We start from the raw sequence: 49,017 nt of genomic DNA, 5'->3' as shown, positions 1-49,017 counted from the left end.
GACCAACGCCAGCGAGACGGTGGTTGTCTCCGGCGGCGGCACGATCGGTCTTGTATCGGCGGCTGCAGCGATTGGGATGGGAGCAAATGTTGTCGTTGTCGATCCGATCCAAACCCGCCGCGACGTCGCGCTGAAGCTCGGCGCAACGGAAGCGATCGACCCGTCCGCTGCAGCCGACCGGATCAAGGACATCACGCAGGGTCGCGGCGCCGACCTGGTGATTGAAGCCGCTGGCCACAGCGCTTCGCTCGCTGCGGCGTTCGAATACGCCGCGCAGGACGGGCGCATGTCGATGGTCGGCATCAATATAGGCCAGAAAATCCCCGCCAATCTCGGACTCATCCAGATGAAGAACCTCACTGTGCGCGGCTGCATCGGCTCGCCCGGTGTCTGGCCAGCCGCAATCCGCTTTCTGGAACGGACCGGCATCGACCTGTCGCCTATCCAGACCCACCACTTCAAGCTTACCGATGCGGTCGAGGCCTTCGACCTCGGCCAAAATCCGCAAGCCTGCATCAAGGTAACGCTCAGCACGGAAGGACTGAACTGATGGCTCGCCATGCATTGATCGCCGGCGTTTCCGGGATCATCGGCCGACATCTGGCAGAGCGCTTGACGGCGGAAGACTGGATAGTGACCGGCATTTCCCGTCACAAGCACGACCTGCCCAGCGGCGTCACGCACGTAGCCGTGGACCTCACCGACGAAGGTGCCGTCAAGCAGGCTCTGGCCAACATCGACCCAACCGACGTCTTCATAACGACCTGGCTGCGCCAGCCCACCGAGGCGGAAAACTGTCGGGTGAATGCCGGCATGGTCCGCAACCTGCTGCAGGCCATGGATGGGAAGCCGTTGCGACACGTCGCGCTGGTGACCGGGCTGAAACACTATATGGGGCCTTTCGAGGCCTATGCGAAGGCCAGGCCCGTAACGCCTTTCCGGGAAGAACAGCCGCGGCTGGCCTACCAGAACTTTTACTACGATCAGGAGGACGAGGTTTTCGCCGCGGCCGAGCGCCAGGGTTTCGGCTGGTCGGTGCATCGCCCTCACACGTTGATTGGATACGCGGTCGGCAACCAGATGAACATGGCGGCCACGCTTGGCGCCTATGCGGCGATCTGCAAGGAAACCGGGCGCCCCTTCGTTTTTCCTGGGTCGCCACAGCAATATGAGGCAGCAGTCGACGTCACCGACGGCCGGATTATCGCCAAGCATCTCCTATGGGCGGCAACCGAGCCCGCGGCACGCAACAACGCTTTCAACATCGTCAATGGCGAGGTTTTCCGCTGGAATTGGCTATGGCCGAAACTGGCCTCGCATCTCGGCGTCGCCACGGCTGAATATCCCGGCCATGCCCAACCCCTCGAAGAGCAGATGGCTGGCATGGAGCCGGTCTGGGATGCGATTGTCGCGAAACATGGACTTCAGCGGAACCCGCTCAACAAGGTGGTGTCCTGGTGGCACAGCGACGCCGACCTCGGCCGCGTCATCGAGAACTTCACCGACATGACCAAGAGCCGCGACATGGGCTTCACGGCCTACCAGAACTCCTTACGGTCCTTCACCGACGCCTTCGACAAGTTCCGCGCGGCCAAAGTGCTGCCCTAGCGCTTGGGAGAGCGCACTGAAAATGAACGCAACCCCGACGATACCAGATGCTCTTCCCCAGCCGATCGTGAGCACAATGACGCTGGCCAGAAGCTTCGTGACAGTCATCATCTCGACGCTCCTGCTGCTCGTTGTGTGCATGATTTTTGCGCCTTCAAGCATTTCCTTGGGCGCCTTTTCGGGAAGCCTGCCGTTCGCGGCAATCATTGCCATTGTCGGGCTCGGTCAGCTGCTGGTGGTTCAACAGGGCGGATTCGATCTGTCGCTGCCGGGCGCAGTGTCGCTGTCTGTTGTCGTTGCAACACATTACCCGCAGCAAAACGACGCCATGCTTTACCAGGCCGTCCTGCTGGCCATGGCATTTGCGCTGGCCGCCGGCTTCCTTAACGGCACACTTGTCAGCTTTTTTCGGCTCAATGCCATCATCGCCACAATCGGCACCAACGCCCTGCTTTACGGCGCCGTCTTCGCCGTCTCCGGCGGGGTCCCTTCGATCACCACAAACCTGCTCGCGGAGATCGCCGGCGGCGAAACACTTGGCCTTCCGAACTCGATCTTCTTCGCGCTCGCCGCGCTGGCCCTCGTATCCTTCGTCCTGAAGAAGACAGTTGTCGGACGAAGGTTCGAGGCAATTGGCGCCAACCCGCTGGCCGGTCGCGCCGCGGGCCTCAACGTGCGCATTCACCGCATGATGGCCTATGTCTATGCGCAGCTTCTCTACTGCATGGCCGGTGTGCTGGTCGCAGGCATCACGCGCGAGCCGACCGCCTTCCAGGGCGACAGTTTGCTGCTGCCGTCCGTTGCGGTGGTCGTGCTAGGGGGCACCTCCCTTCTTGGCGGGCGCGGCTATCCGATATCCACGGTCATATCCGCTTTTTTTCTGAACCAATTGAGCCAATTCGCACTGGCAGTCGGTGTGCCGTTTTCGGCTCAGACCATCATCCAGGCCTTGGCCTTGGGTTTTGGCATAGGTGTTTACTCGATCCGCTGGACGGTAAACGTGAGGAAATCGACTGGGTCAAAAAATGTGGAGGAAAAACAATGAAATATTCAATTCTTGCGAAGAGCTTGGCATTCTCGGCGGCAGCCACATTCATGGCGCTCGCATCCACCAGCATCGCGCGCGCCGAAGTGCCTTCCTGGTGCGGGCCCAAGAAGGCCACGCTCGCGCTGCTCGACGGCTACGGCGGCAACAGCTGGCGTCAGGTGACGACGGCTTCCGGCAAGCAGACCGTCGAACTCTGCCCCAGCATCACGAAGTACGAATACGCTGACGGACAAGGCGATACACAGAAATCCATTTCGGACATCAAGAGCATGGCGGCGAAAGGTGTCGATGCACTCGTCGTGTTCGGTGACGCCGGTCCCGCCGTCCTCCCTGCCATTACCAGCGTCTTCAAGGCCGGCAAGGTAATCGTGCCCTATCGCGTGGATGTGGGTGGCAAAGAAGGCAAGAATTATTCGAAGTTCATCGGCTCGTCCTTCGTCGATGACGGCGAGACCTGGGGCAAGTGGATCAAGAGCATCCTGCCCAAGGGCGGAAACCTGTTGTTCCTTTCCGGCCCTGCGGGCAACAGTCAGGGCCTGGACGAACTGAAAGGGATGAAGAAAGTTCTTGGTCCGGAATATAAATTCGTCAATCCGGAGCCTTTCGCGGTGACCAACTGGGATCCGGCGCTCACCCAAAAGGTGCTTACGGCAGAGATCGCCAAGGACGCCAAGATCGACGTGATTGTCTCCGACTTCGGACCATCGCTGGTCGGCGCGCTGCCTCTGTTCAACAAGCAGAACAAATCGATCCCGGCCCTGGCGACTTCGGACGGCAACTCGCTCGGGTGCTTCTGGCAGGACAACCAGGCGAAGAATCCGGATTTCAAACTGTTCACTGTCGCCACCGGCAACGACAACGTCCGGCTCGCGGTGCAGTGGGCTGTGGCGCTCGCTACCGGCGGCAAGCCGCCGGCTGATCAGATCTTCAAAGCCCCGGCTTTCGAGGATTCGGTGACCGGCAAGCCGAATACCGTGCAATGCCGCAAGGACCTACCGGGAGCCATTTACCTGTCTTCGGAACTCCCAGCTGAAGACCAGGCCAAGGCCGTCGGCAAATAGGCGACAGACATTGGCAAGCGCCCGGAGGGCAACCTCCGGGCAAATGCTAGCAAGGTTGGATCAGCGGTATGGCGGCACTAAGCATAGAGGCGTCCAGGCCTGAGACGGTGACCCACGGCGACGTGACGATCCGCCTGGCAGGCATATACAAGTACTTTTCTGGCGTCCCGGCGCTGCGCGATGTCAGCCTCGAATTCTATACTGGCGAGGTACATGCTATTCTGGGCGAGAACGGCGCGGGCAAATCGACCCTGATGAACATTATTTCGGGCACTCTTGCCCGAAGCGAGGGGGAGATCAGCTTCGAGGGTCGGCCTATCCAACAAATGACGCCAGAAATGGCCGCCTCACTCGGCATTGCCACTTGCTTCCAGCATCCCGCCATAATCGAGGATCTCTCGGTCCTGGAAAATCTGCGGATGGCGCTGCCCGCGTCGCTTTTTTCCGGCTCCCGGCCGCAGGCGGCGGCCCAGAGCATATTGGCGAGCGTTGGCCTGGATTTGCCTCTGCGTATGCGCGCCGAGGGCCTCACCGTCGCCCAGAAGCATCTGCTCGAAATTGCCAAGGCGCTTGCGCTCAAACCGAAGGCACTCATTCTCGACGAGCCCACCGCGTCTCTCGATCAGGAAGCGACGGATATGTTGTTCGATCGCATCCGTGAAGTCGTCAAGGCCGGCACCTCTGTCATCTACATCACACATCGATTGGCTGAGTTGCGCCAGATTGCCCACCGCGTCACCGTCTTGCGAGACGGTCGCATCCGCGGCGCCGCGCGAGTTGACGATATCAGCGACACGGATCTGGTGCGCCTCATCGTCGGACGCACGCTCGAATCCGCATTCCCGCCGAAATCGCACGGTTCTGGCAAGGACACGGCGTTCTCAGCGTCTGGCATGAGCGGGAAGGGTCTTCACGATATAAGTTTCGACGTGCCGCACGGTCAGATTATTGGAGTAGCCGGCGTCGCTGGCAACGGCCAGTCCGAGCTCATGCGCGTGCTGGCGGGCCTCGAGGCGGGCGGTGGCACGATATCCCTGCGTGGCAAGGCGACCACTCAAGCCGACTTGCTTCGCCAGGCGGCCTTCATGCCATCCGACAGACATGTCGAAGGCGTGGCGAGCGGACTGACCGTCAGGGAGAACGCGACTTTCTCGGCGCTGGAGAAATTCGCGGTCGCCGGCATAGTCAGCTCGAAGGAAGAACTCAGCCGGGTCCGGTCTATCTTCGGCGAGCTGGCCGTCAAGACGCCAAGCATGGAAGCGCCTATCCTGTCGCTTTCCGGCGGCAACCAGCAGAAGGTGGTAATGTCGCGCGCGCTGCTGTCAGATCCCGGCATCATCATTGCCGACGAACCGACGCAGGGTGTCGATGTCGGCGCGCGCTTCGAGATCTACCGTATCCTGCGCAGCGTTTCGGAAGCGGGAACCCCGGTCGTTGTCAATTCTTCGGATGCGGTCGAACTGGAAGGTCTCTGCGACAAGGTGGTCGTAATGTCGCGCGGGCGGATCGTCGAAACCTTGACGGGCGACGAAGTGACCGAAGAGCGGATCGTCGCCGCGGCCGTCCGGGCTGAAACGCATGGCGGCGACAGTGTTTCGAATGCGCGCGCATCAAGGCACGGCGCCTTTAGCCACCTTCTGCAGACTGACAATGCTCCGGCTGTGCCGTTGGCTCTCGTCACCATCCTGCTCGGGTTATATGTCTACAGTCAGAATGAGAATTTTCTGTCTGCCTACAACGTCTACAATATCTTCCTCCTGGCAACGGCGCTCGGCTTCATCGCATTGGGGCAGACCATCGCCCTGCTGATGGGCGGCATCGACCTGTCGGTCGGGCCACTCGCCGGCTTCCTGGTGGTCGTGGCTTCCTTTTTCATCAACGACGACAAGTCGACTTTCGTGATGATCGCGGGCTTCGCGCTGATGTTCGCCGGCGCCTTGATCACAGGTGCGGTGAACGGGATTCTGATACGCTACGCGAACTTCACGCCGATCGCGGCGACGCTGGCCATGTACATCGCGATACAAGGCTTCAGTTTTCTGCTGCGCGACAACCCCGATGGCTACATCAGCAGCACGGCCACGGATTGGATCAACTGGCAGTGGGGACCGTTTCCCGTAGCGTTCCTCGTGCTCGTGGCTATCGCCATCGGCGCCGAACAGGTTCTGAGGCGGACCAAAGCCGGATGGCGCCTGAGGGCGGTCGGTTCCGACGAAGACTCCGCTCGAAGGATGGGCACGCGCGTCGACCTCATTTTCATCGGCGGATATATCGCATGCTCGCTTTTGACCGCGCTCGGAGCGATCATGCTGATGACTCAGATTGGTGTCGGCGACCCTCGCCAGGGTGTGAACTACACGCTTTCGAGCATCACGGCAGTGGTTCTCGGAGGAACGAGCCTTACGGGAGGACGCGGGACCTTCATAGGTACTGTGCTGGGCGCTGTTCTGCTCACCGAGGTTCTCAATGCCGCCACCTTTCTCGGCCTGACGCAGACATACCAATATCTGTTCCAGGGCATCCTTATCGTCATCGCTGCCCTGATCTATTCGACGGTGCAGAGACGAGCGACGCGCTGAGGAACGCAAACCGCCGACATGCCCGACGGTGCGATCCTTTCATGCTCGGATCGCGAACGACCAGGAGGACAAACATGGCCGAAAAAGTATTTGGTATGCACCATATCGGCATCACGGTGCCGGACATCGAGGAAGGCATCGCATTCTTCAAGGCCATCTTCGGCGCGATCGAAGTGTTCCGGACAGGCGCCTTTGATGTCGATGAGAGTTTCATGAAGAACAAGCTGGGCGCATCGGCGCACTCGCGCATCCGGGACTTGGTGTTCCTGCGCTGCGGCGAGGGAACAAGCGTAGAGCTCTTCGAGTATGAAGGCGAGGACAAGCGCGTGGCCCCAAGGCGCCCATCCGAGATTGGCGGGATGCACCTTTGCTTCGAAGTTGACGATGTCGTCGCTTCGGCCGAACGGCTTCGCGCGCAGGGGGTAGAAATGTTGGACGGACCCAACCTGGTCGAAGACGGCCCGCTCGCCGGTTTTCACTGGATCTATTTCCGTGCACCCTGGGGCCAAATTCTGGAAATCGCAAGCTTCGAAAAGCTCGGCTACGAGAACACCTCGCCTCACCGTCTCTGGCGTGCGATGCCCAAGAGTGCGCACGCGTAAGCAGGCAGGATGAGCCGAGGATGTCAGGCGTCAAAAATGGCCGTACGTCCAGCCTCTTCCAGTCGGGACATTTGAGTAGTTTGCTGAATAGGCCAGGTTTTGCAGTCGGCGTAAACGTGAATCGCGCCTGCTACATCTTCGGCGCCCCGGACAGACAGAAGAAGTCATCGGCACCGAGCCCGTCGACATAAGCCTGCTCGAAACGTTGCCGGACGATCGCATTCACCGGAATGGAAATGTGATCGGAGCGGGCTACCTCAAGCACGAGATCGAGGTCCTTCATGATCTGGCTCACCGAAAACGCCGCAGGGTACTCGCCCCTGATTAGGCTGTTTTTCTTGTAGCCGAGCAGCGGGGTGGCGATCGCGCTTTGCGTCATCACCTCAAGCATGTCGGATCGTTGCAATCCGCCCGCTTCGCCAACCGCGAGCGCCTCCGCGATTAGGGCGGAGTTGGCAGCAAGGATCGAATTAATCGCCAGCTTCAGATAACGGGCCTGATCGTCTGCCCCCAGATAGAATTGTCTGGCGCAGAAGACGGCCAGGACTGGTTGTACTTCATCGAAGGCGGACTTGGGTCCGGAGGCCATGGCTGTCAGCTGACCCGCGGCCGCATGGGTCGTTGAACCGGACACCGGAACACGCATGTATGCTGCCCCGGTCGACGCCAATTCACGAGCGACTTTGGCCGAAGCCTGCGGCGACACCGTAGAAATGTCGATGAAGATATGGGCCGGCCCGAGTGCGGCAAGAAACCCCTCGGTCAACAGCCCAAGCAGCGCCGCGTCATCGGGAACCGCGGAGAATATGACCTCGCACGCCGCAAGCTCGCTAAGGCTCCCGCAGGTTGGAAACCCTTCCTTCTCTGCCTTAGCCGCGCCGTCTTCATTGCGCGCCAGTACTGTCACCCGCAGTCCGGCAGCCTTCAATCGCCCGCAGATGGGCAGGCCCATCTTCCCAAGACCTATCCATCCCACGGCTTGGGATATTCCCATCGCCATGATCCATCTCCTCCCAGCTTTATCCTCGTGGTAAACCGGAAGCCTGACCAAAAGTCGTGTTTGATTCCCATTTTGAGAATCATTCGCCCGGCGGTAGGCGGCAGCGATCCTAGGATGCCAGTATCAAGGAAGGGAGGCTTTGATGATCGGGGTACTCACGTTCCTTCGGTCTCAGCCGGATCGGCTAGCGCAGACGATCGATGCATTGCAAAACGTTATCGCCCCGAGTCTCGCCAGCCCGGGCTGCTTGGCGATACAACTTCATGCCGACCCCAGGGATGCTTGTCGATTGATGATCTACGAGCAATGGCTGAGCAAGACCGATTTCGATGTTAACGGGGCCCTCCCTCAATCGCAAAGGTTCTGGCAAAACCGAAGCGACTACCTTCAGGAGGACATCGACATCCAGTTCTTCGAGCTGGTTGCGGATGCATCGCGCGAAGGTGCCGCTGACATCGAGCCGCCCGCAGGAAACTCTCAACCCATACCGCGAAAGCAACCCCCAGGGAGGGCCGAGGCAAGCGAGCTTTGATTGCCATCATGTCGACAACAAAATGACAGGCGGTTGGGAGGCCCGGAAGACATGACCGAATACGAGCTTTTGCGGATCATCAGCTTTCTGGAACGGATGCGCAAACCCTATGACCAGCTCCTGCCGGTCGCCGAGCCGGACCAGAACTGGAACATGGTTATCTTCCTCATGCGCAGCTATCTTCGCGGCCAGACGGTAAGCATGTCGTCGCTCGCGCAGTCGGCCGAGGTTCCCTTCGCAAGCGCCATGCGGCGCATCCATCGGCTGATTGAGCTGGGCGAGGTCGAGAAGCAGGAGAAAACGCCCGGATCGAGGACGTTCTATCTGGTTCCCAGCCTCCGGATGATCGAGAATTTCACGGAGTACGCTCGCAGGGTCAAAGCGCTGCTGGCCGAGACGTTTGGACTGAAATCAGGAAACGGAGACGAGGAAGACTACTACTTCGGCGGCTCCTACCTGGCAGGCCAGATCATCCCGCCCCTCGAGATAATGGCGAGCAGCCAGGACGCCGGCGAGGACCTCAAATTCCTGCTTCACGACGATAACTACTTCGCCTCGATGCGGGACATGTGGTCGGACTTCCGGGCGAAACTTTCATCAAGAAAGAACTTCACGCTTGTACCGCTTCCTCTGCTTCAGGAGGAAGTGTTCGAGAACGCGCGCAGGAAACGCAGCAAGTACGATGTGATCGCGGTCAACATGCCGTGGCTCGGTGAGGCGGTCACACGCGATGTCTGTCGGCCCCTGACTGAGTACCTGGAGAAAAGCGAGATCAATCCTCTCGATTTCCACCCCAATATCTGGGCAACCGGGTCGTGGAACAAGATCCAGTATGGCGTGCCGATCTACTGCACGATCGAAACGCTCGCCATCCGAAAGGATCTGTTGGAGGCCTACAAGCTGCAGGCTCCGACCAACTTCGACCGCGTGATAGAAGTGGGCAGGCAGTTGCACCAGCCGCATCGCGGGCTCAATGGCGTGGTCTGGAATGCCGCGCGTGGCATGCCCATCGCCCATTCCTTCATGTTCTTCATGGGCTGCTGCGGCAGTGCCGTCATCAATCTTCCCACCGCGCGCCTCTACATGGACTATTCGCAGCTCTCGGGTGAACAGATGCGGCCTCGCCTTGCCACCGAAGCCGGGCGAAAGACGCTGGATTTCATGCACAGGCTGCTGTCCATCTCGCCGCCGGACATTCTCGATATCGACTGGAATCGGGGACTCGAGTATTTCATGACGGGCCATTCTGCCATGGCCTACACCTGGACCATGCGCGCCGCACGCTTCGAATATGACATTCGCTCGGCTGTGAAGCGCAAGGTCGAATATCTGGCTCACCCGCACGGACCAGGCGGCACGAGCGTCAGCCCTATCGGTGGTTTCCTGCTGATAATCCCCCAATCCCTGCCGCCGGAGCGTGCCAAGCTGGCATTCGAGGCAATCTCCTGGATGGCCTCGCCGGCGGCAATGAAGGAGCATGTGAAGAACGGATTTCCGGTGGCGCCACGTTTCTCTGTCAGCGCGGACCCGGAGGCAGCCGCCTCGACACCGATCGTCCGCTTTGTCGACCGGCTCGCGAAGAAGAACAAACTGCAGAATTGGCAGCGCCCACCTATCCCCGAATATCACCTTGTCGAGGAAATCCTCGGCTGCGAAATCTATGCGGCCCTTACCGGAGAGATTTCCGACCAGGAAGCGCTGGAGCGGGCGCAAGGTCGCATCGACAAGATCATGCGAGAAGCAGGCTACTACTGACGGCCGGGAGACTGCCGCATGGCCCTTGCCTTGTCGCGCGCCTTGAAGGTCCTGGCGCTCAGGCGGTCCAGCAGTTCTATGACCTCGCGAAGACTGTCATGTGGAATGCCCTGGGTGATGAAGACGACGCGGGTGCGCTCATCCTTGTCGGGCCATTTGTCGAGCCAGGTCATGGTATGAAGCAGGTGCTGCGCGCCCTGGATGACCGCCGGGCGGCCCGGCTCCTCCGCAACATTGACCAGACCCTTTACGCGCAGCAGGCTTGGCCCCAGGTTCTGCGAGATGCCGTCAAGCAGAAACTGCAATTCGGCGCGCGATATCGGTTCGTCCCTTAATAGCACAAACGATTGGATGTCCTTGGCCGCAAGATGATGATGAGCGTGATCGTCGTCATGGTCGTGGTCGTGCCCGCAATCGTCTTGTGACACGTGGGCGGCTTCGGTTGCCTGATAGCGGGACAGTGAGAGCCACGGCCGAGGATCGGCGCCTGGATCGGCTGCGTCGAACCCCTTTGTCGTCAAAAGTGCCGCTATATCCGCAGTCTCCCAAGTCATCTGTCCGATCTTGGCAGCCGGATTGAGACGCGCGAGCACGCTGGGCAACTGCTCCTTGATACCCGGCCCGGCAAGATCGAGTTTCGTGATGCGGATCTGATCGGCAAGAGCGACCTGCCGCACCGCTTCGTCGTGATTTTGGCGCGTCTCTGCCCAGTTGACCGCATCCACCAGGGTAACGATGCTCGCGACGCGGTAAAGGCCGTCGAGCGTCGGCTCCGACAGGAAGGCCTGCACCACCGGACCGGGCTCCGCCAGCCCAGAGGTCTCGATGACCACATTGTCGAAAGGCGGCATGCGTCCCGCCATGCGTGCCTGGTAGAGTTCATTGAGTGTCGACACGAGGTCGCCGCGCACGGTGCAGCAGAGACATCCGTTTTCGAGCACCACAACGGCGTCGCTGGAATTGGCGACCAGCGAATGGTCGAGGCTGACCTCGCCGAACTCGTTGACCACGACAACCGTGTTGTGCAATTCCGGGGCCTTCAGAGCGGCATTGATCATTGTCGTCTTGCCGCTGCCGAGAAAGCCGGTGACAAGCGTCACCGGCAACCGCGCTTGGGTCCGGCCTCCGGCGCCTCGCATCTCAGGACCTCAACTTCGAGAGCATCAAAACACCTCGCAGCCCGGCAGGCCGCATGAGATCAGCCGGTCCGAGGGGAAATTGGTAATGATCTCGCAGCCGTCCCTGGTGACGACCACCTCTTCTTCAATGCGAGCGGCACCCGAGCCGTCCTCGGCACCCTTCCAGGTTTCGAGAGCAAAGACCATGCCTTCCTGCAGCGCCGTGTTCTGGCCGCGGAAGCGCTTGGAAAAGATTGGCCTTTCCCATAGCGACAAGCCCACGCCGTGGCCGTATTGCAGCAGGAATGCCTCTTCCTCATCGCGGTAGCCGAACTCGTGCGCGTCGGGCCAGACGGCGGCAACTTCATCGGGCGTGATGCCCGGCTTGATCAAGTCGATCGAGGCGCTGATCCATTTCGAAGCGGTCTCGTACGCATCGATCTGATGCTTGTTCGGCTCACCGCAGATGAAGGTGCGGTAGTAGCAGGTGCGATAGCCGTTGAAGGAATGCATGATGTCGAGGAAGATCATGTCGCCGGGCTGGATCATCCGATCCGAGAAGGTATGGGAATGCGGCCGCCCGCGTCGGCCCGAGACCGAGTTGACGCATTCGACGCGCTCCGACCCCATCCGGAACAGACGGTCATTGGCGATGGCGACGAGTTCATTTTCCTTGGTACCTGGCCGGATTGCGCGTGCGATGTCGACGTAGGTGGCATCCACCATGGCGGCAGCCATCTTCAATAGTTCTATCTCGTCACCGGTTTTGATCTCGCGCGCGTCAAGAAGCGCCTGCTGGCCGTCGACGATCTCGATGCCCTCGGCCTCGAGCGCGCGGATCATGCCAATTTCCATAATGTCGATGCCAAGCGGTTCCTTCTCGATGCCGTAATGCACCAGTGCCTTCTTGATCTGGCGGGCGAAGTCGCGCGCGACATTCATGCCCGGTGGAATAGCGCCCTGCATGGTGGTGATCGGGGCCGCGACGTTGTCGGCGATCCACGGCGACGAGATCCGTTTTGCCGGAGGTGCTGGATCCCAAAGGAAAGGGGAACCTTCAGCGGGGCACAGCGCGTAGCGGAAAAACTTGTCCCTGGCCCACTCGCCAATATGCGTCGCGGTGACATAGCGGATGTTGTCAAAATGGAAGCAGAGCACCCCGCCGAGCCCGGCGAACTTGATCGCTTCCTGCGCCCGCCTCAGGCGCTCTTTGGAAAGCCGATGATAGTCAATGCCCTGCTCCCAGTCCTTTGCCTGGGCGCCATAGGCGGCGGTGGAATGTGGACTGTTATACTTCAAGGCGATTTCCTCCGATTGTGCTTGCAAAGGGCGAGCGCGAACGGGTCACCGAATGCCGCGCCGCGTCAGCCGAATTCCTGGTCCCAATTTCGTGTTTCGAGCACCGACTTCAGTCGGGACAGAAAGGCCGCGGAATATGCGCCGTCGAAGGCACGATGGTCGAAACTCTGTCCAACCATTCCAAGCATTCGGGGAGCGATGAAGTCTCCCGCCGACGTCGAAACCACTGCGGGGCGCAGCCGGATCGCGTCGCTCGACAGGATGGCGACCTGCGGCGCGTTGATGATCGGCGCTGTGAACTGGGTACCGAACGCACCGTTGTTGGTGATCGAGTAAGTGCCGCCGGCCATATCGTCGGCGCCGAGTTTGCCGGCACGCGCCTTCTCCACCAGCCTGCCAAGGCGCCTGGCGATGCCAGGAACCGTCAGTTCGTCCGCATTGTGTAGCACCGGTACAACGAGGCCCTTATGGGAGAGATCGACGGCAATACCGATGTTGATGTCCGCGCAGCGAATGAGGCGAGTGCCGTCTGTTCGGGCGTTTATGTCGGGGTATTCGCGCAGTACGACGGAAATAGCCTTGGTAATGAAGGGCAAGAACGTCAAGGAGAGGCCATGCTCTGCCTTGAAGGCATCCTTTTGCAGCTTGCGCACGGTATCGATGCCGGTGAAATCCACCTCCAACGCCTGAAACACGTGCGGGATCGTCCGCCAGTTTTCGGCCAGACGGTCCGCTGTCTTCTGCCTTACGCTCGAGTAAGCCACGACCTGGTCCCGCGGGCCGACGAGGAGGCTTACCGGCACCGGAGGCACAGGGGCAGCGGGCGCGGGGTGCGGCAACACTGGCTGGGTCGCCCCTCGTGCGGCAGCATAAGCCTGCACATCCTTCATCGCGATGCGATCGACACCCTTGGTCCTGCGGTCGGCCAACAAGCCTTTCAGGTCGATGCCCTGCTCGGCAATCAGTCGGCGCGCTAAAGGGGTAACGCGCACGCCATCCTGCAGCGCCTTGCCGAAGAGGCCTCGCGATGTGCGAACCTCTTCGAAGGCAATGAGTGACGGTGCGGCCTTGGCTACCTCCCTGGCTTTGTCGCCGATCGGCTTCTCAGCCTCGGGAGTTGCGAGAGGCTCGCTGGCCGACGCGCCGCCCAAGATGGCGACAACCGCACCCACAGGTGCCGTTGCGCCATCGCCGACACGGATTTCCGTGATCGTGCCCGCCTCAATGGCCTCGACATCGATCGTCACCTTGTCAGTCTCGACCTCGAAGAGGCGCTCGCCGGCTGTGACGGTGTCGCCCACTTTCTTGAACCAGCTAACGATCCTGCCTTCGGCAACGGTCTCGCCGAGTTGTGGCATGACGACATTGGCGCCCATCTCAGTCCCCGTTCATGACGCGGCTTACGCGTTCGACAATGCGGTCGGCCGTCGGCAGGGCAATGTCCTCAAGATGGTCGGCAGCGGGCAGCGGAATGTGCGGCGTGGTGATCCGCACGCAGGGACCGTCGAGATCCCAGAATGCTTCGTCCGCCACGATCGAGACGATCTCGGCGCCCCAGCCGCACAGTCGCGGATTTTCCTCGACAGTGAACAGCCTTCCGGTCTTCACGACCGACCCCAGTATGGTCTGCGTATCGAGCGGCACCAGGCAGCGCACGTCGATCACCTCGGCGTCGATACCGTGTTCCGCCGAAAGACGCTTCGCCGCTTCCAGCGCCCTGGGCACCATCATGGCAAGGGCGACGATCGTGCAATCCTTGCCCGAGCGGAGGACCTTGGCGGTGCCGAGCGTGTCAACGATCTCACCGTCCGGCACCTCGCCCTTTACGGCATAGAGCGCCTTGTGCTCGTGGAAGATCACGGGATTGTTGTCGCGCACCGCCGCCGCCATCAAGCCGACGACGTCGACCGGCGAGGATGGAGCCACGACCTTAAGACCTGGGATCATCATCGACCAATTCTCGATCGACTGCGAATGCTGCGCGCCGAACCGAACGCCGCCGCCATTGCCGGTGCGGACCACAAGTGGCACCGACAATTGGCCGTTCGTCATGTAACGCGTCTTGGGAAATTCGTTGGCCACGTAGTCGAAGCACACTGCCATGAAGTCCGAGAACATGATCTCGGCGATCGGACGCAGCCCTGTCATTGCCGCGCCCATCGCCGCGCCGAGAATTGCCTGCTCCGATATCGGCGTGTCGCGCACCCGGCGTGGGCCGAATTCTTCGAGAAGTCCGATAGTGGCTTTGAAAACTCCGCCGGCCTTGGCGACGTCCTCGCCAAGAAACACGACCCGCTCGTCTCGGCGCATTTCCTGCGCTATGGCGCGCGCGACCGCGTCGCGGTATGTCAGTTCCGCCACGCCCAGCCTCCATCGTCATAAACATCAGCGGTGAGGAGCGTTTCGGGCGCAGGCGGAGAAGCCTTGCAAGCGGCCGTGGCTTCGTCGACCTTTTCCCGGCTTCGCTCTTCAATGCGGGAAATCTCGTTCGCCGGGATACCGAAATCGATGAGGCGCTGCCGATAGATCTTGAGAGGATCGCGCTCCAGCCAACGTTCGAGTTCGCCCTCGGGCCGGTATTTGGCGGGATCGGCCCTCGAATGGCCGGAGTGGCGATAGGTAAGGCACTCGATCAGTGAAGGCCCCTCGCCGCTGCGGGCCTTTTCCAGCGCTGCCCGCGCGCTGCGGTAGACGACGTCGGCGTCGTTGCCGTCGATGACAATCCGCTGGAGCCCATACGCGCTCGCGCGATCTCCCGCGGGATGCGGAACCGCCGTGACATCGCCGATCGGTGTGTATTCCATGTAAAGATTGTTCTCGCAGACGAACACGACGGGCAGCTTCCACACGACGGCGAAATTGAGGGCCTCGTGGAAAGCGCCAATATTGGTGGTCCCGTCGCCGAAGAAGCAGACGGCAACATCCGGGTCGCCGAGATACTGCGCCCTCCAGGCCGAGCCGCATGCGATCGGCAGATGGCCGCCGATGATGGCGTAGGAACCCATCACGCCATGCTCGACTGACGTCAGATGCATGGATCCGCCCTTGCCGCGCATCAGTCCGATGTCGCGCAGCATCAACTCCCCAAGCATCTTTTCCATACCCACGCCACGCGCCAGCGTGTGGGCATGGCCGCGATACGTGCAAAAGGATTTGTCGCCCGGCTGCATTGCGGCCCCGAACGCCGCCGCTATAGCTTCCTGGCCTAGAGACAGATGGCTCGTGCCTTTGATGAGATTTTGAAGGAAGAGGTCATACGCCCTCTTCTCGCAATCCCTGATCTCGACCTGGAGCTGGAACATCTCAAGTCGTTTGTCGATGCCGATATCGTCGTTCGACAGGGCGTTGCGCTGTCGCGCGCCCGCTCTTGAAGCTGCCATGATCTAACTCGATTCCTCCCACGCCTGTGATCGGCGCGATCTTGTCAGGATAGGAATCTGCCAGACAAAACCGGAGCTATTGCGATGCAATTTTCTCAGTTTGAGAATCTTCTATCGAGCATCCGCGCGTCAGTGGGCAGAGCCTGCTCTCAAGATCCCCACGACAAGAGGAGATCGTTCTGCCACGGAGGAGCCAATCATGAGGCGGATTGAGGGTCGCGGACCGCGTATCGCTTTCTTGGGAACGGGCGCCCAGGGTGCTTCGATCGGAGCCGATTTCGCGCTTGCCGGCCTCGACGTCACATTTATCGAGCAATGGCCTGCGCATGTCGAGGCAATCCGTGCGCATGGCGTCACGGTCAACCTGCCTGCTGAAACGATAAACGCCAAGGTTCCGGTGCTGCATCTGTGTCAGGTTGCAGAGGTCAAGGAAGCGTTCGACCTCGTCTTCCTTGTGGTCAAGGCTTACGACACCAAGTGGGCCACTCAGTTGATCTCGTCCTGCCTTGCCCCTGACGGACTTGTCGTTGGGCTTCAGAACGGCATGACGCACGAAGACATTGCCGAGGTCGTTGGCCAAGAGCGCACCGTAGGGGCGGTCATCGAGATCGCCTCCAACATGTTTACACCCGGCATCACCAACCGGCAAAATGACCGCACCACCTCCTGGTTCGCCCTCGGCGCCCTCGATGAAGCCACTCAACCTCGCGTGGAGGTCGTTGCCGAGTTGCTGCGAAATGCCGGAAGGGTCGAGGTTACCGACGATATTCGTTCCGCCAAATGGATGAAACTGGTGGTGAATGCGGCTGAACTGCTGCCGTCGGCGATCCTCAATCTGCCACTCGCAGACGCAGCGAGGGCGCCGGGCATGCTCGAAGTCATGCGGGCGGCGGGCTATGAGGCGATGAATGCCGCGCTAGCCGATGGCGCCAGTATCATCCCGATCATTGGCATGCCGCCAGTGACCACAAACCATCCCGAACGCTATGTCGACCGAATCTTCGAAGAGGTCCTCACCACCTTTTCCAAGCCGGACACGCTGACCACGTCGTTACAAGATTGGCGAAAGGGCCGCCGCGCCGAGGTTCAAGAGGTGAATGGCTGGGTTGTGGACGTGCTCAGGGCACACGGACAAAAGGCTCCAGTCAACAGACGGGTTGTGGAACTTGCCGTCGAAATCGAGAAGGGAAGACTTGAAGCGAAGCCTGAGAACGTTGGACTCCTCATCGAAGCCTTGGGGCCGAAAGCCGACCGCAGGTAGAGTGCTCCTATGGCCGAGCATGCTCACGTATTTTCCAGTGGTTGCCGAGATGAGGGCCGGCACGTGCCATCGATCTGCAAGAGCGCTTGTACTGGCTTTTAGACAGTCAGATAAACATTGATGGCAATGTAAAAAACTACGGCGATAAGGAAAAACAACATCCACATGCTGCTGGCTGGTCGCCGAAGGATGGCGGCGATCCGAGCATTCAGGCTATCGGCGATCTTCGTGGTCATGCCCTCGTCGGTACCTGCCTCGCTGAGACGACAGCTCCAAGGAAGAGCTGGCAGCAGATATTTGCCTCAAATCTTGGATCGGTCAACGCGTCTGACTTTTGGTACCAGCAAGAAGGCGTGAGATTGACGAAGAGCGACCTTGATCAGGCGGCCGATATCGCGACGAAAGCCTACCCAACGCGACAATCGATCGCGTGTCTATCTGCTCACTTCTGCAGGGCACATGGTAGGGGCGCGCATTCCACGCGTTGAGCTTCACCGGGAGGCGAAAAATGGATGAATACGAAAAAGGTTTCTTCACTGAGGAGAATTCGTTCGAGGTCGTGATCGCCCGCAACGACAAAGCCAAGGACGAGCGCATGAAGCAGGTAATGGAAGTTATCACTCGCAAGTTGCACGAGGCGGTGAAGGAGATCGAGCCGACGCAGCAGGAATGGATGCAGGCAATCACTTTCCTGACCCGGACAGGCCAGCTCTGCAACGAGTGGCGGCAGGAATTCATTTTACTGTCGGACGTCCTCGGCGTGTCGATGCTGGTCGATGCTATCAACAACCGCAAGCCCACTGGCGCCTCGGAATCCACGGTGCTCGGTCCCTTTCACGTCGCGAACGCGCCAGAGCTGCCGATGGGCGCCAACATCTGTCTGGATGCCAAGGGCGAGGACATGGTGATCCATGGCCGCATCCTCGACACCGAAGGTAGCCCGGTGGCCAATGCGTTGTTAGATGTCTGGCAGGCTAATGACGAAGGCTTCTACGACGTACAGCAAAAAGGTATTCAGCCCGACTTCAACCTCCGCGGGGTGTTCCGCACCGGCGCGGACGGCCGCTACTGGTTCCGTGCGGCGAAGCCGAGATTCTACCCTATCCCGAGTGACGGCACGGTCGGGAAGCTGCTCCAGACGCTCGGCCGACATCCTTATCGTCCGGCGCATCTTCACTTCATTCTCAAAGCTGACGGTTTCCACACACTGACCACCCACATCTTCGACCCCGAGGACCCCTACATCAATTCGGATGCAGTCTTCGGCGTTAAAGAAAGCCTGCTTGCCGAATTCAAGTGGGTGACGGACCCAAGCGCATCAGAGGGGTTAAGCTTTGCCGGGCCGTTTTGGGATGTGGAATATAACTTCGTCCTTGCGTCTGACCGAACTGACCGGACTTGAATAGATTTTGCACCTCGCGGCGCTCGGACCTGCCTGCGCGTAGGGGCCTAACGATGCTACGGCTAAGAGCTACCGGAATGCTCATTGGAATGGCTGGCAACAGATGCAAAGCTGCCGTTGGCCTGAGCTCAACCAGGCTGAATGTCTGACCTTGGGAGCTAAGCTGCCGTTCCGTAGATGCCAAATGCGATCTGCGAACGCATAGACTAAGCTTCTTGAATCGACTTCGGCGAACCGCCTCGTAAGCTATTGGCGAATAAGGATTATGTCAGTCGCTGAGGGTCGTCGTTCTCTACAGGAAATCAATATGTTAGCGGCTGGTTCGCCAACCCGTTTTCTTTGTATTCTCTCGTATGGTCTGGCGAACCCAATGACGATGAAAGAGATTAACTACCGGCTCGGGACAACGAAGTAGCCGCAGCTAAAGGACCCCCCGTGTGAATGGCCGAAAAAGGACGAGAGAAGCTCGACCGATTCCGGGAAGGGTTGCCGCCGTCCTGAGAACACCGCCAACGGAGGCATGCGGTACCGACAACCCCGACGAAGTACCCCACTGGCGAACCTCTAGGACACTGTGTGACTGAAGCTGCAGGCTGGAATAATCGATGTGTTCGCGCGCAAACGGTTTGCCGCGTCGCATAAAGAGCCGGGCCAACCGGAGAACGCTGGATCCGACCGAAAAGACCAGCTACTGTCGGACATCAAAATTGTATGCCGAGGCGCAAGGCGTCCAGCATCGCGGCATGAACCGACCGGCTGCTGACCGCATCGCCGATTTTGTGAAGTTCGAAACCGGAGGCCGGTCGCCCGCGCAAAGGAGCTGAGCCGGTCAGACTTTCGATCTCTGTGACCCCATCGTTTGTTGAGAGGGGACGCAATGCGTCAAAGATATCGTTCACCGGGATCGTGCCATGCTCGACTACGACTTGGGCGCAGATCACGTGCCTCTCGCGACCGGTAAGCAGGTGGCGCAAAACCACTTCCCGGCGCCTGTCTCGCGCACTGACGGACACGAGTTCGTACTCCAGCAGGATCGCGACATCGTGCTCGGCGAGCGCCCTGCGGTAGGTTATGCTCGAATGATGCTCCATCTCCGGCGCGACCGAAGGATCGCGAGCAACGAAAGTCACCGCCTTGCCCATTGCCGCGATCTCCGCGGCGGCCGAGGCAGCAGGATGGCGTCCGGTCGCGTCATAGATCAGCAAGTCGTCAGCCACTTGCGCGGGATTGCCGAGAGCGTCGAAGACGCTGAGGCAAAGCTCGTTTCCCGAAATCGGACCGAAGTCCGGAATGCCGCCGGTGGCGACGAGAACGAGATCCGGCGCTTCGACAAGAATGTCCGGCGCTTCAGCATAGACATTGAGCCGGACATCCACACCGAGGCGCTCAAGCTCGGCAATCCGCCAGTCGACGATGCCGATCAGGTCGCGGCGTAGCCGGGCCTTTGCGGCCAGCACCAATTGCCCGCCAAGCCGATCGGCGGCCTCAAACAGCACGACATTATGCCCACCTTCAGCCAACACCCTCGCTGCCTCCAGCCCTGCCGGCCCGCCGCCCACGACGACCGCCTTGCGTCCCGCATTCGGCGAGCGCTCGATCACCTGCGGCAGCCAGGTTTCGCGGCCCGTTGCCGGATTGTGGATGCAATGCACCGGACGATAGAGACAGTGCGAAGCGCCAACGCATGGACGGATCTGTTCTTGCCTGCCCGACTGCAGCTTGTTGACGATCTGCGGATCCGCCATGTGAGCCCGCGTCATGCCAACCATGTCGACCAGCCCCTGCTCTATCGCATAGCGCGCCGTAGCGACGTCGGCGATCTTGGCGGCGTGGAAGACGGGCAGGTCTGTTTCCGCCTTGAATGCTCCAACTTGGCCAAGCCACGGCGCTGACGGCGCCGACATGCCGGGAATATTGTAGACAAGGAGGTTCAGGCGGGTGTCGAATCGGCCGAAGATGCAGTTGAAGAAATCGACCAGCCCCTCACCCTCCAGCACATTGGCGACTTCGACCGCCTCGGCAAAGCTCAGGCCCTCGGCATGGTCCTCATCGATCGTGTAGCGGATGCCGAGCGGATAGTCCGCCCCGACCTGACTGCGGATCTCCTCATAGACCATGCGGAGGAACCGCATTCGGTTTTCCAGCGAGCCGCCGAATTCATCGCTGCGGCGATTGACCAGCGGCGAAAGGAACTGCCCAATGAGATGGCCGCCGGTCATGGTCTCGATGCCGTCGAGCCCGCCCTCGCGCGCCCGCCGGGCGGCCTGGCCAAACTCACGCACGATACGCGCGATATCGTGGCGATCCATCTCATGGGCGAAGCTGCGGTTGTAGTCCTCTCGGGAGTGGGAGGGGCCGAGTGCGGGGAGCCAGGCGCCGACCGTCGCGTTGGCACGCCGGCCGACATGCGAGATCTGGCACATCACTGCCGCGCCATGGCGATGGATTCGTTCCGAAAATGCCCCAAACACCGGAATGATCGCATCGTGCGATACGTCGAGCTGCGTGCCGCCCCAGCTCGTATCGGCGGAGATGCGGGCAGAACCGCCGAACATGGTTAGCGCAAGGCCGCCCTTCGCCTTCTCTTCGTGATAGCGCTGATAGGCCTCGAGCGGATAGCCGCTCTCGTCGAGAGCAGTCTCGTGGCTGGTGCTCATGATCCGGTTGCGCAGGGTAAGCCGGCCAAGTCGCAGCGGGCGCAGCAGCGGATCGGTACTGGTCGAAGCGGCCGGTCCGCTGAAGGCCCTTTCCTCCACCATCATGTCGCGCTACCTTATGCCCGGCCGAGGGCCTTGCGCATGGCCTGCACGCATTGCTTCAGCGGTGGGGTAGGATCGACATTGTATTTCCAGTTGGTGAGTTCGATCGTCAGCGAGCCCTCGTAGTTCTGGCTGCGCAGATAGCCGACTAGCTTGTCGAGATCGATGATGCCTTCGCCCCAGGCTAGATGGCTACCGGCAGCGTCCGAATCGGTGAAATGGACATGCGCGACGCGGCCGGCGAGATGGGTGAAATAATCCTCCGGCTGCTCACGCGTCATCACCGCACCCGCCACATCATAGACAGCATGCAGCGCAGGGCTTGCCAGCTGGTCCATCAATGCGCGGAGTTCCTTTGCCGAGCGGACTATATTGGCGAAGGAGTCCGGCAGAGATTCCATCCACAGGTCGATCCCGAGTTTCTGCGCGCGGTCGCAAAGGAGAGCCATGGAATCGACGCAGCGCTCCAGCGCCTCCGAGGCTGGCTCGTCGCGATAACCGCCTCCGGCCGTCACCAGCAGGGCCGGCGCGCCGCATTCGACAGCAAATTCCATCGACTCCAGAAAGTAGCGCACCGAACGGTCGCGCAGCTCCTGCTCCTTTGCCGAGATGTTGATGGGATAGATGCACTGCTCCGGGGTGAACGCGACAATGTCGAGTCCCATGCCGCGCAGCTTCTGCCCAAGCGCCCGCGCGTCGGCGAGCGTCTTGTCACCGATGTAGAAATGCGGGGCGGCGGCCCAGAGCTCGATGCGCGACACGCCCGCCTCGCAGACATCGTGCAGAAAACGATCCACCGTATGACGGATATAATGGAAATTCATCACGCTGATGTTGCGCTCGTCGAGTGCCATTGCATTTCTTCCGCTGGGGGCTTCCGCCTGGTCATTCAACCCGGTTCAACGCCTGTTTTGTGAGAGCGTTTTCTCACGCAATACAATTAAAACCATCACGCTGGTCTGTTAGGGATCGGCAGCAGGTAAGCGCAGGCCGAACTGAGTGACCGCCTCCTCCCGGAACCGGGCAATCTGGATCGCCTTTTCCCGCGACGTCCAGCTAAGATGCGGCGCGGCCAACTCTGCGGCCATTTCGGCATGGCTGACGCCGAGATCCGGCTCCCACCCCACAGACAGGCGGCGGCGCAGGATATCCGAAAGCGTGCGGGCCTGCTCATTGAGCACCGCATGGGCGACCGAGGCTTCCGATACGCGGTCCATGTCCGTCACCGGCGGGTATGCGCGACGGAGCGGGCGCGGACATCCAGACGGCTTCAGCCGGCGGGCGACCGCGCGCGTCAGCCGCCGTCCGGCATCGCGGTGGGTCATCAGCAGCCCGCCGGTGAAGAGAAAGACGTTCGGCAGACCTTCCTCGGTAAGATCGTGCTCGAGCACCGCCGGTCCCGACCCCTTGCCGCCTCGAGCAAGGCTGCGCGGCCGCACGCCTGCCCAGGAATAGCGCACATCGTCGCGACTGAGCCTCAGGCCCGGAAACAGCCGGCCCAACTGATCCAGAATGGCGGCGATCTCCGTCTCGCTGGCACGAAACCCTTCGGGCCTGCCATCACAGGGGCAATCCCAAGGGCCGACATAGTGTAATTCACCCCATGGGATCAGGTAGAAGGGGGCGCCCGCGGCCGTGACGGTCTGGAAGCCGATGCCGCTCAGATTATCCGGCAGACGGACAACGATATTCGTGCCCTTTTCGCCGGCGTTCTTGCGAATGTGCCCCGCTCCAGCCAGCGCGGTGATCTCGTCGACCCAGGCGCCCGCGCAATTCACCACAGCGCGCGCCGCCACATCACGAATTCCTTCCGGCGAGTTCAGTGTGACCCGCCACAAATCATTCTCGCGCGAAAGCGCGGTCACCGCCGTATGATTCAGGGCCTCCATGCCAATCGTGCGCGCCCTCATCACTGCATCGACCACGATGCGCTCGGGCCAATGATACTGGTATTCCGTGAAGCTCATCGCGCCGTGAAGGCCTTCGATTTCCATTCCCTTGAGAGCGGCATCCGCTCGCGCCTCTTCCGCGGATAGAATGCGAAGGTCCAACGGAACCTCTCCGCCGTCGCTCGCCGCCATCAGCTTGAAGGCGAGCCGGGCCTTCCAGCCAGGAATGGCATTCTCGCGCGTCAGTGGAACGATGAAGGTGACGGGCTTTAACCGTTCCGGCGCGGCGCGGACAAACTCCGCCCGCCCCTGCATGGCGCGACGCATGAGGCTGAGGCACTCGATCGCGCCGGACGGCCGGGCCAGGAAAGCAGCGATCGATCTGCTGGCGGCGGAGAGATAGCCTAGCCCGCAATGCTGCAGCCGCGAGGTCTTGCTGGACGTGCCGGAGCCGTAGTCGTCGCGCTCGACGAGCAGCGTGCGATAGCCCGCCGCCGTCAGATGTTCGCCCGCGGCCGCCGCGATGATGCCGCCGCCGACGACGACGGTGTCGTAAGTCTGGACCACGTTCAGCCTTTGCCGAGTGCAACAGTAATGCGTTAAAGCTCAAGATGTGAGAACGTTCGCAAGATTCCTCGGGCGGTGTCAAGCCCGCTTGACGGGAATACGAAGGATATAATACGTATTATGACGTTATACAGAAAGGTAAGAGCCATGTCCCTCCCCTCCGCCTTTGATCCCGGCGTCACCGCAGTACTTTCCGCACTCGATCTAAAAGCGGTAAAGCATGTGTTCTTCGTCGCCTGTGGCGGCTCGCTGTCGATCATGCATCCGGCCAAATTCCTCTTCGACCAGCATGCGTCGCTGCCCTCGGACGTCTATAACGCCGCCGAGTTCGTCGCCCGCGCGCCGCGCTCGCTGGACAGGAATTCTCTGGTCGTTCTTTGCTCGATGACCGGCACCACCAGGGAGACTACCGCCGCCGCCGAGTTCTCCCGGTCGAAGGGCGCGATGACCATCGGCCTGACGATGGAGCCCGCTTCCCCGCTCGCCAGGGCGGTCGATCATGTCGTAGGCTTCGAGGCTCCCTACACGACCGGCGTGGCGATCGACGCCAGGAACAGCAACTATTCGCGCATCTACCAGATCGTCATGGGCCTTGTGTCCTTGACCGGCGGCGAGGATCTGACTGAGTCGCTGATCGAAAGCCTTTTTGCCCTGCAACCGGCCATCGACGGCGCCCAGGCCGCCTTCGCACCGATGTTCGAGGACTATGCCCCACGGCTCGCCAAGAAGGACGTGATCTATACGGTTGCCAGCGGCGCCAATTACGGCGCGGCCTATTCCTTCGCAATCTGCGTGCTCATGGAAATGCAATGGATCAACAGCCAGGCGATCCATGCCAATGAATTCTTTCACGGCCCCTTCGAGGTGGTGGACAAGGATCGTGCCTTCATCCTGATGAAGGGTCTCGACAGCACGCGGCCCCTCGAGGAGCGCGCCGACGAGTTCCTGCACCGCTTCGGCTCGGCGGAGAACATCCTGGTCCTCGATGCCGAAAAGCTCGACCTCTCTGGTATCGACCCTCGGTTCCGGGGCAATGTCGTGCCGCTGATCTTCTTCGATACGCTCTGGCGTTTCGCCTATAAAATCGCCGATCTGCGCCAGCATGAGATGCTCGAGGCACGGCGCTACATGAAGAAGATCGCCTATTGATTAAGCCGGGAGGGCGGATGGAAGACCGAGAACACCTTTTGCCGCTCTATGAACAGGTCCGGCAATCGATCGTGACCGGCATCGAGACCGGCCAGTTCGCCGAGGGCAGCTTCCTGCCCCCCGAACCGGAACTGATGTCGCTATACCGCGTCAGCCGTATAACGCTGAGGCGCGCGATCGGCGAGCTCTGTGCCGATGGCCGCCTTCAGCGACAGCAGGGTCGCGGCACGGTGGTCATGCCACGCAAGGTGCGGCAAACGCTCGTCTCGCTTTCGGGTTTTTCCGAAACCATGGACGGTCTCGGGCGAAAGGCCGGCCACCGCATCCTTTCGCGCGACGACAATCCCAACGCGCCCGCCATCCGCGATCGTCTGCAGGCCGTGTCGCTGATCCGCTTCGACCGGCTGCTGGAGGACGACGGCCGGCCGATGACGCTCGAAACACTCTGGTTCGATGCGGTGCGTTTCCCTCAGGTGATTGAGCCCGTCGCCGCTGGCGGCTCCTTCTTCGCCGCGTTGCGCGACAAGGCAGGCATAGTGCCGGCCCATGCGGAGCGGCAGATCGACGTCGGCCTCGCCTCGACCGGTGAGCGCAGCATCCTTGCCATCAGGGCTGCCCAGCCGGTCTACAGGATAGACAAGATCGTCACCGACGCCGAGGGGCGTCCGCTCGCACTTTCGAAGCTGGTCACGCCAAGCAATCTGGTCAGCTACACGATCAAGACCTGAAAGGTTCGACATGCGCGTTTTCGATGCAGCCGCTGTCCATGCGGCGCTTCCTTGGCCTTTTCTGATCGAGGCGCTGCGCAAGGCGCATCTGGGATCTATGCCCGCCTCGGATGTGGTGGTGCAATCCGATCCCGCCGGCGGCGAAGCACAGTTCATCACCCTGCCCGGCTGGGCGCCGGGCGGGCCGATCGCCGTGAAGATGGTCGGCGTGTTTCCTCAAAATGCCGCACTTCGGCCACCGCAGCCCGCGGTTCAGGGTTTGGTGGCGCTGTTCGACGGCGCGACAGGCGCTCCGCTTCTCGCGGCCGACGGCGCGGCCATGACGGCACGAAAGACCGCCGCCGATTCCGCCCTTGGCTCATCCATTCTGGCAAGGCATGACGTAGCTGACCTGTTGATCGTCGGCGCCGGCGCGCTGGCCCCGCATTTCGCCGAAGCTCATTTGGCGGCACGCCCATCTCTGCGGCGGATCACGATCTGGAACCGCACGGCGGCGCGAGCCGAAGCGGTTGCGGCCCAGCTCCGTGAAAATGGCATCGACGCCGCCGCCAGCGAGGACCTCGAGGGGTGCCTCGCCCGCGCTGACGTGGTGTCTTGCGTAACGATGTCGGACAAGGCGCTGGTCAAGGGCGCGCTCCTGCGCCCGGGCACCCATCTCGACCTGGTCGGCGCCTATCTTCCCACGCTGCGCGAGGCCGACGACACAGCGCTGGCGCGCGGCACGATCTTCGTCGACAGCCGCAACAATATGAAGAGCGGCGGCGACCTTTCGCAGGCGGTCGCGTCAGGCGCGATAACGTGGGAAACCGTTAAGGCCGATCTCTTCGAGCTTGTCCAAGGCAAAATGCAAGGCCGCACCCGCGCAGACCAGATCACTGTGTTCAAGAACAACGGCGGCGCGCATCTTGATCTTTTTACCGCCTCTGCACTTTCGCAAACGCTCGGCTGAGCGTCAGGCGTCGGCCAGGACACGTGCAAGGAAGCCGCGCGTGCGCTCGTGCTGCGGGCGGGTCAGCACCTCGACCGGACGTCCTTGCTCGACAATGACCCCACCATCGATGAAGATCAGGTGGTCCGCCACGTCGCGTGCAAAGCCCATCTCGTGCGTAACCACGACCATGGTCATCCCGTCGTCGGCCAGCTGGCGCATCACCCCGAGAACCTCGCCGACGAGTTCTGGATCGAGCGCCGATGTCGGCTCGTCGAACAGCATGAGGTCCGGCTTCATCGCCAGGGAGCGAGCGATTGCCGCACGCTGCTGCTGGCCGCCGGAAAGCTGCGCGGGGTAATAGTTCGCGCGCTCACTCATGCCGACGCGTTCCAGAAGCACCCTGGCTTCTGCGATCGCGGTCGCGCGCGGCACGCGCCTGACCAGGACCGGTGCCTCGATGACGTTTTCCAGCACGGTTTTGTGCGGGAAAAGATGGAAGCCCTGGAAGACCATGCCCATGCGCTGCCGCTGACGGGCGAGCTCGTTGAAGCTCATCTCATAGAGCTTGTCACCCTTCCAGCGAACGCCGATTGGCTCCCCGCGCAGGAAGATGGCGCCCCCGGTCGGCTTTTCAAGATAATTGAGGCAGCGGAGAAGCGTGCTCTTGCCCGAACCTGAAGGGCCAACGATGCAGGTCACGTCGCCACGCATCACCGCGAGGTCGATGCCGCGCAACACTTCGTGCGAGCCGAAGCTCTTGCGCAGGCGTTCGACCTTCAGCAGCGGCTCGAAGTCGGTATCGGCGTTCATCACAGGGCCTCCTGCTGGCGCGCGAACAGGCGGAAGGGTAAAATCCAACCCTTGTTCTTGTTTGCGGCGGCGCTGTGTTCGGATTTCAATCGCTGCTCGACGGCATGCTCTACGAGCGTCAGGATCGTGGTGAGTGCTAGATACCAGATCGTCGCGACCAGTAGCAGCGGCACCGTCTGATAGGTGCGCGCATAGACCATTTGGGCGGAGTAGAGCAGATCGGGCAGCGCCAGCACGGAAACGAGTGAGGTGAATTTCAGCATCGAGATCGTGTCGTTGCCGATTGGCGGAATGACGATGCGAAGCGCCTGCGGCAACACGATACGGCGAAGCGTCTGGCCGCGCGTCATGCCGAGCGTTGCGGCCGCCTCCGTCTGGCCGACATTCACGGCCTGGATGCCGGCGCGGATCATTTCGGCGGCATAGGCGCTTTCCGTGAAGGCAAGGCCCATGATCGCTGCGCTGAAGGGGGTGATCAGTTCATTGGTGTTCCAGGAGATTAGCTTTGGCCCGCCGAACGGAATACCAATCGAGATCTCTGGAAGCAGCAGCGCCAGGTTATACCAGAAGATCATCTGCACGAGCGGCGGCACGCCGCGGAAGAACCAGATCCAGCCCCAGCTCACCGTCTGAAAGACGCGACTGCCCGACAGGCGCATGATCGCCAGGACGACGCCGATTGCAAGTCCGAGCACCATGGCGAGGAAGGTCAGAAGAAGCGTCATGCCGAGGCCCGACAGGATCGCCGGGTTCAACATATACTCAGCGACCACGCCCCACTGCATGTTCTTGTTGGTGACCAGCACCTGCAGGAAGACGATCGCAAAGATCGTCAGAACCGCGCCGCCGATCCAGTGACCTATCTTCGGCACCGCAATGGGCTTGCAGTCATGGATCGAGCGGTGTGGCGGTCCTTCAGGCATTGTCATTCCTCGCTGCGGTCGTGGCCTTCTGCCCCGGCCCGAACGAAGCCTCGGGCCGGGGAACGCGCCTCACAGATCCGCCGGGTGCTCTTCCGTGATCAGGAGGGCCTTTTTCAGCATCCCGGAATCGTTCAGGCCCCACTTGGCCATGATCTTCTCATAAGTGCCGTCGTTGATCATCGACTGGATCGCATCCGCCATCACCTGGCCGAGCGGATCGCCCTTGCGGACGCCGATGCAGCTGTTGACCGGCGACAGGACCAGGTCCGACACTTTCAGGTCGCCGGTCTGCTTGGCCATATAGGCGAGCTTGACGGAGCCGGCCACTGTAGCTTGGGCGCGATTGGAACGGACGGCAAGTTCGGCCTGGGCCTGCGTGCCATGCGTTTGCATTGTGATCGGCTTGTCCTTGCATTCATTGGCGTTCAGCTTCTCGAGAAGGCCTATGTCCCAAGAGCCGTTCAGCACGGCGACCGTCAAGCCGCAGCCGTCGGTCGGAGTCTTGATATTGAGCTTGCTGTCCTTGGGATAAGCGAACGAGGTGCCGATCTTCCGCTGCGAGACGAAGTCGAGCGTCTTCAAGCGTTCCGCGGTCGTGCCGAAGGAGGAGAAGCCGGCGTCGAAGCGCTTCGATTGCAGTCCCGGAATGATGGCGTCGAAGCTGGTGGCTTCGAATTTGAAAGGCACGCCGAGCCGTTCCTGCATCTCCTTTGCTATATCGACACTCCATCCTTTCAGATGGCCGTCGGAGTCAAGGAATTCGTCGGGGGCCCAGTCGTTGAACACCGCGGCCTTGATGCCGTTTTCCTTGTATTCTTGCGGCAGCGCGTCGTGCAGGGCCGGGATGACATCGGCAAGCGCCGGCATCGCTATCACCGCGCTTAGAATACAGCCGGCCAGAATGGATTTGAACATCACTACCTCCTTCTTGTGATGGACCGATGGTCCCCATCACGTTCTCCCGTGTCTTTCACTTTTGTTGCGAGAACGCTCTCACATATGAGATACTGATAAACAGCATCCGTCAAGCGTCGACTCCAAGAAATGTCATCGCAACATCGGTGACAAAGCCTTTCGGCGCGGCGCCTGCCCGAACGGGGTTGCCGTATCTTTGCAGACCAGACATGATAAATTCTCATTCGATTCCGGCTGGAATGTGAGAAGGGCTGCCACGTGGCTTCAAAAAGCAAGGCGACGATCACGGACGTTGCGCGCGCCGCAGGGGTCTCTACCGCAACCGCGGGACGTGTGCTGGGAGGGTACGGCTACACCAGCGAAGAAAAGAAGGAGCAGGTTCTCAAGGCGGCGCAACATCTTGGCTACCGGCCCAATGCACTCGCGCGCGGCCTGATCACCGGCAAGACCAGGACGCTGGGCGTGGTCGCCGGCGATATCCAGAATCCATTCTACGCTTCGGTTCTGCGCGGCATCTCCAATGTGGCCGAGGCCAATGGCTTCGGCCTTCTCATCACAAATAGCGACGAGGCTCAACAAAAGGAGGTCCATTCGGTCGAGCTCCTGGCGCAAAAGCAGGTGGACGGGCTGATAGTCACCCCCAGCGACACGCGCAAGGCGCGGCACCTGCACAATCTGAGAGCGATGGGCATGCCCCTGGTGCTGATCGACAGGACCGTCGCCGGCCTGCAGGTCGACCGTGTTGCGACCGACAACATTGCCGCCGCCGAGCACGCCGTGCGCCATCTGATCGCAGCCGGGCATCGGCGCATCGGCATCGTGGCGGAACTCGCCGACGAGGAGAGTGCCAGGCTGGACATTTTCCTAGCGCGCGCCGTCGTCGGCGACCCGATCGAAAGCGAGACGCTTTATCCGAGTTGGCAACGCCTTCTCGGCTATATCCGCGCGCATCGGATCGAGGGCCTGCCCGTCGACCCGCGTCTGACACTGCGCGCCGGAAGCTATTCCGCGGCCGCCGCGCAAGCGATCGTCCCGCGCTTGATGACGGCGCCTGATCCGCCCACAGCCCTGTTCACGACCGACGGCACCATGTCCGAAGGCGCGATGCGCGCGCTGAGCGAGTTGCGAGTGTCCATCCCGCAGGACCTGTCGCTGGTCTGTTTCGACGATCTCGACTGGATGAGCTTCCATCGTCCGGGCATCACGACCGTTGCGCAACCCCGCCTTGCGATGGGCGAGGCGGCGGCGCGGATGCTGTTGGAGCGCATCCGGGGTGAAGATTATCCGCCGCGAACCGTGTTGATGCCGGCCGAATTGATCGAACGTGGGTCCGTCAGCCGGCTTTGACCGGCTTGCCATTTATAAGACACTACGGTAGTTGAGAACGTTCTCACTCCGGAGAAAGTGGCTGATGTCCCGCCCCGTCAGAATATTCGCCTTCGGCGACAATGTGGTCGATTGCTACCCTGACCGGAACCTGATGTACCCCGGTGGGAACTGCGTCAACCACGCCGTTTTCGCTCGCCGCGCAGGCGCCGAGACGGCCTATGCAGGCGCGGTCTGCGATGACGATGCCGGCCGCTTGATCAAGCGGGCTCTGACTAATGAGGGGGTGGACGTGTCCTCGCTTCGGGTCGAACAGGGACAGACCGCCTATTGCCTGATCGAGACGAGGAATGGTGACCGGGTCTTCGTCGGGGCCAATCTCGGCGTCTCCATCGTCGCACCCTCGGCAAGCGACATGGCGCGGCTTGGCGATTTCGATGCCATTCACACCGGGCGATCGAGCCATGTCGACGCATGGCTACCGCGCTTCGCCCGGGCGACGAAGGTCTCATACGACCTGGCGACCGCTCACGACCCGGAGCGCATTGCGCAGGTCGCGTCGCATTGCTTCCTCCTCTCCTTATCGGGCGGCGAAAAAGCCCGCGCCGACGCCCTGGCGCTCGGCCGGCACGCTCTGTCGGGCGGCGCGCGCTGGGCGCTCGTCACTCGAGGTATCGAAGGCGCTCTTTTGATGGGCGAGTCGGGCGTGTTCGAGGCGCCGGCCCAGCCCGTCGAAGCGGTCGATACCCTGGGGGCGGGCGACACGTTCATTGCGAATGTTCTGGTCGGTCTGTTGAATCGCGACAGGCCCGACGCCATCCTCGCGAAGGCGGCGGAGGCGGCGGCGATTACATGCCTGACGAGCGGTGCATTCGGCTATCCGGCAACCATGAGCGTGGACCTCTCAAAAATGATGACGCTCGACGAAATCTACCGCACCACCGAGCCCGCAGCGGCTCCTCAATAGATTCGATCTTCGCAGCCTGAAATGCCATAGGGCAAACCTCGCCATTGCCCGCCTTGCTCGCCGCCTTCGTTGCTTTAGAAGGCGCCAAAATCCTTCCATGTTCGAGTTGCCGCGCAAAAGCTGCCGTTCACAGCATAGGCCGCTGCCGGCAGGTCCGCGTAGACCAGTCCCCCTTGCGCGATCAAACCGCTGTTCCAAGACCCTTCGGGCAGGCAGAGGTGCGAGATGCCCTGTGGGGCGGTGCGATTCAGTCCCGGGTATGGCAGTCCCGAGAACGAACTGCACGACGTCGTCATGGCTGGGCATGGGCATCTGTTGCTCCTGTCAATAAAAGAAATCAGAGAACTGACCATTCGCGGCCGCGGGGCGTAGCAGACCTCTTGCTCGATCTACACGTGCTGCCTACGATACATTCGTTTGGGCTCGACAGTCCCACTCGGGAACCGAACCTTATCCACAGAAATATTTTGTTGGTATTTCTGTTGGTAGCAGCTGCGGTTGAGCTTCCCCTAAGCATCTGAAAGCAAAATAGGATTTTCTTTACTTGGATTCCGCCTCTGGCATCATCAACTTCAGGTTGCGCATCCCTGCACCTAAACCTTTGTTTTCGTACTCGACTCCGTTAACCGGAACCGAACCGGCGCTTGAGGCGCGTGAGGTCGCGACGGCATTCTGGCCACGCCCACCTTGCCAATGAAAACACCTGACTGTTTCCGGCTGGCTGTTGCGCAGAAAGAGGCAACCAGTGTCTGCCCTCCGCGTTGGTCATCATGTTCAGTCGGGAAGATTCGATGCCGCTCACCGCTTTTGCCTTGAATTGCACACTCAAGACGCCTCGGGACGATGACGAGTCCTCGACCGATCGAATGCTTGCTGAGTTGACCAAGGCCTTGGCGGCACATGACGTCGGATGCGAAATGGCACGTGCGCTCGCCCACAACATCAAGCCCGGCGTGCTCTCCGACATGGGCGAAGGCGACGACTGGCCGAAGCTGCGGGAAAAGATCCTGGCCGCCGACATCTTCATCCTTGGCCTGCCGATCTGGATGGGGCAGCCGTCATCCGTTGCCAAGCGCGTGATGGAGCGGATGGACGCATTCCTGTCCGAGACCGACGAGAGCGGACGCATGCCGGCCGCCGGCAAGGTCGCGCTGGTGGCGATTGTCGGCAATGAGGATGGCGCACACCACTGCCATGCCGAGTGCTATCAGGCGCTCAACGATGTCGGCTTCACCGTTCCCGCCAATGGCGGCGTTTACTGGGTTGGAGAAGCGATGGGCGACGTCAACTTCGTCGATCTTCCCGGGACACCGGAGAAAGTCGTCAGCATGATCAAGATGGCGGCTTCCAACGCCGCTCATCTGGCCGCGCTCTTCAAGACGCAGAACTATGCCGGTGTCCCTGCCGGCGATTAATGTCTCTCCTATCGCCCGATCAGCGTCAGCCCGAACAGGATGATCAGCCAAAGCCCGGTGGCCGCGACGGCCAGCCGCGGCAACGTGCCGGTCAGATGCATGAACAGCATGGCGATCAGGACAGCCTTCGCAGCGGCGATCGCCAGGTTGAGCGCGACGTTGAAACCGCCCAGATCAAGAAATGACGAGCCTACCGTCAGCGCCAGCAGCGCGAGCAGGCCGAGATAGCCGAACGTGAGTTTGCGCAGTTCGCTCATCGGTTGATCAGGTAAAGAACGGGGAACATGAACACCCAGATGATGTCGACGAAGTGCCAGTAGAGGCCTGTGGCCACGATCCGGCGCAGGCGGTTGGCGGGGCTGGCTGTCCGCCAGAGCGCGATCATGCCGGCGATGACCACGATGCCGCCGATCAGGTGCAGCGCATGCAGCGACGTCATCGTGAAATAGAGGCCGAAAAAGAATTCGGCATGAACCGGATCCGGCCCGGCATAGCGGAACGGCAGGCCGAGGAGCGGCGCCAGACCGTCGTGGATTTCCTTGCCATATTCGATCCCCTTCACGACCAGGAAGCACACGCCCAGGCCTGAGGTGACGACCAGCGCCCAGACCGTCGCGCGCCAGCGCCTCTGCAACGCAAGCCTGTGCGCCAGCGCCATGGTGAAGCTGCTGGTGATCAGCACTGCCGTGTTGAAGGTGCCAAGCGGCAGCGAAAGGCGTTTCGAGGCGGCCGCGAAGGCAGGGCCGAAATCGATATGGGCGATGAGGAAGACGAGGAAGATCGCGCCGAACAGCATCGCCTCGGAGCCGATGAACACCCACATGGCAAAAGTGTCGGCGCGCCGCTCGCGTTGCGGCGTGTCGAAAACGACGCTTTCCGTGCCGCTCATCCCGCTGCCTCCTCCCGGTGCGGGCTGAAGCGCTCATGCTCCAGCCCCTTCATGTCATAGGCATAGGCCGGTCGCGTTACGACCGGCATGGTCTCGAAATTATGCGGCGGCGGCGGTGAACCGGTCTGCCATTCGAGCCCGGTGGCGTTCCACGGATTATCGGGCGCCCGGGCGCCGCGAAACAGCGACCAGCCGAGATAAAACAAGGGCATCAGATATCCGATCGCCAGCACCACCGCGCCGGCCGAGGACAAGACGTTCCAGAACTGGAACTCCGGCGGATAGGTGTGATAGCGGCGCGGCATGCCGTCGAAGCCCAGCACATATTGCGGGAAGAAGGTCAGGTTGAAGCCGATGAAGGTGACGGTCGCCGCGATACGCGCCGACGTTTCCGAATACATGCGGCCGGTCAGCTTCGGCCACCAGAAATGCAGGCCGGCCATATAGGCGGTCACCATGCCGCCGACCATGATGTAGTGGAAATGCGCGATGACGAAATACGTATCGTGGACATGGACATCGACCGCCAACGCCGCAAGGAAGAGCCCGGCCAATCCGCCGAAGGTGAACAGCGCCAGGAAGAACAACGCATAGAGCATCGGCGCCTCGAAGCTGATCTCGCCCTTGCGCAGCGTGAGGCTCCAGTTGAACACCTTGATCGCCGACGGGATCGCGACGCAGAAGGACAGGAACGAGAACACCACGCCGGCATAGGCCGACTGCCCGCTGACGAACATGTGGTGGCCCCAGACCAGGAAGCCGAAGACGGCGATCGCCATCGACGACATCGCCACCGCCTTGTAGCCGAACAGCGGCCGGCGGCTGAAGCAGGGCAGCACCTCCGACACCACACCCATGCCGGGCAGGATCATGATGTAGACGGCCGGGTGCGAATAGAACCAGAAGAGATGCTGGAAGAGCAGCGGATCGCCGCCGAGAGCGGGATTGAAGATGCCGATGCCGAAGACGCGCTCCAGCACGATCAGGACCAGCGAGGCGGCGAGCACCGGGGTTGCCAGCACCATCACCAGGCTGGTGGCGTAGAGCGTCCAGACGAAGATCGGCAGGCGGAACCAGGTGAGCCCGGGCGCGCGCAACGTGTGCACGGTGACGATGAAGTTGATGCCGGTCATGATCGTCGAGAAGCCGACGATGAAGACACCAAACGCCGCGGTCGAGACCCAACCATTGGCATAAAGGGTCGATAGCGGTGTGTAGAAGGTCCAGCCGGTGTCGACGCCGCCGGCGACCACCGCAAACAGCGCGAACAGGCTGCCGAAGATGAAGACGTACCAGCTGGCGAGGTTGAGCAGCGGGAAGGCAAGGTCGCGCGCGCCGATCATCAGCGGCAACAAGAAATTGCCTAAGGTCGCCGGAATCGACGGGACCAGGAAGAACCAGACCATGATGATGCCGTGCAGCGAGAACAGCCGGTTGTAGACATCGTCGGAGACGAGATCGCCGGCCGGTGTTGCAAGCTCGATGCGCATCAGCACGGCCATGGCGCCGCCGAGGAAGAAGAAGGCTGTCAGCGAGATGAGATAGAGCCACGCGACGCGTTTGTGGTCGGTGGTGAGCAGCCACGCCCGCGGACCGCTTCCCTCCTCCAGATATGTGCCCTGCATCGCCGCGTTGGTCATGGCCTGGCTCCAGCCGTTGGTTGCGGCGAAAGCGACTTCAGATAGGCAAGCAGCATCTGCAGCTCGCCCTCGTCGATGACGCCGTCGAAGCTCGGCATGACCGGCTCGTAGCCTGCGGCGACCTCCTTTTTCGGGTTGAGAATGGAGTCGCGCAGGTAACGCTCGTCGGCGATGACCGTCTGCTGATTGTCCAGCGCCACAGGACGGCCGAAGACGCCGTCAAGCGACGGCGCCCTCACCTTGCTGCTCGCGCCGTGGCAGCCGGAACAGCCGAGCGCCCGAAACAGCTTCTCGCCGCTCGCGGCAAGCGTCTCGCCTTCGCCCTGGCTATTCAGCCACGCGGCATATTGCTCGGGCGCCATCGCGGTCACCCAGCCGCCCATTTCCGAATGCTGCGTGCCGCAATATTGGGCGCAGAACAGATGGTAGCGGCCGGGCTGGGTGGCGATGAACCAGATATGCGTCGTGCGGCCTGGCAACGCGTCCTGCTTGATGCGGAAGGCCGGCACGTAGAAGGAGTGGATGACGTCCTGCGCGGCGAGCGACACGACCACAGCCTTGCCGACGGGAACATGCAATTCGTTGATCTCGCGCTGGCCGCCGGGTTGCCTGAACTCCCACATCCACTGTTTGCCCAGACCGCTGATCTCGAGCGCGTCGGCCGGTGGATGGTCGCGGCGAACGAAGAGCGTCGCGCCCCAGCCGAAGAAGATGAAGGCGATGACCAGGCTGGCGACGGTCCAGCTCATCTCCAGCGGCAGGCTGCGGGAACGCTTGCCTGTTCGATCCGCATTTGAGCCGACGCGGTATTTCACGGCGTAGCCGACGACCAGCCCGGTGAGCGCCAGTCCGAGAACGGCTGAAAAAGCAAGCAGCGTGTAGAACAGCGCGTCGACCTGGCCGGCTTCGGATGAAGCCTCCTGGGGGAAAAAGGGGACGCCGAAGCTCACCTCGCCCTCCCCCAGCCTTGCCATAGCACCGTCACGCCGAGACCGAACAGCGTCGCCAGGCTCGCCACTTTCAGAGCCGCCCAGATCGCTGGCGTGTACTGGCCCTTCGAACTGTCGAAGCCAGCGCAGAGCAGGAAGACATGATCGGCAATCGACCCGAGCCTGTTCCCCGACGCTTCGATCAGCGCGAGCTGGAGATCACGCGGCGTGAAGGTCAGCGCCGGCAGCACCTGCGAAATTCGGCCCGTTGGGGTAAGCGCGATAACCGCTATCGGATGAACGAACTGATCGATGCCCTTGCGCCGGTCGAACGTGATGCCGGCCTCTTTAGCCAGCGCCGCGCCGGCGCCATCGCTGCTGGTCAGGAAGCGCCAGGCAGCCAGGCTTGCCGGACCGGCTGCGGAAGCGATTTCTTCTTGCGCCGTGATTGCGTCGGCCGGTGTCTCCCCGGAATCGATCGAGATGAACAGCGCGCGGTAATCCGCCGGGCGAAGCGATGTCTTGTTCAGGTCGGAGGCGACGGCCTGCTGGGTGACGCCGCACAGGTTCGGGCATTTGTCGTAGCCGAAGATGACCAGCGCCGGATGGCCGCCCAGCGTTTCGCGAAGCGTCTGCTTCCGGCCTCTGGCGTCGATCAATTCGCGGTCCAGCGTCAGCTGCGCACCGAGCTTCGGATCGAATGTCGGTCGCTCGGCGGCAAGGGCCGCCCCGACAACCAACAGACAAAGCGCGGCTAACAGGCTTCTCATCGCCCTGCCTCGCCACTTTGCTGCTGGCAATTCTGGGCCTGGGGTGTGCGGGGAACTGCAGCCGCGAGCAGGCTGCAATCGCCAGGTTCCGGGGCTGCGGTGTCGGGCTGGGACCAATCCGGCAAGCCGTTGCTGACCACTGCCCACATCGCGTCGTCGATCGGAATGCGAGCGATGCCGGCCTTGCGGTCGACCCAGCCGAGCATTTTCAGCTGGCGATCCTCCTCGGCGCGGAAGCTGACAAGATCCTGCCTTGGCGCGCTCTGCAAATCAGGAGCTTCCGGACTGGCGTTCTCGGGTTGCGGCAGCCAGCTTGGCGTGGTGTTGAAGAGGACCTTCATGCAGAGCGCGGCCAAGGCCAGAAACGCCAACAGCCCGCCGCCGAATGCGAGCAGCACCCTTGGCTGGACATCGCGCGTCTCGGGATGGCGGCGAGCTTTAGCCATGGGCGGCCTCCCGCTTCCACCAGACGATCGTGTTCGGCCGGCGGAGCAGGAAAAGGAAGACTGCCAACCAAAGGCCTCCAACGCAGGTCCAGGCGGCAATGTCGCGCCAGAATCCGAACGGACCACCGGCGAAGAGCGGTGGTCGAATGCGCCAGAACACATCGGCGAGATGGCCGGCCAGAACTATGCCCGCCAGCCAGATCAGGCCGCCATGGCTGCGCTTGAGCTGCCGGCTGAGCGAGCTCGCGAACACAGCCGCCTGCAAGGCAACCAGCAGCCACAGCAGATACTGCCAGCCGCCGGTGGCGCGGACGATGTACCAGCGGATCTCGTCCGGAAGGTCTCCACCCCAAACGACGATCCACTGCATGAAGGCAAGATAGATCCAAATCAGCACCAAGCCGAACTGCATATTGGCGAGATCTTCGCTCAATGCGACATCTTCCTCGCCGCCGGGCAAGACCTCCACCGCCCGCCTCGCCGCCAGCACGAGGACGGCAAGCGCAAATGCCCCGACCACTTCGGCCGCCGCCTCGCAAAGCGCGTAGATGGTCGAGGTGAATTCCGGCTCGAGGGACAGCACCCAGTCGATCGAAAAGACGCTGACAGCAAGCGCGTGGAGGATCAGGCCGAAAGCATATTTCCTGCCCTTGCCGGTCTTTGCGGAATCCTCCGCAGTCGAGCCTAGCATCATCCAGGCGAGAACGACCCAGATCGCGGCGCAGACGGCGAAGCGCAACAGGAAGAACGGCATGTTGAGATAGGCGAGCTTCTCGCGAACCTTCTCCGGCAACATCGCGGAGTCGGCCCCGGCCCAAGGAATGACCAGATCGAGCCTCATCAGCACCGGCAGGAGCAAGATCAGCGCAAGCGGAAGCATCGCGATCATGATCCGCAAAGGCTGACGGACCGCCTCGCCCCAGCGGCCGCCGGTCAGCCCGTGCACCATCAGGATCGTCAGCGCGCCGAGTGGAAAGCTGAGCACGAAGATGGACGCCGGAAGCCAAGCGCCCAGCATTGCCTTGGCATCGAGCGACACCCCAAGCCCGCACAGGACAAGTCCCGCAATGCCGGCGGCCAGAAAACCCTGCTCAAGGCGGCTCATGGCGAGGCCTCCGCTTCGAGCCGTGCGCGCAAGGCCTGTGGGAGTTCGGCGACGGGTGCGTCGCGCGAATATTGCAGGGCGCGGATGTAGGCGACGATCGCCCAGCGGTCCTGCGGCGGCACCCGCGCCCCGTAAGAATACATGGCGCCATAGCCGTTGGTGATGACGTCGTAGAAGTGCCGGTCCGAAGCCTTGCGCAGCCCATCCTGATGGTAGCTCGGCGGCGCCGGGAAACCGCGCTGGACGATCATGCCGTGACCGTCGCCGGTGCGGCCGTGGCAGGGGGAGCAGAAGATATCGAAACGCTGCTGGCCGCGCTGCAGCAGCTCGATCGTGATCGGATAGGGTATCCGCTGCGGGGTCGGCGACAAATCGGCGTCGCGCGTGACCGTGCCCGCCAGTGGCGTGCGCGCAGACATGCCGTCGGCGAATTGGTTGCTCGCCTCCAGCGGATCGTAACGCGGCTGGTCTTCCATGTCCTGCCGGCAGCCGGCGATGGCCAGCGCACCTAGCATGAGCGTGAGGCTGAGGCGGCTCACGCCTCGACCTCCTCGACCGTTTCGGCGCCGAGCCGCGTCAGCTGGCCCCTGGTCACGCCCTTGCGGTATTGCGGGTCGGCCGCTTCGATCAGCAGATAGAACCTGCCGCCGCGCGCATAGCTGAAGCTCTCGGCGTTGAAGACCGGATGATGGTAGCGGGGCAGGCCGTTGGCCGCGAGCAGGCCCAGAAAGCCGGAAAAGGCGGCGCCGAGGATGCCGGCCTCGAAAGCGATGACGACGAAAGGCGGCCAGGAATGCAGCGGCCTGCCGCCGACATTGATGGGATAGTCGACTTCGACGGAATACCGGATCAGCGCATAGACGAGAGCAGCACCTGCAATACCGCCGGCGAGCACGACCCAAGGCAGGCGCGTCTTCGGGATCTCCAGTATCCCGTCCAGCTCCTTCATCGGAAAGGGCGAGAACGCATCCATGCGACGATAGCCGCGCTCGCGCATGCCGCGCGCGGCCTCAACGAGCGCTTCGGGATCGGCAAACGCCGCCATGAGACCGTAGAGGCTCATCTGAGCTTGCCCTCTTCTTCGGCCAACTCCTCGACTTCGAAGATGGTGATCGCCGGCAGGATGCGGATGAACAGGAAGACGAGCGCGAAGAAGGTGCCGATCGAACCAAACAGGACGCCGAAATCGAGCCAGGTCAGCGACTGCTCGCCCCAGGCGGACGGCAGGTAATCGCGGCTTGGTCCCGTCACGACGATAATGTAGCGCTCGATCCACATGCCTGTGTTGATGGCGACGGCGATCGCGAACAGCAGCCGCATATTGCGGCGGATGCGCCTGAACCACAGCAGCTGCAGCACGCCGCAGTTCAGGCCGAGCATTGTCCAGAACAGCGGCGCATAGGGACCCAGAGCGCGCTGCGCCATCATGGCGCGTTCATAGGGCTCGCCCGAATACCAGGCGAAGAATGCTTCCGAGACATAGCCATAGGCGACGACCATGCCGGCGGCGATCATCAGCTTGGCGGCATTGTCCATGTGACGCGGCGTGATCAGGTCCTCGACCGAGAAGGCCCAGCGCAGCGGAATGGCGATGGTAAGCACCATGGCGAAGCCCGAGAGCAGCGCGCCGGCGACGAAATAGGGCGGGAAGATCGTCGAGTGGTAGCCGGGCGTGATCGCGAAGGTGAAGTCGAGCGAGACGATCGAATGCACCGAAACGACCAGCGGCGTGGCCAGGGCCGCGAGCAGGAAATAGACGGTCTGGTAGCGCGACCAATGATAGGCCGAGCCGCGCCAGCCGAGCGCCAATATGCCGTAGAAGAGCTGCGCCGGTCTCGACCTTGCGCGGTCGCGCAGCACCGCCAGGTCGGGCAGCAGGCCCATGTACCAGAACAGCAGCGAGACGGTCGCGTAGGTTGCGATCGCGGCGAAATCCCAGACCAGGGGACTGCGCCATTGCGGCCAGTGCATGTGCACATTGGGCAGCGGCAGAAGCCAATAGAAAAACCACGGACGGCCGAGATGCAGGATCGGGAACAGCCCCGCCATCGCGACCGCGAACAGGGTCATGGCTTCGGCGAAACGGTTGATCGAGGCGCGCCATGGCTGTCGTAGCAAAAGCAGCACCGCCGAGATCAAGGTGCCCGCATGGCCTATGCCGATCCACCAGACGAAGTTGGAGATCATCGTGCCCCAGACCACGGGCAAGTTGATGCCGTAGGCGCCGACGCCGACGGAAATCAGATAGGTGATCGAGTAGAGGAAGAACAGGACGAGCAGGAAGCAGAGGAAGAACGCCGTCCAGAAATGGCGCGGCAAGCGGCCGTTGAGCACGATCGAGCCGATGCGCCCGCTGATCTCGGGAAAATCGTGGCGGCCGCGCAGGACGTCCAAGCTGTTCGCGGTCGCCTCAGCCATCGGTCGCCTTGCCCGGCTTGGCAAGCTTGCCGTTCGGATTGGAGATCTTTCCCAGATAGGTGGTGCGCGGCCTTGTGTTCAACTCCTCCAGCAGCGCGTAATTCTGCGGCGCGCTTTTCTCGCGGACGACCTTTGCGTCTTTCCTGTTGCGGTCGCCGAAGGTGATGGCCTGGGTCGGACAGGCCTGCTGGCAGGCGGTGACGACTTCACCATCGGCAATGTCGCGATTTTCGATCTGCGCCTGGATGCGCTTGGCGCTGATACGCTGGACGCAGTAGGTGCATTTTTCCATCACGCCGCGCGAGCGCACGCTGACATTGGGGTTATGAACGCCCTGCTCCGGCCCGGCTTCGTCCTTGTCGAATGACTGGTGGTCGAGGAAGTTGAAGCGCCGCACCTTGTAGGGGCAGTTCTGCGAGCAATAGCGCGTGCCGATGCAGCGGTTGTAGACCTGCGCGTTCAGCCCATCATGCGTGTGCACGGTTGCGTTGACCGGGCAGACCACTTCGCAAGGCGCCTTCTCGCAATGCATGCATGGCACCGGCTGGAAGAAGGTCTCGGGCGCATCGAGCGGTCCGGCATAGTAGCGATCGACACGAAGCCAATGCATTTCGCGGCCGCGCTCGCATTCGTCCGGCCCGACCGTCGCGATGTTGTTTTCCGCCTGGCAAGCGGAGACGCAGGCCATGCAGCCGAGGCAGGCCGAGAGGTCGATCGCCATTGCCCAGGCTTCCTGATCGTAATGCCAATCAGGATAAAGCGACTCCGTCGGGGCTGGCGGCGCATCGTTGCGGACGAAATCCGGATCCTGCCGGAATGCATCGAGCGACGCGTGGCGCACGATGGCGCGGCCTTCCATCGCCTGATGATGCTGTGTCGTGATGACCCGCGCGCTGTTCTCGCGCGGCGTGATTACAGCGCCGGTCGCCATCCATTCCGCCGCGCCGCGCAAAGGGAACGCATCATAGCCTTCCGACAGCGCGGCAACGGAGCCGGCCTTGCGCCCGAAGCCGAAGGAGAGCGTTATCGTCTCATCCGGGTGGCCGGGCATGATCCAGGCCGGCGCGTCGACGCTGGCGCCGTTGGACGCGACATTGACGACGCGGCCATTCTCGATCTTCAGCCGCTCCGCGGTGGCGGGCGAGATGAGCGCCGCATTGCCCCAGACGATCTTGGTCAGCGGCCGCGGCAGCTCCTGCAGCCACGACGCATTGGCAAAGCGGCCATCGCGCAGCCACGGATCGGCGACGAACCGTATCTCGATGCCGTCGGCGGCCTTCGCCGCCGGTCTCAAGCCGCCCAGATCAGGCGGCACGGTGACGGATACGGGCCTGGCGGCGCTGTTCGACATGACGCCGTCACGCAACGCCTTCTTCCAGGCATCGTCATCGAGCGCTGCCCAATGCTGCCGGACGATCGCCAGCGGATCGGTCTCGAACTGGCCGCCAAACACGGCGAGCAATTCATGCATGGTCTTGCCATCGTAAAGCGGCTTGATCAGCGGCTGCACAAGCGAGGCGGCGCCGTCATGGGCGCGGATGTCGCTCCAGCTCTCGAGCTCATGCGCCGCCGGCACATGCCAATGCGCCAGGAACGCGGTCTCGTCACGATAGAGCCCGTGATGGACAAGCAGCTTCAGGCTGGAGAATGCCTTATGCGCATCGAGCCTCGCTGGAGCCGTGTGCAGCGGGTTTGCGCCCAGCACCACGACCGTGTCGATCGCGCCATCGCCGATTGCCTCACACAGCGCGACCAGGTCGCCATCGACCTGCAATGCATCCGGCGGCTCGATCAGCTCGACCGTGTTGCCGAGCGCGCCAAGCTTCGCATTGGCAGACAAAGCGGCGGCTTGAACGAAGGCGCTCTGATGCGCCCCTGCAATGACCAACGCGTTGCGGCCCGCCGCCCTCAGGTCGTCGACCAGCGCCGCCCTCCAGGCCTGGTCGATCGCCGAGCCGGAGCCCCCGGATTGGCCGGCCAACGCCGCGCTCAATCCGGCGGCCACGGATTCGACTTCACTTGGCTTGATCGCAAGACGATGGTCGGCGGCAGCCCCGGTTATAGTGGACGTCGATTCCACTACATAGAGCCGGCTCATCCGGTCGTTAGGGCTTCGCACACGCCGGTGCGCGGCAAGGTCTCGGGCATAGGCAAGTCGCCCAGGTCCTTCTCCGAGGAAATCGGCGTCGAGGCTGAGGATCACATCTGCACGGTCGAAGCGATAGATCGGCGTCAGCGACGATCCGAACAGCGCGCGCGAGACTGCCTCTGCGGCTGGCGTTGCCAATGGGTCATGGCGATAGATTTTCAGCTCGGGATAGCGGACCCGCAACGCATCGATCTGTGCTGCGGCGGTCGGCGATGTCGCAGCCTCAACCAGCAACGCCCCGCCCTGCCCTTGCGATGCCGCCCAGCGCGAGACAAGCGCCGCCATGTCCTTGAGGAAATCGCCGTAAGCTGCCGGCTCGCCATCCTTCAGCGGCGTGCGCGAGCGGTCAGGATCGAACAGCGTCAGCGCGGCTGCCTGCATCACAGCGTCGGTCGCGCCGCGCGACGCCGGATGATCGGGATTGCCCTCAACCTTGGTCGGCCGCCCCTCGTGGCTTTCGACGATGGCGCCAATGCCGAAGCCGTCGCTGGACAGCGTCGTCGCATAATGGACAGGCTTGCCGGGAACGAGGATTTCCGGCTGGCGCACATAAGGCACGATGCTTTCCGCCCTGCTGCAGGCGGCCAGCCCGGCAAGCGACAGCGAGGCGCCCATCAGCTTCAGCAGCGTGCGCCGGTTCGGCTTTGCCGGCAGGCGTTCCGCGATTGCCGGGAATTCGGCCTCGACCAAGCGCCGGAATTCAGCGGTCCCGGCGATCTCGTCCAGGCTGCGCCATATTTCGCCGTCATGCGCCAGCCGCTTGCGCAGAGCCTCGATGTCGATGGCGGAGCCAGGCCTGTCGTCAGCGATGGCAGACATAGCAATCCGTCATCGTCTCGGGATGGATGTCGAGCATGCCGATCAGTTGCCGCCTGATCTCATCAATGTCCGCAGGCGGCTGCCAGTGCATCAGGAACACGTCCTGTGGCGGACGCAAATTGGGCTGCGGATTGCGATGGCAGCCTAGGCACCATTCCATGCTCAGCGTGTGCGCTCGCATGGTCAGCGGCATCCGGTCGACCTCGCCATGGCAGGTCTCGCAGGCGACGCCCTTGTTGATGTGGATCGCATGGTTGAAGAAGACGAAGTCGGGCACGCTGTTGACGCGCTGCCATTCGATCGGCTTGCCGCTGGCCAGGCTTGCGCGCACCGGCGCCAGCATATTGGCATTGGTGAAAAGCTGGGAATGGCAGGTCATGCAGATTTCGGTGGCCGGCAGACCCGCCGAAGACGAGGTTTCGACGCCGTTGTGGCAATAGCGGCAGTCGATGCCGAGCTCACCGACATGGTGCTTGTGGCTGAACGGCACCGGCTGCGCCAATGGCTCACCTACTCCCGTTACCAGGTCCGAACGGGGCAGGATGATCCCGATCGCGGCGGCGATCAGCAGAACGGCACAACTTCCCCAAATGACAAAGCGCGCAACGCCATTGGCGTTTTTCGAGAAGATCTGCGGCATCCCCTCGCCGATTCTGCTGAAGGCAAACCCAGGGTTGACGACACCTAACGGCGCTTTCGCCGCGAAAGTTCCGAAGCCGCACAAGGATCACAGAATGGTGACCACAACCGGGAACGGGTCGCGGATTTCATCCGCAACCACAGCCGCCCGCATGCGTTCGCCGGATATCACAACAGTTTCACGCTGGAAAATGCCATGCCCGACGCCGCTGCAAACAACCCCCGTCGTCCTGTGCGCCATCACGGCGTTGCTTATTGGTGGAGAGCGCTGGTCGGCGTGCTGCTGGTCATTCTTGGCCTGCTGATCGGCGGCGGCGGCGCCTGGCTGATCGCCCTCGGCGGCTCCTGGTACTATCTGCCGGCTGGCATCGCGTTGCTGCTCGCGGGCATTCTGCTGCTGGCCGGCAACATGGCCGGCGTCTGGCTATATGTGCTGACCTGGCTCGCCACCCTCGCCTGGGCCTATTGGGAGGTCGGTCTCGATGGCTGGGCCCTGATGCCACGCACCCTTGCTCCTACGATCATCCTGATTTTCGTGCTGCTCGCGATGCCCGCCTTCCGCGACCGGACAAGGCGCGGGGGCCGAAACGCAGCCTATGTGACCGGCCTGCTGCTGCCGATCGCTGCGCTGGCGGCGTTCGGCTTCCTGCATATCAATGCCTCGGCGCAGTCACAACCGGCGCAACCGCCAGCGCCAGCCGCGCAATCCGCGCCGAAGGGGGCGCCGGCGTCGCAGGATGCCGCGATCCATCAGGCCGGCAATGACTGGCCGGTCTATGGCGGCTCGGAACTCGGGACGCGCTATTCGCCACTCGATCAGATCACGGCGGCCAACGTCGCCAAGCTCACCCGCGTCTGGTCGTTCCACACCGGCGACATGCCGACCGGGGCAACCAAGGACCTCTATTCGCCGGAGAACACGCCACTGGAGATCGGTGGCCATCTCTATGCCTGCTCGGCCAAGGACATTGTCATTTCCGCCGATGCCCGCAGCGGCAAGGAAGAATGGCGCTACGACCCGAAGGTGCCGGACAACACGATACCCTACGGCGCCAGTTGCCGGGGCGTCGCCTATTTCGCCGCTCCAGGCGCGAATGCCGACCAGGCCTGCGCCACGAGGATCATCTTCGGAACGCTGGACGCAAGGCTGATCGCCATCGACGCCAAGACAGGAAGACCTTGCTCGGATTTCGGTCAGCAAGGCAGCGTCGATCTCAACCAGGGCATCGGCGAGACGGTGCCTGGCTGGTATTCCATCACGGCGCCGCCGACCATCGTGCGCGGCATCGCCATCGTCGGCGCACAAGTCAAGGACGGCCAGGCCGAGAACGCGCCCTCGGGCGTCGTGCGCGGCTATGACGCCACCACCGGCAAACTGACCTGGGCATGGGATATGGGCCATCCCGATCGCACCGGCGCGCCGCCTCAAGGCGACACCTACACGCGCGGCACGCCGAACATGTGGACCGTCGCCGCCGCCGATCCGCAGCTCGGCTATGTCTACCTGCCGCTCGGCAATGCCGCCGTCGACTATTACGGCGTCGATCGCAAGGGTTTCGAGAACGAGTTAAACTCCTCGATCGTCGCCATCGATGTCACGACGGGCAAGCCGGTCTGGCATTTCCAGACGGTGTATCACGATCTCTGGGACTACGACCTCGGATCGCAGCCGACGCTGGTCGACTTCCCGACGGTGACGGGCAAGATCCCGGCCATCATCGTGCCCAGCAAGCAGGGCCAGATCTACGTGCTCGACCGCAAGACCGGAAAGCCGCTGTTCCCGGTCGAGGAGCGCAAGGCGCCCTCGGGCGGCGTCGAACCGGACAAGCTCTCCAAGACGCAGCCCTATTCCGGCTACGCGCATCTCGACCAGCCGGCGCTGACCGAAAAGGATATGTGGGGCATGAGCCCTCTGGATTAGCTCTACTGCCGCATCCAGTTCCATCGTGCCTCCTATCAGGGCGAGTACACGCCGCCGACAGTCGACCGGCCCTTCATCGAATATCCTGGCTACAATGGCGGCTCGGACTGGGGCAGCATCGCAGTCGACACCGACAACGGCGTGCTGATCGCCAATTACAACGACATGCCGAACTACAACCAGCTCATTGCGCGCCAGAAGGCGGACGAGATGGGCTTCAGGCCGATCGACAAGGGCGGCAGCCCGAAAAAGGTGAAGGATATCGGCGATCCGCAGGCCGGATCGCCCTACGCCATCGCGGTCAATGCCGGCTGGCGCCTGTCCACGGGCCTGCTCTGCTCGAAGCCGCCTTATGGCCATATCCGCGCGATCGATCTCAAGACCGGCAGGACGCTGTGGGACGAGCCGCTGGGCAGTGCCGAAAGCAACGGCCCGTTCGGCATCCCCTCGATGCTGCCGCTCACCATCGGAACGCCGAACAATGGCGGTCCGCTGGTGACGGCCGGCGGCCTGATCTTCATCGCCGCGACCACCGACAACAAGCTGCGCGCGATCGACATCAGGAGCGGCAAGGAGGTGTGGCAGGCCGATCTTCCCGCCGGAGGCCAGACCACGCCGATGACGTACGAAGTCGGCGGCAGGCAGTATGTCGTCATCGCGCCCGGCGGCCATCATTTCATGGAAACCAAGGTCGGCGACGAAGTCATCGCCTACGCTCTGCCGGCGGGGTAACAGACGTCGGTTGAGCTAAAGCAGGGGCCTCGAGACCCTTCAGCCCTTCGGGTCGTTGCGGCGCCGCTGCGTCTCTTGTGACGGACCGCCTCTCGGCTCCGCCAGCCGCCGGCTCCGGCGCCTGGCGAGGACATACATCCAGATCAAAATGAGGATCAGGGGGATGCCCGCGATGGGCAGCATCCAAACGCCAAGGTGAAACATGGGTTTCGCCCTGTCAGAGAAAATAGCTGTGCGCGTTCATCGCAGGCGTGCTCAAACGAGCAACTGCTCGATCCTGATCGGCAGGTCGCGGATACGCTTGCCGGTGGCGTGGTAGACCGCGCTGGCGACGGCAGCGGCCGTGCCGACATTGCCGAGCTCGCCGAGGCCTTTCACGCCGGCGGGATTGACCGCATGGTCGACCTCCGGCACCAGGATCACCTGCAGGTCCTTGATGTCCGCATTGACCGGCACAAGGTAGTCTTGCAGGTCGCGATTCACATAGCGCGCGTAGCGCCTGTCGACCTCGGTCGCCTCATGCAACGCCTGACCGATGCCCCAGATCATGCCGCCCATCAACTGGCTGCGCGCCGTGCGGGTGTTCATGATGCGGCCGGCGGCAAAGGCGCCGACGATGCGCGGCACGCGGACTTCCCTGGTATAGCGGTTGATGCGGACTTCGACGAACTCGGCGCCGAAGGCGTATTTCACGGAATCCTCGTCCTGCTCGCCGCCATGGAACTCCGGCGTTCCGGCATAGAGCTTCTTCAGCGCCTCCGGCGTCGCGCCCTTGGGGGCGAACTCGGCATATTCCTCAATCGCGCCGACCTGCATGGCTTTCAGGACATCCCCGACCTTGGCCGAGGCGCCGCTCTTCGCCACGATCTTGCCGCCGGCAAGCTCGAGTTCCTCATTATGGGAGCTGGCCAGCGGACCGCCTTCCGCGGTCGCTGCGGCGTAGAGCTTGGTGCGGATAGCGTCGCAGGCCATGAGCACCGCCGAGCACACGCTTGCCGTGGAGATCGACCCGCCCGAGACCGGAGCCGGAGGCAGGCCGCTGTCGCCCATTTCGACGCTGATCTTGTCGATGCTCACACCGAGACGCTCCGACGCCATCTGGCCGGCCACCGTGCGAACGCCTGTGCCGATCTCGTGCGAACCGCATTGCAGCCGCACATCGCCGTCGACCGTCAGGCGCACGCGCGCCGCGCATGGCGCGACGGCCGTTGGATAAATCGCCGTGGCGCAGCCCATGCCGACCAGCCAGTCGCCGTCGCGCATCGCGCCGACCTTCGGATCGCGGTCGGCCCAGCCAAAAGCTTCCGCAGCCTGGTCGTAGCACTGGATCAGCGAACGGCTGGAGAACGGCTTCTTGCCGATCGGCTCCGTCTTGGGCTCGTTGATCCGGCGGAATTCGACAGGATCCATGCCAAGCGCAACGGCCATCTCGTCCATGGCGTTTTCAAGCGCGTAGACATAAGGCGTCTCGGGCGGTGAGCGCATGTAGCCCGGCGTGTTGCGGTCCGCCTGCACCAGCGAGACATGGGTCAGCAC

General features: G+C 62.1%; 44 protein-coding genes. 19 read left to right on the top strand and 25 right to left on the bottom strand.

Annotated elements, in window-relative coordinates; genetic code table 11:
- From EOA23_RS04110 to EOA23_RS04085, 6 genes are all read left to right on the top strand, one after another.
- A partial coding sequence (locus tag EOA23_RS04110; protein ID WP_145966396.1) for a zinc-binding dehydrogenase occupies positions 1–550 on the top strand: 550 nt, incomplete at its 5' end.
- Positions 550–1,608 carry an SDR family oxidoreductase gene (locus tag EOA23_RS04105; RefSeq protein ID WP_127302980.1) on the top strand — a complete coding sequence of 353 codons (1,059 nt, stop codon included), beginning with the start codon at positions 550–552 and terminating at the stop codon, positions 1,606–1,608. The genes EOA23_RS04110 and EOA23_RS04105, both read left to right, overlap by 1 nt.
- A gap of 22 nt (positions 1,609–1,630) precedes the next feature.
- Positions 1,631–2,653 carry an ABC transporter permease gene (locus EOA23_RS04100; RefSeq protein WP_210212468.1) on the top strand — a complete coding sequence of 341 codons (1,023 nt, stop codon included), beginning with the start codon at positions 1,631–1,633 and terminating at the stop codon, positions 2,651–2,653.
- Between the two features lie 50 nt (positions 2,654–2,703).
- Positions 2,704–3,717: a substrate-binding domain-containing protein gene (locus EOA23_RS04095; RefSeq protein WP_210212467.1), complete on the top strand. Its 1,014-nt coding sequence runs from the start codon at positions 2,704–2,706 to the stop codon at positions 3,715–3,717.
- Positions 3,718–3,824: 107 nt separating this feature from the next.
- Positions 3,825–6,296 carry an ATP-binding cassette domain-containing protein gene (locus EOA23_RS04090; protein ID WP_210212466.1) on the top strand — a complete coding sequence of 824 codons (2,472 nt, stop codon included), beginning with the start codon at positions 3,825–3,827 and terminating at the stop codon, positions 6,294–6,296.
- A gap of 74 nt (positions 6,297–6,370) precedes the next feature.
- A complete protein-coding gene (locus tag EOA23_RS04085; RefSeq protein WP_127302977.1) occupies positions 6,371–6,898 on the top strand; it encodes a VOC family protein in 528 nt (175 codons plus the stop codon).
- A gap of 130 nt (positions 6,899–7,028) precedes the next feature.
- Here the strand turns inward: EOA23_RS04085 and EOA23_RS04080 are convergent, their stop codons facing one another.
- Positions 7,029–7,898, bottom strand: a complete 870-nt coding sequence (locus tag EOA23_RS04080) for an NAD(P)-dependent oxidoreductase (RefSeq protein ID WP_127302976.1) — start codon at positions 7,896–7,898, stop codon at positions 7,029–7,031.
- Between the two features lie 142 nt (positions 7,899–8,040).
- Between EOA23_RS04080 and EOA23_RS04075 the strand changes: the two genes are divergently transcribed.
- Complete coding sequence (locus EOA23_RS04075; protein ID WP_127302975.1) at positions 8,041–8,430, top strand: antibiotic biosynthesis monooxygenase; 390 nt, start codon at positions 8,041–8,043, stop codon at positions 8,428–8,430.
- Between the two features lie 51 nt (positions 8,431–8,481).
- A complete protein-coding gene (locus EOA23_RS04070) occupies positions 8,482–10,185 on the top strand; it encodes an extracellular solute-binding protein (protein WP_127302974.1) in 1,704 nt (567 codons plus the stop codon).
- Here the strand turns inward: EOA23_RS04070 and EOA23_RS04065 are convergent.
- From EOA23_RS04065 to EOA23_RS04045, 5 genes are all read right to left on the bottom strand, one after another.
- Positions 10,179–11,285, bottom strand: a complete 1,107-nt coding sequence (locus EOA23_RS04065) for a GTP-binding protein (protein WP_189341489.1) — start codon at positions 11,283–11,285, stop codon at positions 10,179–10,181. The two genes, EOA23_RS04070 and EOA23_RS04065, sit on opposite strands and share 7 nt — an antisense overlap.
- A gap of 63 nt (positions 11,286–11,348) precedes the next feature.
- A complete protein-coding gene (locus tag EOA23_RS04060; protein ID WP_127302972.1) occupies positions 11,349–12,602 on the bottom strand; it encodes a Xaa-Pro peptidase family protein in 1,254 nt (417 codons plus the stop codon).
- Between the two features lie 65 nt (positions 12,603–12,667).
- Positions 12,668–13,978, bottom strand: coding sequence for a dihydrolipoamide acetyltransferase family protein (locus tag EOA23_RS04055; protein ID WP_127302971.1), 1,311 nt, complete (start codon positions 13,976–13,978; stop codon positions 12,668–12,670).
- A 1-nt stretch (position 13,979) separates the two neighbouring features.
- A complete protein-coding gene (locus EOA23_RS04050; protein ID WP_127302970.1) occupies positions 13,980–14,963 on the bottom strand; it encodes an alpha-ketoacid dehydrogenase subunit beta in 984 nt (327 codons plus the stop codon).
- Positions 14,951–15,904, bottom strand: a complete 954-nt coding sequence (locus EOA23_RS04045; RefSeq protein ID WP_245473988.1) for a thiamine pyrophosphate-dependent dehydrogenase E1 component subunit alpha — start codon at positions 15,902–15,904, stop codon at positions 14,951–14,953. The genes EOA23_RS04050 and EOA23_RS04045 overlap by 13 nt, the downstream gene beginning before the upstream one ends.
- A gap of 277 nt (positions 15,905–16,181) precedes the next feature.
- On the opposite strand from EOA23_RS04045, the gene EOA23_RS04040 reads away from it, so the two are divergent.
- The 3 genes from EOA23_RS04040 (at position 16,182) to EOA23_RS04030 (ending at position 18,645) form a co-directional block, all read left to right on the top strand.
- A complete protein-coding gene (locus EOA23_RS04040) occupies positions 16,182–17,243 on the top strand; it encodes a 2-dehydropantoate 2-reductase N-terminal domain-containing protein (protein ID WP_127302968.1) in 1,062 nt (353 codons plus the stop codon).
- Between the two features lie 86 nt (positions 17,244–17,329).
- Positions 17,330–17,731 carry a hypothetical protein gene (locus tag EOA23_RS04035; protein ID WP_127302967.1) on the top strand — a complete coding sequence of 134 codons (402 nt, stop codon included), beginning with the start codon at positions 17,330–17,332 and terminating at the stop codon, positions 17,729–17,731.
- Between the two features lie 20 nt (positions 17,732–17,751).
- Complete coding sequence (locus EOA23_RS04030) at positions 17,752–18,645, top strand: intradiol ring-cleavage dioxygenase (RefSeq protein WP_127302966.1); 894 nt, start codon at positions 17,752–17,754, stop codon at positions 18,643–18,645.
- 701 nt (positions 18,646–19,346) lie between these two features.
- Here the strand turns inward: EOA23_RS04030 and EOA23_RS04025 are convergent.
- The 3 genes from EOA23_RS04025 to EOA23_RS04015 form a co-directional block, all read right to left on the bottom strand.
- Positions 19,347–21,404 carry an FAD-dependent oxidoreductase gene (locus EOA23_RS04025; protein WP_189341491.1) on the bottom strand — a complete coding sequence of 686 codons (2,058 nt, stop codon included), beginning with the start codon at positions 21,402–21,404 and terminating at the stop codon, positions 19,347–19,349.
- Between the two features lie 14 nt (positions 21,405–21,418).
- Positions 21,419–22,258 (bottom strand): sugar phosphate isomerase/epimerase family protein, encoded by an 840-nt coding sequence (locus tag EOA23_RS04020; protein ID WP_127302964.1) that lies wholly within the window; start codon positions 22,256–22,258, stop codon positions 21,419–21,421.
- A gap of 108 nt (positions 22,259–22,366) precedes the next feature.
- The gene (locus EOA23_RS04015) at positions 22,367–23,860 is read right to left on the bottom strand and encodes an FAD-dependent oxidoreductase (protein ID WP_127302963.1); all 1,494 of its coding nucleotides are present in this window, start codon (positions 23,858–23,860) and stop codon (positions 22,367–22,369) included.
- Positions 23,861–24,007: 147 nt separating this feature from the next.
- Here EOA23_RS04015 and EOA23_RS04010 point away from each other — a divergent pair, with 147 nt between their 5' ends.
- From EOA23_RS04010 to EOA23_RS04000, 3 genes are read left to right on the top strand one after another with little or no spacing between them, the layout of a single operon-like run.
- Complete coding sequence (locus EOA23_RS04010) at positions 24,008–25,009, top strand: SIS domain-containing protein (RefSeq protein ID WP_127302962.1); 1,002 nt, start codon at positions 24,008–24,010, stop codon at positions 25,007–25,009.
- A gap of 17 nt (positions 25,010–25,026) precedes the next feature.
- Positions 25,027–25,737 (top strand): GntR family transcriptional regulator, encoded by a 711-nt coding sequence (locus EOA23_RS04005; protein WP_127302961.1) that lies wholly within the window; start codon positions 25,027–25,029, stop codon positions 25,735–25,737.
- 10 nt (positions 25,738–25,747) lie between these two features.
- On the top strand, positions 25,748–26,686 hold the full coding sequence (locus tag EOA23_RS04000) for an ornithine cyclodeaminase (RefSeq protein WP_127302960.1): 939 nt from the start codon (positions 25,748–25,750) through the stop codon (positions 26,684–26,686).
- Between the two features lie 3 nt (positions 26,687–26,689).
- Here the strand turns inward: EOA23_RS04000 and EOA23_RS03995 are convergent, their stop codons facing one another.
- From EOA23_RS03995 to EOA23_RS03985, 3 genes are all read right to left on the bottom strand, one after another.
- Positions 26,690–27,478, bottom strand: a complete 789-nt coding sequence (locus tag EOA23_RS03995; RefSeq protein ID WP_127302959.1) for an amino acid ABC transporter ATP-binding protein — start codon at positions 27,476–27,478, stop codon at positions 26,690–26,692.
- A complete protein-coding gene (locus EOA23_RS03990; protein ID WP_127302958.1) occupies positions 27,478–28,401 on the bottom strand; it encodes an amino acid ABC transporter permease in 924 nt (307 codons plus the stop codon). The genes EOA23_RS03995 and EOA23_RS03990 overlap by 1 nt, the downstream gene beginning before the upstream one ends.
- Positions 28,402–28,470: 69 nt before the next feature.
- Positions 28,471–29,316 (bottom strand): ABC transporter substrate-binding protein, encoded by an 846-nt coding sequence (locus EOA23_RS03985; RefSeq protein ID WP_127302957.1) that lies wholly within the window; start codon positions 29,314–29,316, stop codon positions 28,471–28,473.
- Between the two features lie 258 nt (positions 29,317–29,574).
- On the opposite strand from EOA23_RS03985, the gene EOA23_RS03980 reads away from it, so the two are divergent.
- The 3 genes from EOA23_RS03980 (at position 29,575) to EOA23_RS03970 (ending at position 33,024) form a co-directional block, all read left to right on the top strand.
- Positions 29,575–30,663 carry a LacI family DNA-binding transcriptional regulator gene (locus EOA23_RS03980; RefSeq protein WP_127302956.1) on the top strand — a complete coding sequence of 363 codons (1,089 nt, stop codon included), beginning with the start codon at positions 29,575–29,577 and terminating at the stop codon, positions 30,661–30,663.
- A gap of 64 nt (positions 30,664–30,727) precedes the next feature.
- A complete protein-coding gene (locus EOA23_RS03975; RefSeq protein WP_127302955.1) occupies positions 30,728–31,609 on the top strand; it encodes a PfkB family carbohydrate kinase in 882 nt (293 codons plus the stop codon).
- A 791-nt stretch (positions 31,610–32,400) separates the two neighbouring features.
- Complete coding sequence (locus tag EOA23_RS03970; RefSeq protein ID WP_127302954.1) at positions 32,401–33,024, top strand: NAD(P)H-dependent oxidoreductase; 624 nt, start codon at positions 32,401–32,403, stop codon at positions 33,022–33,024.
- Positions 33,025–33,032: 8 nt separating this feature from the next.
- On the opposite strand, the gene EOA23_RS03965 is transcribed toward EOA23_RS03970, so the two are convergent.
- Genes EOA23_RS03965 through EOA23_RS03910 form a run of 12 tightly spaced genes read right to left on the bottom strand, consistent with a single transcriptional unit; the run spans position 33,033 to position 44,829 of the window.
- Positions 33,033–33,281 (bottom strand): cytochrome C oxidase subunit IV family protein, encoded by a 249-nt coding sequence (locus tag EOA23_RS03965; RefSeq protein WP_127302953.1) that lies wholly within the window; start codon positions 33,279–33,281, stop codon positions 33,033–33,035.
- A complete protein-coding gene (locus tag EOA23_RS03960) occupies positions 33,278–33,913 on the bottom strand; it encodes a cytochrome c oxidase subunit 3 (protein ID WP_127302952.1) in 636 nt (211 codons plus the stop codon). The genes EOA23_RS03965 and EOA23_RS03960 overlap by 4 nt, the downstream gene beginning before the upstream one ends.
- Entirely contained in the window at positions 33,910–35,553 is a 1,644-nt protein-coding gene (ctaD, locus tag EOA23_RS03955; protein ID WP_127302951.1) for a cytochrome c oxidase subunit I, read from the bottom strand. Before ctaD ends, EOA23_RS03960 begins: the two co-directional genes overlap by 4 nt.
- Positions 35,550–36,503 carry a cytochrome c oxidase subunit II gene (gene coxB / locus EOA23_RS03950; protein ID WP_127302950.1) on the bottom strand — a complete coding sequence of 318 codons (954 nt, stop codon included), beginning with the start codon at positions 36,501–36,503 and terminating at the stop codon, positions 35,550–35,552. Before coxB ends, ctaD begins: the two co-directional genes overlap by 4 nt.
- Positions 36,500–37,252: an SCO family protein gene (locus EOA23_RS03945; RefSeq protein ID WP_127302949.1), complete on the bottom strand. Its 753-nt coding sequence runs from the start codon at positions 37,250–37,252 to the stop codon at positions 36,500–36,502. Before EOA23_RS03945 ends, coxB begins: the two co-directional genes overlap by 4 nt.
- The gene (locus EOA23_RS03940) at positions 37,249–37,650 is read right to left on the bottom strand and encodes a hypothetical protein (RefSeq protein WP_127302948.1); all 402 of its coding nucleotides are present in this window, start codon (positions 37,648–37,650) and stop codon (positions 37,249–37,251) included. The genes EOA23_RS03945 and EOA23_RS03940 overlap by 4 nt, the downstream gene beginning before the upstream one ends.
- Before the next feature lie 40 nt (positions 37,651–37,690).
- Positions 37,691–38,803 carry a hypothetical protein gene (locus tag EOA23_RS03935; protein WP_127302947.1) on the bottom strand — a complete coding sequence of 371 codons (1,113 nt, stop codon included), beginning with the start codon at positions 38,801–38,803 and terminating at the stop codon, positions 37,691–37,693.
- Positions 38,800–39,342 (bottom strand): cytochrome c, encoded by a 543-nt coding sequence (locus EOA23_RS03930; protein ID WP_127302946.1) that lies wholly within the window; start codon positions 39,340–39,342, stop codon positions 38,800–38,802. The genes EOA23_RS03935 and EOA23_RS03930 overlap by 4 nt, the downstream gene beginning before the upstream one ends.
- Entirely contained in the window at positions 39,339–39,866 is a 528-nt protein-coding gene (locus EOA23_RS03925) for a DUF3341 domain-containing protein (RefSeq protein ID WP_126062575.1), read from the bottom strand. Before EOA23_RS03925 ends, EOA23_RS03930 begins: the two co-directional genes overlap by 4 nt.
- Positions 39,863–41,221, bottom strand: coding sequence for an NrfD/PsrC family molybdoenzyme membrane anchor subunit (gene nrfD, locus EOA23_RS03920; RefSeq protein ID WP_127302945.1), 1,359 nt, complete (start codon positions 41,219–41,221; stop codon positions 39,863–39,865). Before nrfD ends, EOA23_RS03925 begins: the two co-directional genes overlap by 4 nt.
- Complete coding sequence (locus tag EOA23_RS03915) at positions 41,214–44,189, bottom strand: TAT-variant-translocated molybdopterin oxidoreductase (RefSeq protein ID WP_127302944.1); 2,976 nt, start codon at positions 44,187–44,189, stop codon at positions 41,214–41,216. The genes nrfD and EOA23_RS03915 overlap by 8 nt, the downstream gene beginning before the upstream one ends.
- Positions 44,173–44,829: a cytochrome c3 family protein gene (locus EOA23_RS03910; RefSeq protein ID WP_245456177.1), complete on the bottom strand. Its 657-nt coding sequence runs from the start codon at positions 44,827–44,829 to the stop codon at positions 44,173–44,175. The genes EOA23_RS03915 and EOA23_RS03910 overlap by 17 nt, the downstream gene beginning before the upstream one ends.
- 195 nt (positions 44,830–45,024) lie before the next feature.
- Here EOA23_RS03910 and EOA23_RS03905 point away from each other — a divergent pair, with 195 nt between their 5' ends.
- Complete coding sequence (locus EOA23_RS03905; RefSeq protein ID WP_245473987.1) at positions 45,025–46,749, top strand: PQQ-binding-like beta-propeller repeat protein; 1,725 nt, start codon at positions 45,025–45,027, stop codon at positions 46,747–46,749.
- Between the two features lie 141 nt (positions 46,750–46,890).
- Complete coding sequence (locus tag EOA23_RS36310; protein WP_245473985.1) at positions 46,891–47,481, top strand: PQQ-binding-like beta-propeller repeat protein; 591 nt, start codon at positions 46,891–46,893, stop codon at positions 47,479–47,481.
- A gap of 255 nt (positions 47,482–47,736) precedes the next feature.
- Here the strand turns inward: EOA23_RS36310 and EOA23_RS03900 are convergent.
- Positions 47,737–49,017, bottom strand: a 1,281-nt coding sequence (locus EOA23_RS03900) for a molybdopterin cofactor-binding domain-containing protein (RefSeq protein ID WP_145966395.1), incomplete at its 5' end; no start/stop codon positions are given.

It is taken from the genome of Mesorhizobium sp. M2A.F.Ca.ET.042.01.1.1 (genome assembly GCF_003997405.1).
Taxonomy (GTDB): domain Bacteria; phylum Pseudomonadota; class Alphaproteobacteria; order Rhizobiales; family Rhizobiaceae; genus Mesorhizobium.
This window is presented reverse-complemented; position numbering and strand designations above follow the sequence as displayed.

What these genes read in the sequence shown, in the direction of transcription:
- EOA23_RS04085 (WP_127302977.1), top strand. Translation starts at nt 6,371, where the DNA reads ATGGCCGAAAAAGTATTTGGTATGCACCATATCGGCATCACGGTGCCG.
- EOA23_RS04025 (WP_189341491.1), bottom strand. Translation starts at nt 21,404, where the DNA reads ATGGTGGAGGAAAGGGCCTTCAGCGGACCGGCCGCTTCGACCAGTACC.
- EOA23_RS04000 (WP_127302960.1), top strand. Translation starts at nt 25,748, where the DNA reads ATGCGCGTTTTCGATGCAGCCGCTGTCCATGCGGCGCTTCCTTGGCCT.
- EOA23_RS04030 (WP_127302966.1), top strand. Translation starts at nt 17,752, where the DNA reads ATGGATGAATACGAAAAAGGTTTCTTCACTGAGGAGAATTCGTTCGAG.
- EOA23_RS03995 (WP_127302959.1), bottom strand. Translation starts at nt 27,478, where the DNA reads ATGAACGCCGATACCGACTTCGAGCCGCTGCTGAAGGTCGAACGCCTG.
- EOA23_RS03925 (WP_126062575.1), bottom strand. Translation starts at nt 39,866, where the DNA reads ATGAGCCTCTACGGTCTCATGGCGGCGTTTGCCGATCCCGAAGCGCTC.
- nrfD (WP_127302945.1), bottom strand. Translation starts at nt 41,221, where the DNA reads ATGGCTGAGGCGACCGCGAACAGCTTGGACGTCCTGCGCGGCCGCCAC.
- EOA23_RS04020 (WP_127302964.1), bottom strand. Translation starts at nt 22,258, where the DNA reads ATGGCACTCGACGAGCGCAACATCAGCGTGATGAATTTCCATTATATC.
- EOA23_RS03965 (WP_127302953.1), bottom strand. Translation starts at nt 33,281, where the DNA reads ATGAGCGAACTGCGCAAACTCACGTTCGGCTATCTCGGCCTGCTCGCG.
- EOA23_RS03975 (WP_127302955.1), top strand. Translation starts at nt 30,728, where the DNA reads ATGTCCCGCCCCGTCAGAATATTCGCCTTCGGCGACAATGTGGTCGAT.
- EOA23_RS04055 (WP_127302971.1), bottom strand. Translation starts at nt 13,978, where the DNA reads ATGGGCGCCAATGTCGTCATGCCACAACTCGGCGAGACCGTTGCCGAA.
- EOA23_RS03910 (WP_245456177.1), bottom strand. Translation starts at nt 44,829, where the DNA reads ATGCCGCAGATCTTCTCGAAAAACGCCAATGGCGTTGCGCGCTTTGTC.
- EOA23_RS03915 (WP_127302944.1), bottom strand. Translation starts at nt 44,189, where the DNA reads ATGTCTGCCATCGCTGACGACAGGCCTGGCTCCGCCATCGACATCGAG.
- EOA23_RS04095 (WP_210212467.1), top strand. Translation starts at nt 2,704, where the DNA reads ATGGCGCTCGCATCCACCAGCATCGCGCGCGCCGAAGTGCCTTCCTGG.
- EOA23_RS04005 (WP_127302961.1), top strand. Translation starts at nt 25,027, where the DNA reads ATGGAAGACCGAGAACACCTTTTGCCGCTCTATGAACAGGTCCGGCAA.
- EOA23_RS03935 (WP_127302947.1), bottom strand. Translation starts at nt 38,803, where the DNA reads ATGAGCCGCCTTGAGCAGGGTTTTCTGGCCGCCGGCATTGCGGGACTT.
- ctaD (WP_127302951.1), bottom strand. Translation starts at nt 35,553, where the DNA reads ATGACCAACGCGGCGATGCAGGGCACATATCTGGAGGAGGGAAGCGGT.
- EOA23_RS04070 (WP_127302974.1), top strand. Translation starts at nt 8,482, where the DNA reads ATGACCGAATACGAGCTTTTGCGGATCATCAGCTTTCTGGAACGGATG.
- EOA23_RS03960 (WP_127302952.1), bottom strand. Translation starts at nt 33,913, where the DNA reads ATGAGCGGCACGGAAAGCGTCGTTTTCGACACGCCGCAACGCGAGCGG.
- EOA23_RS03985 (WP_127302957.1), bottom strand. Translation starts at nt 29,316, where the DNA reads ATGTTCAAATCCATTCTGGCCGGCTGTATTCTAAGCGCGGTGATAGCG.
- EOA23_RS04075 (WP_127302975.1), top strand. Translation starts at nt 8,041, where the DNA reads ATGATCGGGGTACTCACGTTCCTTCGGTCTCAGCCGGATCGGCTAGCG.
- EOA23_RS03990 (WP_127302958.1), bottom strand. Translation starts at nt 28,401, where the DNA reads ATGCCTGAAGGACCGCCACACCGCTCGATCCATGACTGCAAGCCCATT.
- EOA23_RS04040 (WP_127302968.1), top strand. Translation starts at nt 16,182, where the DNA reads ATGAGGCGGATTGAGGGTCGCGGACCGCGTATCGCTTTCTTGGGAACG.
- EOA23_RS04010 (WP_127302962.1), top strand. Translation starts at nt 24,008, where the DNA reads ATGTCCCTCCCCTCCGCCTTTGATCCCGGCGTCACCGCAGTACTTTCC.
- EOA23_RS03905 (WP_245473987.1), top strand. Translation starts at nt 45,025, where the DNA reads ATGCCCGACGCCGCTGCAAACAACCCCCGTCGTCCTGTGCGCCATCAC.
- EOA23_RS04080 (WP_127302976.1), bottom strand. Translation starts at nt 7,898, where the DNA reads ATGGCGATGGGAATATCCCAAGCCGTGGGATGGATAGGTCTTGGGAAG.
- EOA23_RS04105 (WP_127302980.1), top strand. Translation starts at nt 550, where the DNA reads ATGGCTCGCCATGCATTGATCGCCGGCGTTTCCGGGATCATCGGCCGA.
- EOA23_RS03945 (WP_127302949.1), bottom strand. Translation starts at nt 37,252, where the DNA reads ATGAGAAGCCTGTTAGCCGCGCTTTGTCTGTTGGTTGTCGGGGCGGCC.
- EOA23_RS04100 (WP_210212468.1), top strand. Translation starts at nt 1,631, where the DNA reads ATGAACGCAACCCCGACGATACCAGATGCTCTTCCCCAGCCGATCGTG.
- EOA23_RS03970 (WP_127302954.1), top strand. Translation starts at nt 32,401, where the DNA reads ATGCCGCTCACCGCTTTTGCCTTGAATTGCACACTCAAGACGCCTCGG.
- EOA23_RS04045 (WP_245473988.1), bottom strand. Translation starts at nt 15,904, where the DNA reads ATGTTCCAGCTCCAGGTCGAGATCAGGGATTGCGAGAAGAGGGCGTAT.